This window comes from Granulicatella adiacens ATCC 49175 (assembly GCF_025150565.1).
Lineage (GTDB): Bacteria > Bacillota > Bacilli > Lactobacillales > Aerococcaceae > Granulicatella > Granulicatella adiacens.
In genome coordinates this window covers 173,015-230,685 of sequence record NZ_CP102283.1, presented here as the reverse complement: position 1 = coordinate 230,685, position 57,671 = coordinate 173,015, and the positions used below count along the sequence as shown (strand labels likewise).

The following is a 57,671-nucleotide window of genomic DNA, read 5'->3' as shown; positions in this document are numbered from 1 at the left end:
CTCGGGCATGACAAGCGCATAGTCTTCCCAAATGCTCATCTGTCCGTGAATCAGGAGAAGCGGAGGTTTGTCATTCTCAACCTCTCCATAATTGATGTTACTGCCTGTCGGTAATGTGACCTGCTTTTCAGCAACATGAACTTCCTTCAACGCCTTTTCATATTTGTCATACCAATGAATATTTCGATACCAATATATCCCGAATGCTATACTAGCTATGGCGACAATAATCAGGATAATTATTAAAACGATTTTTACCGCTTCCATTTCGCTCCCTCTTTCAGTAGTTTCTATACTAAGTTTACCCGAGGGCGTGCGTTGTTTCCACCAACCAAACGTGACATATTTATATGACTTTTGTCATCTTTGGTTGCATATCAGCAAGCATTCGTGTGTCTTCTATAATTTCCCGACATCTATCCTGAACACTCAATAAACCCCTGACCCTTGACATCAAGACTACCGTCTCCACGTGTGATGCTAGCAAACTTCTATATTATAGAACGAAAGGGATAGAGTTATTATTTAAAATTAAACTTTATAATGAAAATACTTATAAAAAAGTAGATCATTTTTAAAAGTGTCCTACTTGTATTATTTTCATTTAAAAAGGGATAAGCCCTCAACACAAGTGGGTCTCTCCTACGTTTGCGGGAAGGACAGGATAGAAATGGCGTCAAATCAAGGTTTTATTTTTGAAATTTACCAGAAAATACTCAGTTCTTTTTTACTTACAATTATCTTAATAAAAAAAGAACTTGCCTGTCAAACGTTCATTTATATCATCTTTATCTATCTTAGTTATAATGTTTATCAAATCTGATTTGAGCATTTCTTTTTCCTTATCTTATTTATTCAACTAATAAATAATCCAGAGGGGTAAAACTAAGTTTCAAGATAAATGAATTAAATATCCCCAAAATAAAACGCATAATATCAGTTTTTTCAATGCCAGACACTATACGCTTTTACCCAACCTCTTTAAATTCGTTATCTTTCATATCGATTAATTTCTTGATGCTCCCAGTCTTTCTCTTCAACTTTTTTGATGTCAAAATCCTTTGAATCTTCGTTGTAAACTACGAAATAGTAGTTACCAGAAGGGTGATATTTTCCGATGATGATGTCATCTTTGAGATTATCGATTTTGTAATGTTCTTTAGGGAATTTGCGGATATATTCGACATCTTCGACGATTTCTACTTTTGGTGTTGTAATATTTGCAATAAGCGCCTGCAAAAATATTAAAAGTATAACACCAATAACAATACCAAGCATGACATTTTTGTTTAGTTGTATGATTTATTTCTTTTTGTGTTTACACAACTTATTTTACACTACCTTGATAAACTCAACTCAATGCTTGGTTCAGTTATTCTAACGAAAAATTTTCCTGTAAATTTTTATCCATATTTTTATTTTCTCCATGTGTTTGACATTTGTGCCTGTCTCTTTCATCTAAATTCTTCATACAAACCTTGGATAGAAATTCTTTAATATTTCACTGTATATTAAACTTTTATTTTGATTACTTTTTCATGTCTATTTCTCAGTATTAACTTGTCTGTATTTTCACTCAGAATTTTTGGAGTGTGGTTAGCAATATTATCCGTTAGTTTATCAGTTCCATATCCCACGCCATAAGACTTAATTTCATCAGAAGTTGCAAATCGGTATTTAATAGAGTCTTTATCTATGAGATTTCTGAATAACTCCTCTTGATTATCTGTTAATCTAACTTCAACAACATCTGCTAAAAGTAACTCATAATGGTTAAATACATTGCCATATTCAACATTCGTCATATGTCTTCCACAATATTTATACGATAAATCTCCAAACTCATTTTTATCTAAAATACTTGTTGAAAATACTTCCTCAAAAAACTCTCTGCTAAGGTCATTTATATTCTCTCTATATGGGGTTTTATCAAATCTTTTCACAAATTTCCTCAAATATTTACTCTTAACCAATAATCTATAATCTCTTTCTGTGATTTTATCTACTGGAATTCGATTATCATTCTCAACTGGAATATGTTCTGCTAGATAGTTTGCTTCTTCTATTTTGAATTTGTAAGCACCACCGACTGGCTGATATTTTTTTGTTCTATTATTCTGCACTAAAAAATATCGACCATCAATTTTTATTCTGTATAAGTAAGCAAAAGAAATTCTAATATTTGTATCTTTTTTTATTAAACCAGCTCTTAATAATTTTCGCTGAGTCGATTTCCAATTCTTATTATCGGTCAAATCAACAATGCTTGGAAAAAGATATGGAAGCAGAAATCCTGCTACTAAACCTCCTAAAGATGAACCAATAGAATTTTCATTAATTTCAAAATAGATTATGCATAGTATTCCTATAATACAAAGAATTAATAATGATAGCATTTTCAATATTTTTGTGCTGTAACTATATTCTCTCAAATCAACTTCCTCCAATGGGAACATCTACATGTCCAATACCAACGCATACCCCGTTTTTTATCAAATAGCATTCAATATAATGTTCACCAATGAATTTGGAATTCTCTGTAATTTCATTGCCTCTGTTATCTTGAATTTGACCACGTATATCATTACGACGTTCTGCTTCAGTCCCTACATTTAAAACTTTCCATAAAATCTTATCGTAGGACGGACAATTAGTATAGCCAATTTTACATTTAATAGAAAAGTTATGCGGTATAAATCTTTTAAGTTTCGGTGTAAATTTATCTAAATAATCTGAAATTGGCATTACTGAGAAGCCGTTACCAGATACTTTACAATCAATTGTTACATCATATTGTTCATAAATGGGATACATATTTTCAATAAATTCTTCCGTATCATCAAAATCGTACGCTTTACTTACACTATAACTTTCTTTTACTGTTGACGAATATAATTCATTCCAATAAGAGTGATTAAAGAATTTCGACCAAGCATTTATAGCATCTTTATACGTGCAATCTTCATCAAATAGTATTTCTAAATTCTGCAAATTGCTTTCTAAACGACTTTTCCAATTTCTCATTCTTTGATAGTCAATTTCTCGAGTTACTAATGGTCTTCCATTGTCTACTGGAGCTGCAATCTCCAAATATAGACTCAAACGTTTTACAATAGCTTCCATAGTATAGTAGAATATTTCATCTAATCGAGAATAATTTGAGTTAAGTGTTTCGGCACTTAAGATGGTTTGAATTAAACCACTGGGCATGTTCGCCCAAGTTTTTCTTGATTTGCAGAACATTTTTGATAATCTAATGACTTTCCTTAAGTCATCTCCTGTATTTTTTATTTCTTCGTTAAACCACTCTTCTAGGGCCTTAATATGCCTAACTGACCACTCTGAACCAGCATGTTCGTAAATATATTCATCTTCCCATGAATACTCTTTATATCTTTTAAAAAGGGCAAAATCTACATGATAACCTGTTGAGATATACTTTAAACGTACACAACTTGTTTTTACCTCAGGTTCTTCTGCAAATTGTTTAGTTTTTCTTTCTAATGCGTCTGCGACTATATTTCTGGTTGCAAGAGGTCCTAAATTATTGAGGTTATCTGATTCAAATACTATACCAACATCTATATCATAATCACTTTCGTCGTTTTGTGTAATAGTGTGCATAGCCATGCTACCTTGAATTCTTTCCTCAGCAATTTTATAATCTTTATTTTTTTCTTCGTTATATTCTATCAATCCATCCTTTAGTCTCTTGATATTCAATTTTCGTTTTTTCCTTAATTCATTTTGTTCCTTTGCTGGCAACACAACCTTTGTTCTATAAAATTTATTAAATTCTTTTGAACAATCATACATTTATCATCCCTCCTTTTATTACTATTTATTGATTTTTCGTGAAGTTACTTTATTCATTATACTCTACAGGTATTCAATGCCATAGACCATAAAGCTCATCGAACCAAAAAAATTAATTAGCGATTAACTTTTGATATACTTAAATTCTATCAATCATTTCTTGTGTCTCCACACTCTATATCAATTACTACAGAAACGTTGATATAGTTTTTAATCTCTTTATTTCTGATTTTTTCCCCTCACCAGTAAAGACGATATACTTGTAAAAGTGCTTGAAATAAAGGATTTCTACGTATCTGCTCGTTGTAGCAACACTACGCACTCCACATGTGGTGCTAGCAAACTTCTATATTGTAGAATGAAAGTGAATGAATCAACATTTAAATAACACTTTTGAACGAAAAGTATACTGTCTTATTCCAAACACCCTAATAAAAATGAGTAAAACTGTTTGAAAGTTATTTCATAGTTTCTTATACAACTTACTACCAATTCTCCCGCTGGGGTTCAATTTTGATATCGCCATAGTTGCTTGGCGAGTACTTGCTGTCATAAATGCTACACCAATCTTTCAAGACTTTCTGGTTGACGACTTCGTCGTAGTAAGAATCCAAGTCCTTGGCAGAGATACCATACTGCTGATCCATCTCATAAATCGCTTTACCGAGATCTTCATGCGCCACAAAGTTAGTTAAAACAGGATCGCTATAACTCAGACTCTTCACTCTTCCAGCAGCTGCCATCTGGCTACTTAAAGCACTAAAAAGTTGCTCCGTACTGCTGGTTGTCCTCATCTTATCAAAGGCATTGACCTTATTCTTCGTATCCTGAACATACTTCCGAGCTGTCTGGGTATTAGTATAGAAGGTGCTGCTTAAGGGAGCACTCAGACGATAGAGACTCGAAATACCATCATAGATACTCTTGAAATCTGAAGCTCCGCAATATCGACATAAAATCCCATTAGCCTTCCTCCTAGTGAACATAAAAAGCGAGGAATCAATATCTATTCTTCAATCTCCAAATTCATTTTCTTCGTCATCCAAGACTACTTCCCCTGAACTTTCCCATTCTTCTTTTGTGATTTCGCCACTTTGATACATGAAGTTTTTATTCAATTCAACTAAAATATCATCAAAGTCATCAAAACAATCGATTATCCCCCTAATCCCAGTTAATAGATTATAGAAAGCAATAGTGTAATCTGAATTCTCTGAAGAGGAAATTGTAGTAATGTCTATCTTGTTAAACAATCTTAATCCTTCATAAAAACGATCTTCATATTTTTTTAGAAAGATATTTATCGTATTGTCTATATCTCTGATACTTTCTTCTCTAAGTAGCACACCTTTATTATTCTCATTAAGAATAGTCAATCGTTTCATTACATCTTTTAACTCTGAACTAATCATTTTAATCTCCTTCCAGAAGCTAAATTAAATTTTTTACTATTAGAAGTTCCATCAAGATTAAGAACATCCTTTACTTTACCTCTTTTATTGAATACCTCAAAATGATCTTTATGCAGACCTTCTAAGTACAACTCATCTCCTTTTTTCAAAATATCATCTATATCTTTAGTCACCTCATAAACACTTTGCCCGTCATATTGTTTCTTCGTCTTTCTAAGACTGTCCCTAATCTTTTTTCCAAAGTCTGTCTCAAAAAACTCAGACATATTATTGACAGCTTGTGTGACTCGCTCCGCCCTACCAGAACCACCTACTCCTCGTACTACATCACTTCAGACTGTTAGATTTATACTTCACTCGAAAATTCAAAAAGGACGAATATCAAGTCTTTTGTAAACCCTGAAACGGTGGGCTTTATCCCTTTCTCTCCAGCAGTCCTACAACCTCGATATGCGCAGTCATCGGGAACATATCCACGGGTTGCACGTACTGCGCCTCGTAACCGCGTTCCTTGAAGTGTACAAGGTCGCGTGCAAGTGTTGCTGGATTACAGCTCACATACACGATGCGTTCAGGTCTCGTTGCACACGCTGCTTCGATAAAAGCCAGGTCGAGTCCTTTGCGCGGTGGATCCACCACAATCACATCTGGCTGGATGCCTTCTTCCTTCCAGCGTGGCATGATTTTCTCAGCCGCTCCCGTTTCAAAGTGCACATTCGTCACGCCGTTCAACTTCGCATTTTCCTTGGCCATCACAATCGCATCATCCACGATTTCCATGGCATAGACTTTCTTGGCATCGCGGGCAAAGGCCAAACTCATCGTCCCGATTCCGCAATATGCATCTACGACCGTCTCTCCACCCTTCAAGTCCGCAGCGTCGATGGCTTGTTGATAAAGCACTTCAGTTTGCACGGTATTCACTTGGAAGAACGAACGCGCGCTAATCTTGAACGTGAATTCGAACAATTTCTCTTCGTACACATCTTCCCCGAATAACACCTTCGTCTCACGTCCCATGATGACATTCGTTGGCTTTGGTTGGATGTTTTGCACGATAGACACGACTTCCGGATGCGCCGCCGTAATGTCTCTGACAATCGCCTCCGCTTGCGGTAACCCCTTTGTTCTCGTCACGAAAATAATCATCACTTGCTTCGTACGGAGTCCTCGTCGCACAATAATATGCTTCAAGTCTCCAGTATGGTTCGCTTCATCATATGCCACCACTGGATACTTTCTTAAAATATCACGCACCGCCACAATCAAGCGATCGATTTCAGGGTCTTGAATATGGAAGTTTTCCATCGGAATCAAGTCATGCGAGTTCTTCTTGAAGAAACCTGTCGTCAGCAGACCGTCTACCGTACGTACTGGAATTTGCGCCTTGTTTCGGTAGCCCAGCGCACTCTCCATTCCAAGCGCCCTACGCACTTCTAATTCTGGCATCTTTGCGATTTTCGTCATCACATTTTTCACTTGTTGCTGCTTGAAGGCAAGCTGACTCTCGTAAGTCATGTGTTGCAACGGCATTGTTCCCACACGTGTCCCAAGAGCGTCTTTTACATCAACACGGTTCGGGCTCATTTCCAGCCACTCCTCCACACGCGCGTATCCATAGCTTTTTCCAATCTTCATCGTCTTCACACGAACGACTTCACCAGAAATACTATTCTCGATAAATAACGGGAATCCATCCACCTTCCCAACGCCCAGTCCTTCATGCGTTAAATCTTCAATGGTTACTGTATAAAATTCGTTTTTCTTCATTTCTGTTCCTCCAGAGTTTATCACGTCTATTATACCGTCTTTTAGCATAAATAAAAAGGCAATCCCCCATACAAAAAAGCTACTCTAACCATGTCAGAGTAGCTCTGCTATTACCATAAAATTCCTTTGTAAGAGAGCGTAATCGCCATTGCCAGAAGCAGGTAAAATCCGATAAACATCCATTTCATTTTCACACAAAGGGCAACATACTCCCGGATGAAAGCAGAAGGAATATAATAACTCGCGGTTGTACAACCAAGTCCATCCCCTTGCATGCCGATCATCTTAGCGTAGGTACTGGTTCGAAAGACATGATAGTCGTTCGTTACAAATAAGAATCGTGGTTCTTTGAGGAATGTTTCCCCTAATCGTTTTGAGAATAATAAATTTTCATAGGTCGTTCTCGACTCTTCTTCGAGCAATACGGACTCTCTTGGAACATCCGTTTCTTCCATTAAGTAATTCAAAATCGCATGCGCTTCAGAAATCTTCTCATCGGCTCCTTTTCCGCCACTTGCGATTAGTTTGATATTTGGATTTTTTGATTTTTTAAAAGCCTCGACTGCTTTATCTATCCGACATTTTAAAAGCGGCGTTACTCGTTCTCCGTCTAATAATCCAGCCCCATGAATAATGATGAAATCATACTGTTTTCTCTTTGGAATAAACACATACAAAATCGAGTAAAATAGGAATCCAAAAAAGGCAAACCCAAAAATAACATAGGAGTAGATAAAAAAGATCAAGAATATATTCAGCCAGTGATTTTCATAAAAATACTGATTATTGAGCGCACGAATAATGATCACGCCAAAGAATAGTAAAATCAAAAAGCCCATACCAAGCGATAAGAAATTCGACTTAGATTTTCCCTCACGCTTCAAAAGAACGATTCCATTATAAATAAAGAAAAAGCCGCTTAGGAAAATTAAAAAGGGCACGCCTAAAAATCCGACCATTAACACGAAAAGATGTCCTGCCTCGCTTCCAGATTCATAGACCGCTTGAACCACTGATAAATATCCAAAAAACACCGCAATAATAAGGAGGGCGGGGTTCCATAAGCTGCGATTATCCCGCCACATGGAAGCGATCAGAGCCACCAATACCACTCCAGTAATAAGATAGATTGCCATTTTCATTCCTCCAATTCTACTCTTGTATTATAACAAACTCCCAAGAGAAACGATAATCTGACAAGAAATGAAGAGGAATAGTATGCGTCTTAGAAATTTTGAGGTTTCAACTGAATATCTACCTCATACCCATTTTTGTATGCTAGTTCAATCAACGTCGATAGATTAGGCGTTCCTTCCCCACGCTCCAACCTAGCCAGAGCTGTCCGTTTAAACCCTACTTTCTTTGCATATTCCTCTCTAGTTAAATTGTTTTCCATACGAAGTTTAATAATACGTAATGACGCTCGATGTCTTGCTAGTTCTTTTGCCAAATCCTCTTTAAAGTTCGGATAGCGGGAAGCTATAATCGAGAATATTTCTTCTCTTAAGGAACTCACTGCCATTCACCCCTTCCGTAATATCTTCCGCTTCGAAGACCAAATACATAACCCCTTCTTTTTCATCGAATCTTCCCCATTTTTCAATCATCTCCGGAGTAACCCCTTCTTCTTCAATCAGTTGCACAATCGCAGCTGCCTTTACCATTCTCCCATATGGCATTTCCATTAATTCTTCAAAGTTTTCCTTTGTAAATTCGCGTTTGTACCTCATAAACACACCTCCATTTTTCTTGAGTGTAACATTTTTGTTACGTAACAAAAATGTTACATCTTGCTTTTTTTGGATACTTTTTTGCTCCAAAAAGCCTATCATTCTCATGTTTTTTATGTTTAAACATCAATTAAAAAAGTTGCTTTTCCACAGTTGTAGAAAAGCAACTTTTTCATTAATAGTGAAGAATCGATAAGATTTTATCTTTTATACTCGCTTCATCTAGTCCGTATTCTTTAAGAAGATAATCCACCTTCCCGACTTGTCCAAATCGTTCTTGAATTCCCATTCTATAGACCGGAGTATTCAAATCTGTTGAAAAGAGTTCACAGAGTGCGCTTCCGATTCCACCGATTTGATTATGATTTTCGACACTGAGAATCGGTAGCCCTCGATATAAAGCCAGCAATTCTTCCGGTAATGGCTTCACTCTAAATAAATCGACCACTCCAATATCCAGTCCTTGCTTGGAGAGTTCCCTTGAGATTCGTAAACAAGGCGCTACCATAATGCCAGTTGCGATAATAACTAAATCTTCTCCAGATTTCAATTCGATAAACCCTTTCGAAAAGTCCTCCTCGCCTTGATAGATGGCTTCGGGTGCTTTTCGAATAGTTCGAACATATTTCAAACCTTTCAGATTCAAGGTCTGCCTCAATACCGCATGGAGTTGAATATCATCACTCACTTCGAAAATCGTCGCACCAGGGATCAACCTGGTTAGTCCAATTTCTTCAAATGGCATATGTGTGCCGCCGTTCATTTCCGCGGTCACTCCGGCATCTGAACCAATTACTGTCGCATCCAGTTGTGCATATCCTAGCGATAAAAACAATTGGTCGAAAACGCGTCTAGTCGCAAACGGTCCAAAGGTGTGCAAGTACGGCTTAAATCCTAAAATCGATAGTCCTGCGGCAACTCCTACCATCTCAGCTTCCATAATCCCTACATTGATATATCTCTTTCCGAGAATCTCTCCAAGCTTATGCGTCGCCATGGAGCTCGATAAATCGGCCTCTAAAACGACGAGCTCTGGATGTTCTCGATTCGCTTCAAGAAGGAAGTCACGATAAACTAAACGTAATTCTTTTGTCTCTCGCATCATGAACCAACCTCCAATTCTTCTCTCAATTGTTCAACCGCTTGATTCAACATTTCCTTTTGTTCAGGTGTTGGGCGAAGATGGTGGTTCGCTTCAATCTGTTCCACACCTTTGACGCCTTGCCCTTTCACTGTATCGAGTACGATGCACTTAGGAAATGGAAGGGTGGACTGTTTTAATTGTTCGATGGCTTCAAAAATGGCTTCAACATCTTGGCCGTCAACTCTCAGCGTTTCAAAGCCGAACGCCTTAAATTTTTCCACGAAATCAAGAGGATTACAAATATCCGCGGTTCTTCCATCTAACTGTTTCTTATTATCATCTACAAAGACGATAAAACGATTCAACTGATGGTGAGAGGCAAATTGGATAGCTTCCCAACATTGTCCTTCGTTTAATTCACCGTCTCCGACAATGGTATAAGTGTAATATGGGGCATCTTTAATCTTCTGCCCATATGCAATTCCTGTTGCAGCGCTAATCCCTTGTCCAAGAGATCCTGTCGTCATATCAATTCCAGGAGTTAAATTACGGTCAGGATGCGAAGGAAGGTGAGTCCCATTTTGGTTTAACGATAGTAGAAATTCCTTATCGAAAAATCCTTTCAAATGCAAAGTACTATATAAAGCAGGTCCTGCATGACCTTTAGAGAGCACAAAGTAGTCTCTATCTTTCTTAGCAAACTCATCAGGGGTCATCGGCATCACCTCTTTATAGAGGACCGCTAAAACTTCGACAACCGACAAGCTTCCCCCATAATGCCCAAACCCTAAATGATTCAGGCATTCTAGCGTGTTCATCCGAATTTCTTTGGCAAATCGAATCAGTTCATTTCGTCTACTCTCGCTTAAGGCCATTTTTATTCCCCCTTAGTCGCTGGTTTCTTTACAAAAGAAATACCAACCATGACTACTAAGATTAGTAGAATACCGATGATAATGCCTCCTTGTGAACCAAATTGATTTAAGACTCCAAGTACGATACCAGAAAGTCCGAAGTCGGCATCTGAGAAGGTTGAACCCTCAAATCCAAGTCCGCCTAATACTGGCATTAGGAATACTGGTAAGAAACTAATTAATACACCTTGGAAGAAGGCCCCGATAGTTGCTCCACGAACCCCACCAGAAGCATTTCCGATAACTCCGGCAGTCGCACCACAGAAGAAGTGAGGAACCACCCCAGGAAGAATGACCACGCTTCCTGTAAGAATCATGATGACCATACTAGCCAATCCACCCGCAAAGCTTGAAATAAATCCAATTAGTACAGCGTTTGGAGCATATGGATAAACGATTGGGCAGTCAAGGGCTGGTTTTGAATCTGGAACCAGACGTTCAGAAATCCCTTTGAACGCTGGTACGATTTCACCAAGGATGAGACGTACCCCTGCTAAGATGACAAAGACCCCTGCAGCAAATTGTCCTGCTAATTGTAAGGCGAAAACTAGGCTGCTTGTTCCATTGCTTAATTCTTGTTCAATATACGTAGATCCTGCAAAAATAGCTACAATCACATAAATAATGGTCATTGAAATGGTGATACTTACTGTGCTATCGCGTAAGAAAGCTAAACTCTTAGGAAAATGAATATCTTCTGTTGATTTTGATTTATCTCCAAAGATACTTCCTAAAAATCCACTTAACCAATATCCTAGTGCACTAAAGTGTCCTAGCGCTACTTTGTCATTTCCTGTTAATTGCACCATATATTTTTGAACAAAGGCTGGAGAAACACTCATGATGATTCCTAGCGCTAATCCTCCAAGTATGATTAATGGAAGATTCGTAAATCCAGCAACCGACAAGATAACAGCAATCATACACGCCATATAGAGCGTATGGTGACCTGTTAAGAAAATGTATTTAAATCGAGTGAAACGAGCAATCAAAATATTGAAGACCATTCCGGCAAACATAATCATTGCTGTAGAAGAACCATATGTCGTTAAGGCCACAGCAACGATGGCTTCGTTATTTGGAACAACCCCTGATAAATTAAACGCATGTTCAAACATTTTTCCAAATGGGTTTAATGAATTTTGAATAATGCCTGCCCCACCGGAAACCACTAAGAATCCGACGAATGTTTTAATGCCGCCCTTCATAATATCCGGTAAGCTTTTCTTTTGAAGAATTAAACCGATAACGGCAATTAAGGCAACCAATATGGCTGGAGTACTAACGATATCTAAAAGAAATTTCATTTTCATTTCCTCCTTCTAAATAAGGCCTTTTTCTTGGCAAATACGAGTGACTAATTCCTTTAACTCATCCATATCAATGATGCTGTTGAGGATTCTGACATCTCCTAAGTGGCCAGACGAATCTGCTAAATCTCGTCCAACAATCCAAATATCCGCATCATTAGGATTGGCTCCTCCTAAATCGTAATGTTCCACCTCTACATTTGTAACTCCGAGTTCCTTTAGAACCGATTCAATATTCATTTGAACCATGAAACTTGATCCTAAACCTGAACCACAAGCTGTACCGATTCGTAACATCTTTTAAACCTCCTGTTTAATAATATTTTTGATTTCATCATAGTTTTTGGAAGCTAATAACTTTTGCACGCTCTCGTTATCTCTTAAGATGGTCGTCAAATGAGCTAAAGCCTTCAAATGGGTTTCATTATCCACCGCAGCAATACAGATAAGCAGTCGAATTTCCTGTGTCGGATCATCCAGTAAATACGTTGGTTGTTCTAGCACTAACATGGACATTCCTACTTCATTGACCCCGTCATCAGGTCTAGCGTGAGGAATGGCGATTCCTTTTCCTAGATTAATGAAGGGCCCAAATTCTTCTACCTTCTGAATCATTGCTTCCGGGTAATGAGCGGTTATCTTTTGTTGCCCTAGTAGCGGAGCTGCTGCAAAACGAATGGCGTCTTTCCAATCCATTTTTTCTTGGCTATATTGATAGGTTTCCTTTGTTAATAATTCATCTAACAATGGTAGATTCTCCTTTCTCTTAATGTCATATTTCAAGTATTTCTTCAAAGCAAATCCAAGTCCTGACTCATTCGTCACGACCGCATATTGGCGTACAATGGCAAGCAGTTCATCTACTGCTCTATCTTGAAAGCTCATTTCTGGAAAGTCTTTTTGGACTAGATTCACTAGATGAATATTTTGCTCCTGGGAAGGCATGACCGATACTAAATAATTCGGCTTGGTCGTATGAACTTTAACCGTGGAGAATATCATATCGAAGTCCTTCGTTTCTTTCTCAACCAAATCTTCTAGTTTTATATTTCTCACAAATTCAATTTGAGGGAAGAGAAAAGATAGATTTTCTTTCACCATTAAAGAAGAGCTCACACCATTTGGGCAAATAATCACAGCTTTATAGTGTAAAGAAGACTTCGGATGGTCTGCCTTCAAATAGCCACCAAAATGCGCCACAAAGTAAGCGGTCTCACTTTCAGAGATAGTTGTCCCGATATCCTGTTCGAGTGGCGATAGGGATGATTTCACCAACTCGAATAAATCTGGATAATTCTCTTTAATCGTTTGCGTATAATCATTTGTACTTGGAATCCCAAATTTCAACCGATAGTAGGCTGGAATGAGGTGCTTCTTCAAGTTTTCTTTTAAAGTTCTTTTCTGTTGGAACTGCAGAAGCGAGACTTCTTCCATTTTCTGGATAATTTTATCCGTCAATTCATTAAAGTACTCAAAGTTTGAATCAACTTCACCTTCAAAACAGCTAGACAGCAAAATCGACACATATTGTCGGTCATTTATCGTAAATGGACGGTCGATAATTCCTAAATCACGGATCGTTTCTAATAAGATTTTCGATAAGACTTCTATCGCCGGAGAAACTAGCGTCTTAGAAAAAACGACAGGATCTACATTTCTTTGGTAGCGACATAGCACAAAGACCACATCATAAATACATTCTTTTAATTGATCTGCAATCGGCGTTAATTGGAGATGATTATAATAATCTTTTACAATTTGCTCAATCACTTCATAGCGAACATTATGCGCCCAACTAGTCAGTACATAATCCAATCCCCATAGCCCAATCGGTGAATTTAAGAGTTCCCCCACCATCTTGAAGGCCAGTTGATGCTTCTTCCATTCCTCTCCGATTAAGGTATATCCCTTAGCACGGCTATAGCCTAGTTCTAGTTCGTTTTTCGTCATCAGTTTTCTCAGCGACTGAATATCGGACAAGGTGGTGTTTTTGCTCACTTTTAGGAAGTCTTGATAGTGACTGTTGGAAATATATTCCATCCGGCAAAACGTATAAAGATAAATCAAGGCTAATCTTGTTTCCTTTGGCAAGACTAATTCTTTCGACTGAACAATATCCGTCAGTTGCTGATCATTCTTCTCTAAAAAATACTTTCCTTTTGCGCATCTAAGGTCTATATTTTTCTTCTCCAAATAAGCGTGTAAATAATCAATCACCTCTTTGACCTCTTTTATAGAGAATCCTACTTTTACTGAAAGTTCATACAATGATAATTCTTGATAGTTCATCAAGGTCATAAATAGGACAAGCGCTTTTAAATCAATCATTATGTCTCCTTTCTATCCTCATTATAAAATAGAAAAAATCAGAAATGTACATCGATTCGGCCCAATTTAAATGGCATTCATTCGCTACTTCATTGTGCCGTTTCTTTTAACATACCATCTATTCATGTAAACTTTTGGAAAAAATAGCTAATTCACTCTGAAAAATCATGAAACACAAAAAAGAGCAGTTTTACTATAAGAAGTAAAACTACTCTTCTTGAGATTTTATAGTCTAATTTTGAGCTTTTGGTTTCAATAAGAGGAAGTTTAATACAATGAGAACAGCCATCCACGCAATTGGAACGAGCATGCTTTGGAAATTCAACGTGAATTCTTTATCTAAGAAGAAATCGATAAAGTTCCCCATGAATGTGTAATGAGCCACTTTTGAAATAGACTCACTAAATTGAGAGAACATCGGTAGAAATGCAACAGCCATCATCGGAATGACTCCATTCACTTGCGCTTTCGCTTGAGTATCGGTCACTGCCCCCACTAATAAATTCACTAAGATAACACAGATAGCAACACTTATCATCACTACTACATATTCCACTAAATGATTCGAAAGATTCACATTTAAAATGAGCGGGAAGCTAACAATCGTAATGCAGCCAAGGATAATTGGATAGAATAAGATGGAGATTAGATACTCCGCTGAATGAATTCCACTAAGGAATAAGGTTTTCAAGTTCTTTTTCTCTTTTTCTTCCGCCAACATAATCGTAATCATAGTTCCCATAGATAAACTAAACGCGAGCGGTAACATGATAAACAAGATTTGAAGCGATTTGCTTGGGTCATGGTCTGGATTTAAAAATCGATCATAGAGAAAGAGTAAAGCATATGGGAAAATAATTTGGAACAGCATTGCTCCATTGCTTAAAATCATTTGTGTACGTAGCCAAATTAAGGCGCTAATTCTTCTAATCATTTAATTTCTCTCCTGTCAATTGAATAAAGATTTCTTCAAGGGTTGGTTCCATCGAGTGCATCATTTCTACTGTCGTTAAGTCTTGCTCTTTTAACGCTTCAAAAGGCACTACTTTTTCAGTATGGTCTTTAAACGTTACTTTCACTCGTTTTTCTTTATTGTATTTTTGAATAATATCTCGTGGTGTTCCAATTTCTACTAAGTCCCCTTGGTTAAGCAAGGAAATGCGATCACACATCTCGGTTGCTTCCACCATGTCATGCGTTGTAAGGAAAATCGTTGTCCCACTTTCCTTCAGCTCATTTAATAATCGGTGGATTTTTTGAGAGGTCATTGGATCTAAACCACTCGTCGGTTCATCTAAAAAGAGTAATTCTGGTTTGTTGAGAAGCGCTCTTGCTAGAAACATTCTTTGGCGCATCCCTGTAGAAAGTTTTTCTGCAATCACCTTTTTACTATCCAGTAGTCCTACTTGTTCTAATACTTCATCAACTCGACTATTCGGAAGTCCATATATTTTTGCGTAAACGATGAGGTTTTTCTCGAGGGACAATTTTTCATAGTATCCACTCGAATCTCCGACTAATCCGATATGCGCTAAATCTTCTGGCGCTAAATTCTTCGTTTCTTTTCCAAGGAGCTCTGTCGTTCCTTCATCAGCTTTCAATTGTCCAGTTAAAATATTGATGAGAGTTGTCTTCCCCGCTCCACTTGGTCCTAAGAACCCAAAAATTTCTCCTTTATCAACATTGAATTCAATTTGGTTTAATGCTGTCTTGTTTCCAAAACGTTTGCTAATTTGATGTACTTTAATCATGGTCTGCCTCCGTACTTGTTCTTGATGATTTAACTTTATCAAAAACCAAGGTCACTCTGTAGGCCCTCCAGTCACGAAGTACCATGACTAAAGTCACGATAAACAAATGTCACCAGAATTTGACAACTTCTATCAAAGAAATAGGAAAATATCCGTTTCTTTCAGATATTTTCGGAACCCTTTTCATTATTGTTATAAAAGCAATTTGCACCCTTTACTTTCCAACAGATTACGACTATAATGCAGGTAGAGAAAGGGGGTAACGATTATGAACGTACCTACACTAGAATCACAACGTATCACTCTTAGGCCCTTTCACGAAACTGACATGGAAATTATCAAGTCATTGCTAAATGATCCTTTAGCAACGTCTAACCTTCCATGGGTATCTGCACCGTCTCACTTAAATGCAGAGAACTTTTATACACGACTAATCGCGAATTCTCCGTACTTTTTTATCATCGAAATGAAGAATTACGACCTTCCAATTGGCTTTATGAAAGTCTCCACAGAGCAAAACAATCTAATGGATTTCGCATTATTGCAAGAATACTGGCAACGTGATGTTTTGATTGAAGCTTTTCAATTAATTCAGCCGTACCTCGTTCAACAAGGAATTCCGAGCCTTTCAATACAAATTGCAAGTGACCATGAAGACTCTTGTGATTTCGCCAAACGTACTGATTTTTTATATGAATACTCGTATACAATTGAAGATGGAAGCACGGTTCGTCTTTATCAGAAGATTCTCAATCCCCAAAAAGCTAGATTTAGTCCAGATATGTGGGAAAAAAATTCCGAACACTTTATCGAAGCCATTTAGATGCAAAAGCACCGACTGGAATCCCAGTCGGTGTTTTTCTTGTTTAGAACGAATTTATCTTTTTATTAGAACTTTTTTAAAGACTACACAGCACTTCTACAAAACAAAAGCACAAACTATATAGATGATTACGGAGTAACTTACGGATTCTATAGGAATGGAAATAACGAGTGTAACCGAAATGAATTAGGTCGTCTGTTGATTTTATCAACATGACGCCCTTTGAAGTTCGGTAGGCAAAGAGACCTTGGCTCTCACCGGTACAGTTATTTCCATTCCTATGAAGATATCCTTAAAAGTGCGAACTAATCCTAGGAGACCCTATCCTCTTAATGACAACTTCAAAGCATTTCCACAAAATAAAAAACACAAATTAAATAGATGATTACGCAGTATCCTACGGATTCTATAGTAATGGAAATAACGAACGTAACCGAAATGAATTAGGGCGTCAGTTGATTCATCAACTTGACGCCCTTTGAAGTTCGGTAGGCAAAGAGACCTAGGCTCTTTCCGGTACAGTTATTTCCATTACTATGAAGACATCCGTAAGGATACAAAGTAATCATCTATGCACTATTTATTTTGTTTGAAATGCTTCGAAGTCGAATGCTTCGCCCTTTATTTTGTCCGGTAAGATGAGCGCGATTAAAATACCAATCAGCGCCGGTCCCATCCATCCCAGTGACAAGCTTTGCAGTGGAAGAATTTCCAAAGCTTTTACTAACCCTTCTAATTTCAATGCAGAAGCAACACTGGAAACCGTTGAAATAATCGTTGTCAAGGCAACCGTTAGCTGCATTCCACTCTTAGAAAACGTCACTTTCTTATTTACTAAAACGAAGAACGCAATCACAACTGTAATTGGATATAAAATCATCAATACTGGAAGTGAGAATGCGATAATCGTTTGAAGACCAAGCGTTGCCACACCAAATCCGATAAATGTAAAGACAGTCGCATACACTTTATAAGAGAAGCGTGGGAATGTTTCTTCGAAGAACTCCCCTACTGATACGATTAATCCTACTGTTGTTGTCAAGCAAGTAATCACGACCATCACCGCTAAGAAGGCTTGTCCGAATGTCCCAAATAACTCGCGTGAAGCCATTGTTAATACGTAAGACCCTACGTTTAGTGTTGAATCTTGTGCTAGGGCGCTTGCCACATTGAAGTGATTTCCAAGGAAGGCAAGTCCGATATACAATACGCTGAATCCAATCGCTGTTACAAATCCCACACTCATGATGGTATGCATGTATTCTTTTTTAGAGTTGAAATGAAACTCTTTTAGCGTGTTTACGGCAACGACTGAGAAGGCTACGGCTGCTAAGGCATCTAAAGTATTATAACCTTCCACAAAACCATTTCCAAAAGCGGTCGATGCGGTTAGAGTTGTTTGTCCTACTAATTCTGGTGACGTTTGTCCATATTTAAACGCACCAACGACCACTAAGATTAAAATTAATCCTGCAAAAATCGGTGTTAAGATTTTACCGATGCTGGATAAGAGCGATGAACGGTTATACGCCAAGAAAAAGGCTACCGCAAAGTAAATCGCTGCGTAAATTAGAAGCCCTGAATTAGAATCCGGTAAGAACGGCGCTACCCCGATGTTGTAGGATACCGTTGCTGTACGCGGAATTGCAAAGAAAGGTCCAATGGATAAATATAATACTACTAAAAATGCCAATGAGAAGATTGGATGAATCTTTTCGTCCAATTCTTTCTTGAATCCACCATTAATCACTGTTCCAATTAATAACGTTCCAATCGCAAGCCCTACCCCAGAAACGATAAATCCGATGACTGCTGGCCAAAATTGCTCAGCAGATTGATAACCTAAGCTTGGCGGAAAAATTAAATTACCTGCTCCAAAGAAAAATCCAAAAAGAAGCAGCCCTGTTAATACACCTTTTTTCATTTGTCCTCCTTCTAAAAAAAGACCCTTCAAATGCCTTTCTTCGCATCCGAAGGGTCCCCTTTTTATTTTTATTCTATTAAGCTACGGTTGAGCCGTTTGGCATTCCTTCTGGTGCAAACACCACTTGAAGAACGCCATCTTTTTCAGCCGAAAGAATCATCCCTTGGCTGATTTGTCCACGCATTTTACGTGGTTTCAAGTTCGCAACAATCACGACTTTCTTACCAACGAAAATACTTGGATCTGGGTACCATTCCGCAATGCCTGAAAGGATTTGACGGTGACCACCAGCATCTCCAGCGTCTAAGCGGAATTGAAGCAATTTATCTGCTCCTTCTACTGGTCCGCACTCGATAACTTCTGCGACTTTTAATTCAATCTTGTCGAAGTCGTCGTATTTAATACTTTCTTTTTCGCTTGAAAGTTCCACTTCTTCTGGGTTCCAGTCTGTGTTTTCTTCTTCGACTGGCGCTCCACCCATTTTAGATTGGATGTAAGCCACTTCTTCTTCCACATCTAAACGTGGGAAGATTGGTTGACCTTTTTCAACCACCTTAGTTCCTTCAGGAATCACGCCAAATGTGTGTAATGAAGGGTAATCCATTAAAGCACTATCTGTAATTCCTAATTGTGCCAAGATTTCGCCAGGAGTTTGCGTTAAGAATGGTTGTAAGGCAACGGCAATGATTCGTAAGCTTTCTGCTAAGTAATTCATTGTACGTGCTAATTCTTCTTGGCGTGCTTCATCTTTTACAGCGGCCCAAGGAGTTGTTTCGTCGATATATTTATTCGTACGAGAGACAAATTTCCAGATTGCAGCAAGCGCTACTGAGAATTGCATGTTTTCCATCGCTTCTTCGACTTCCACGATCATCGCTTTTGAAGCATCGACTAATTCTTGGTCAAAGCTTGAAACCGGTGCAGTGTATGCAGGAATGGTTCCATCGAAATACTTATTAATCATCGCAACTGTACGGTTTAATAAGTTTCCTAAGTCATTGGCTAAGTCATAGTTAATTCGTTCTACGAATGATTCTGGAGTGAAAATTCCATCAGAACCGAATGGCACTTCACGTAGTAAATAGTAACGAAGTGCATCTAAGCCATAACGTTCGATTAGTGTGTTCGGATCGACCACATTTCCTTTTGATTTAGACATTTTACCGTCTTTCATCAATAACCATCCATGTGCGAAGATTTTCTTCGGTAATGGTAAATCTAAGGCCATTAACATAATTGGCCAGTAAATCGTATGGAAACGAACGATTTCTTTTCCGATAAAATGCACATCTGCAGGCCAGTAACGGTTGAATAATGTTTCATCATCGCTACCATATCCTAGTGCTGTAATGTAGTTAGATAAGGCATCAATCCATACATAAACGACGTGTTTTGGATCGTTTGGTACTGGAATCCCCCAGTCAAATGACGTACGAGAAACCGCTAAATCTTCCAAACCTGGCTTGATGAAGTTATTAATCATCTCGTTTTTACGTGATTCTGGTTGAATGAAATCTGGATGTTCTTCGTAGTATTGCAATAAGCGGTCAGCGTATTTGCTCATTCTGAAGAAATAAGATTCTTCTTTGACAAGCTCAACTTCGTGTCCACTTGGCGCAACCCCACCAATCATATTTCCTTCAGCATCGCGGTATACTTCGACTAATTGTGTTTCTGTGAAGTACTCTTCGTCAGATACAGAATACCAACCTTCGTATTCACCAAGGTAGATATCTCCATTATCGACAAGCTTTTGGAAAATCTTTTGAACAGCTTTCGTATGGCGTGGTTGAGTCGTACGAATAAAATCATCGTAAGAGATATCTAACTCTTTCCATAAATCTTGAATGCCGAAAATGATTTTATCGACGAATTCAATTTCTGAAACGCCTGCTTCTTTCGCTTTTTCTTGGATTTTTTGTCCGTGTTCATCTGTTCCTGTTAAAAAGTAAGTGTCAAAACCTTGCAATTTTTTGTAGCGGACCATTGCGTCACTGGCTACAGTTGTATAGGCATGACCAATATGTAAATTACCACTCGGATAGTAAATCGGAGTCGTTAAATAGAATGTTTTTTTGTCTTCAGCCATGTTGGGAAGAGCCTCCTTGAAATTCTTTAAACATAGGGTTAGTATACCATACCTATCAAAAAAATACGAGAAGTGAAAACAAAGTGGAGCACGGTGGGGATGTAAATTGTACTTAGATTCAATTTGGGTTTTCTGGAGTTGGGTTTGTGCTGATGATTTCTTAGAATCCTTGCGGATTCTTTTTATAATCGCTGTTACGGGGGCACCGGTGCAAGCCTAGGTCTTGCACCTTCGAAGCTTCAAACGCGGAGTACGGGACACATCCCTACTCCGCGTAGTTCACATTCGATGCGATTCCCCGTTACTGCGATTATAAAATCCGCAAGCTTCTCCGAAATCATCTATATAGAAATCCAACTGAATTGAGTTTATTTTTTTCTGCTCCACAATGTTTTCTCGTATTTTTTGGGTGGTTGGTAATATTAGAAGGCAAGGAAAATTCAAGAGAGAATAGAAAAAAGAGAAGGGGGAGACCTTCTCTTTGGATGGAGATAACGTATTCTATTTCTTCTTTCGATTGAGAATCGCGTTTAGGACTACGGCAAGGATGCTTGCCATCACGATTCCGTTCGAGAAGAACATTCGAAATGCGGTTGGGAGACTATTGAAGAGATTGCTATTATTGAATCCAACGCCTACTGCAATAGACACCGCTGCAATGAGGAAGTTATGCTCATTATTGACAAAATCCACACGAGCGAGCATTTGCATTCCTTGAAGCGATACGAAGCCGAACATGACAATCATTGCCCCACCAATGACAGGACTTGGAATGATTTGTGCAAGAGCGCCAAATTTTGGAAGGAGTCCAAGGAGAACTAAGAAGGCCGCTGCGTAATAAATTGGTAGACGTGTTTTAATTCCGGACATTTTCACTAAGCCTACATTTTGAGAGAAGCCTGTATAAGGGAATGTATTAAACATCCCACCAAGGAGTACCGCTAACCCTTCTGCTCGGTATCCGTTGCGAAGGCGAGTTGCATCGATTGGATCCTTCGTAATATCAGACAAGGCTAGATAGACCCCTGTTGATTCCACCATTGATACCGTCGCAATAATACACATCATCACGATGGAAGAAAATTCAAAAGTTGGAGCTCCAAAATAAAATACGGTAGGAATATGAAGGAGAGGCGCTTGGCTCACAGGCGTAAAGTTCACTTGCCCCATTCCAGAAGCAATCAAGGTCCCAATCACTAATCCTAGTAGGATCGAAATGGATTTGAGGAATCCTTTCGTAAAAATATTAACGACTAAAATAATAAAAACTGTAATGAGAGCGAGTAATAAACTTTCTAGAGACGGATTTGCCACGTTATTTCCCATATTTCCAATGGCAACCGGAATGAGTGTGAGTCCGATGGTCGTAATCACAGAGCCGGTAACAATGGCAGGGAAATAGTTCGCCAGTTTTGAGAAGATTCCCGAAACCAAAACCACAAAAATCCCCGAGACAATCAGCGCACCAAACATCGCTCCACTTCCATGGCTCTGTCCAATAATCGTTAATGGAGCTACTGATTGAAATGCCACGCCCAAGACGACTGGAAGACCAATCCCAAAATACTTATTGAGTTGCAGCTGAAGAAAAGTGGCTACCCCACACATAAAAATATCTGTTGAGACTAGATATGTCAGTTGTTCGCTATTATAGCCTAGCGCCTGTCCAATCATCATCGGCACCAAAATCGAACCCGAATACATCGCTAGTAGATGTTGAAGACCCAGTACCATTGCCTTGGAATGCTTTTCCTGTTGCATTATAGGTCCGCCTCCTTAAACACAACTTTTCCGTTTTCAAACCGTTCTAAACGTGCCAGAGAAAAGACTGGAATTCCCGCTTCTTCTAGTAAACCTCTCCCCTCTTGGAAGGATTTCTCGATGACAATTCCAACCGCTTCGACTTTGGCTCCTGCCTGTTCAACAATCTCGACTAATCCTTTTGCGGCTTGGCCATTCGCTAGAAAATCATCCACAATTAACACTTTATCCTTCTCCGAAAGGTATTTACTAGCTATCGACACTGTATTGGTCACTTGCTTTGTAAATGAAAACACCTCTGCTGTTAGAATTCCTTCATTCATCGTGATATTTTTGGATTTCTTTGCAAAAATCATTGGAACTCCTAAGGCATCTGCCGTATACAATGCTGGAGCAATCCCCGACGCTTCAATGGTGACCACTTTTGTAATCCCAGCATCCCGAAACTTCTTAGCAAAAACATCTCCAATTTCTTTCATCAAGTGTAAATCTACCTGATGCGTTAAAAACGAGTCTACTTTAAGGATATTTTCACCTAACACATAACCATCTTTTAAAATACGAGCTTCTAATGATTCCATAACTCCTCCTTAAACCTAGGAACTAAAAACGGACGTTAAAAACTTGCCTGATTGAGATAGTTCTCATTTTACAGTTACTATCCTTATTTTTCAACTGTTTTTAGAGTTGTTTTTTCTATTTTTACGAATATTTACCTTATTTTTTCTTTAATGTTCTTTTTGGCTCCTTCTCCAACAAAAAAACGAGCAGAAAATCTGCTCGTTTTTCTTTTCTTTAATCTTTTGTAGGTTCGTCTTGTTTAAATGCCCAAAAACGTTGACCCACATAGTTTAGCAATACAAAAAGGCCCATTCCAGCCCCTAAAGCCAAGTTCCCTTGAAGTTTTTCATCAAGACCTTCAAACAAGTACAACACAAGTGGCATCGCGATACCATAGGCAATAATATAACAAACCGTGATATTAATGGTAAAGCGAACAATCGATTTTTTCGTCGTTTCTTCCACTTTAAACGTAAACTTTTTATTCAAAAAATAACTTAAGACACTTCCACAAACATAGTTCATTCCTGAAGAAAACCAGTATCCCAAGTTTAAAATGTTGTAACAAAAGAACATGATGGTCATTCCAAATAATGTGTTGACAACTCCCACCGCAATAAAGGTTAGAAAGGTCTTGTCGAACACCTTTTTCAATTTTTCTTGCACGTTCTCGCCTCCCAAGTCTCAAGTTCATCCTATTATACAATAAACTGCAAAATAAAACACAACTCATGAAATCATAAGTTGTGCTTTGATAGTTGTTATTAAAGAAAGATTATTCTTCCTCTTCTTCGTCGAAGTCGCTATCAAGGTCTTCGTCATCAATGATAATCAGATCTTCTTCGACACTCACTTCATCTTCTAGATCTTCATCTGCACCTAATTCATTTAAGTCAGAACGGTAGGCATCGATTTCGTCATCATCATCATCATCGTCTAAATCAACATCCATATCATCGTCTAAGTCATCGCTATCGAGATCTTCATCATCAAGAAGTTCTTCATCTTCTGGATCGTCATCATTGTAGTCGATAAGATCATCTTCAGTGCCGAACGCATTGACTTTCTTACGTTTCTTACGAGGTTTCTTCACTTCTTCATCTTCCATTGATGTTGCGATTTCTTCATCGATTGAGTCAATTGGATACCAATCGCGTAGACCCCAGCGATTATCTCCAAGTGAGATAAAGCTTCCATCAATATTTAAATCTGTGTAAAAACGAGCCATACGAGCTTCTAACGCTTCGTCGCTTAATTCCATATATTCTTGAATTTCTACTAATAATTGGTTGAAATCTAAAACTTCATTCTTCGCTTCTAAAATAGCATGTGCTACTTCGACCATTGATAATTCGTTTTTGTTAATGCCATCGAGTTTCTTTAATTCCAATGGTTACACTTCCTTTCCAGTTCATCTTAAACAGTATAGCATAATTTTTAAAGTTTATGCTAGTTTAGAGAGATTTTTTATACATTTTCCTTGATTTGAAGCTGAAAGGTCACTAAAGAGCTCGTAATTAGCTGTTTTTGTTGGAATAATTGGTATTCCAGTACTAGTAACACCATCTCTTCCGTCTCTTCGAGGTGTACTTGTTTGGTTCGAATCTCAAAATGCATTTGTCTTCCTGCGCCTAACTCATAAATTCCTTTAGTCGCCTTCGTATGATGAAAGTCCATTTGGCTACGCACATCTCCTTGACGGTGTAAAGTTACCTGAGGAGTAGCTTCTGTCGTATTCACCTCTATTTTCACGCGCGTATTGGTTTCTTCTTCCACATAACTAAGTACAAAACCAGAGTCCTTACGAAGACGAGTCGCATCCGCAAGCATGCGTTGCTTCATCGTTTCCCCGCCTTGACTCAATACCGTTTCAATCGTTAATTTCATATTCCATCCCCCTCTCGTTCACTTTCCTTCTCCCTTTCTGGATTTTTAGCGGCAAGCAAACTCCGCGCTTTAACCCACTATCCAAAAAGGTTCGCAAATTTTCAAAATTTTTGATGGCGGAGAATCCTACGGAACTTTTTGGGAGGGAGAACCTTACGGATGTTATAAAAACAGTTATGGGAATTCGTATTAAATGCGAATTAGAGGGCGTAAGGAAATTTTCCCTACGCCCTCTTTGAGGCTTTAAAGGTGAGAGACCATAGGCTCGAACCGGTACCTCATAACAGTTTTTATAACAGCAATCCGTAAGGATTCGACCCCCAAAAAAGGAGCCGAAAAATTCGAAGCCATCAAATATAAATATATTTTAGTATTTCGCTAACTCTTGTTGTAATAGTTGGTTTACAACACCAGGGTTTGCTTTCCCTTTCGTTTGCTTCATAATCTGCCCAACTAAAAATCCAACAGCGCGGTCTTTTCCATTCTTGAAGTCCTCAATCGACTGTGCATTGTTATTCAACACCTCTTGAATAATCGGTAATAACTGAGCAGGATCACTCAATTGAACCATACCGTGTTTTTCAACAACGCCTTTTGCAGTTCCGCCTTCTTCTGCTAATAATAAGAAGACTTTCTTCGCTAATTTCGAACTGATGGTTCCGTCTGCAATTAATTGAATCATTTCTGCTAAGCTTTCTGGCGTTAACTTCAAGTCTTTCAATTCTAATTTCTTGCTGTTCATGTGCGCTGAGATATCACCCATTAACCAGTTTGACGCTTGTTTAGAATCGGCACCCGCGGCAACCGTTGCATCGAAGAAATCAGACATTTCTTTTGTTAATGTTAGTACCATTGCATCGTATTCCGGTAAGCCAAATTCGCTCACATAACGTTCACGACGTTTGCTTGGCATTTCAGGAATAGAAGCACGCACTTCTTCAATCCATTCGTTTGAGATTTGGAAGTTTGGTAGGTCTGGTTCTGGGAAGTAACGGTAGTCACTTGAACCTTCTTTAACACGCATTAAGATGGTTTGACCAGTCGCATCATCAAAACGACGTGTTTCTTGTAGGATTTCTCCTCCATTACGTAGGACGTTTGCTTGACGAACTTCTTCGAACGCTAACCCTTTACGCACGTTGTTAAATGAGTTTAAGTTTTTCAACTCTGTTTTTGTCCCGAATTTTTCTTGCCCATAAGGACGGATTGAAATGTTCGCGTCACAACGCATAGAACCTTCTTCCATCTTCACGTCAGAAACACCTGTAAACATGATAATTTGACGAAGTGCTTCAAGGTACGCATAAGCTTCTTCAGGAGAACGCATATCTGCTTCCGATACGATTTCAATCAGTGGAGTTCCTTGACGGTTTAAGTCCACATAAGAGAATCCGTCTGTTCCGTGCGTATTTTTACCTGCATCTTCTTCAAGGTGAACACGTTCAATACGAATACGTTTTGTTTGTCCTTCTACTTCGATATCAATCCAGCCATCATGACCGATTGGGTAATCGAATTGAGAGATTTGATACGCTTTTGGATTATCAGGGTAGAAATAGTTTTTACGGTCGAATTTTGTATCTTGAGAAATCGTACAGTTCAACGCAAGAGCTGCACGCATCCCGAATTCTAACGCGCGTTTATTGACGACAGGAAGTACCCCTGGATATCCCCAGTCGATGACGTTTGTATTTGTATTTGGTTCCGCACCGAAATGCGCTGGTGATGGAGAGAACATTTTTGAATCAGTTTTTAATTCAACGTGGCACTCTAAACCAATAATTGTTTCAAAGTTCATGTCATTGTTCCTCCTTATAATTGTGGGCGGCGTAAGTAGTAATCATTTGCTTGTTCAAATGCATACGCTGCTTGATAAATAGTTTTTTCTTGGAAGTAATTTCCGATTAATTGAATTCCGACTGGTAATCCTTCGCTTGTGAAGCCAGCAGGAACTGAAATCGCTGGTAATCCAGCTAAGTTTACAGGGACGGTTAATAAGTCCGCCATGTACATTGCAAGAGGATCGTCGCTGTGCTCGCCCAATCCGAATGCGGCAGAAGTGGTTACAGGTCCTAAGATTAAATCATAGTTTTCAAACACTTTTGCAAAGTCTTGTTTGATTAATGTACGTACTTGTCCTGCTTTCTTGAAGTAAGCATCGTAGTAACCAGAACTTAAACTGAATGTTCCAAGCATGATACGACGTTTTACTTCCATTCCAAAACCTTCAGAACGGCTCTTCACGTATAAATCTTCTAATGTTTCTGCTTCTGTTGAACGGTGACCGTAACGGATTCCGTCGAAACGTTGTAAGTTCGAAGATGCTTCAGATGACGCGATGATATAGTACGCTGGAATTCCGTATTTAGAGTGAGGTAGGCTCACTTCTTCAACGATAGCTCCCATTTCACGGTATTGGTCAGCCGCTTTCAGAACAGCTGCTTGAACCTGTGCGTCCACACCTTCTGCAAAATATTCTTTTGGCAACGCGATACGCATGCCTTTGATGTCGCCTGTTAATCCTTTATGGTAGGCTGGCACTTCTTGAGGCACACTTGTTGAATCACGGTGATCATATCCTGAAATCGCGCTTAATACTAAGGCATTATCTTGAACGGTACGTGTGAATGGTCCGATTTGGTCTAAGCTCGATGCAAAGGCAATCAAACCATAACGAGAAATACGACCATAAGTTGGTTTCATCCCAACAATCCCTGTGAAGCTTGCAGGTTGGCGGATAGATCCACCTGTATCAGAACCAAGAGATGCTAGTACTTCGCCAGAAGCAACCGCAGCAGCAGAACCACCTGAAGATCCACCAGGCACTTTTGTTAAGTCCCAAGGATTTTTTGTTTTCTTGAAGTAAGAAGTTTCTGTTGAACCACCCATGGCAAATTCGTCCATGTTTAGTTTACCAACGTTCACCGCACCTTCTGCTTTTAATAATTCCATAACGTGCGCGTCGTAAATTGGGTTGAAGTCTTCTAACATACGGCTTGAAGCAGTTGTTAAAAGATCACGTGTTACGATATTGTCTTTAATCCCGATTGGAAGACCTTGAAGAGACGCTTCCTCACCGTAGCCTTTTTCATCAGCAGCAGCCGCTTGTTTTAAGGCTTCTTCTTCATTCAATGTCACGAACGCTTCTACTTTAGGCTCTAAAACATGGATACGCTCGAATGTTTCTTTGGTTAATTCCACAGAAGTGAATTCTTTATTACGAAGACCTTCGTGAAGCTCAACTAATGTTTTGTTTTCAATAATACTCATGCTTCACCCTCCTCGTTTTCGCCCATAATTGCAGGCACTTGAATAAATCCATCTTCGCTTGTTTTCACATTACGCATTAATAAGTCGCGGTCGGTTCCTTTTTCAGCAACATCTTCACGCATGACATTCACTAATGGGTAGCCATGTGTCGTTACAGGAACTCCTGTCGTATCCACTTCTTTTAATTGTTCCACCATATCAATGATATCGCTCATTTGTTCTGTAAAATGAAGGATTTCATTATCGGCAAAAGCTAGCTTTGCAAGTTTGGCAACGTGTCTAACTTCTTTTTCCTCAATGGCCATTTCTTTTCCTCGCTTTCAAAATCATTACTTTTCTATTGTAAACACTTTAAACATTGTTATCAATATTAATCGAATATATGGTAAGTGAACACACCTTGCGTTAAATCTTGCATCAAGAACGCTTCTACTCCATTAATCGAACTAATGCGCACTTCTACTGGAGTGGTTTTCGATAAGTATTTATTCGCTGCATCGGTTACATGCTGTGCTAAGGCAATAATTTCTGATTCACCATAAAATTGCGTCATAATATCAACGACCATTTTTTTAGCCACATTATCTTGATATTTCACTCGAGCCGTTACTCCTGAGAGATTTGGGAAGAAGTTTTGTACTTCTGTTTTGAAATTCTCAAAAGCCGTTGACTCTTCAGTAGCTGCTTCGTTCACTAGTGGTAACACGGTCACTTTCTGGTTTACATTCGTCCAGTTCGTAATTTCGGTTCCTTCAACAGAAGTCGCTTCTAAGACATAAACGCCTCCACCAATATCATCTTTTGAAGTTTGTCTGAAGACTCCAAAGACAATTGGCACAGCTTTAAGCGCATCATTTTGACGCAGTCTTGTTAAGATTTGGTTCACGATTGTTTTCGCTTGTTCAATCATGACTTCTTTCGAAATTTCAGTTTCTGCATCACGATCACCATTCGTATAATAATCAACGCTGTTCATCGCAATCCCAATACTAATCCCACCTAATTCAAAGTTGTTTTCAGTTTGAATCATGTAGTCTTGTTCCAAAATCTGCGCTAAATAAAGTGGAGCACGTCCTGTTGGTGAAGTATCTCCATTATCAGCAGGATTTAACCCTTCTGGATTCTTATCGCTTTTACGAGCAATCCATTTAGCCGTTGTATCAGCATCGATAATCTGTCCTTCTCTAAAGAAATACTGATTCGTAGGGAATACATTTCTAGAAAGATCGATTAAACCTGTTTCGAAATTTTTTAAATTAAATCCCGTATTCAAGCTTAAAGTAGCTCCACGGTTTTGGCTCACTTGATATTTCCCGTTAGTAATCAATGCACGATAAAAATTATTGGACAGTTGATTCGTTGTCGACTGAACCACTTTTGCATTGGCATCATTTTTCGTATTTGTATTTTGGCGATTGGCTTGAGTAATATCTGCACAGGCGGCTAAGGTGAATGCACTCATTAACCCTAATAATCCCAAGCGTAATTTATGTTTCATATGACTTCCTTTCTATGCAAGAGAATCCAGAAATTGTTGTTCACTCCACACTTCAATCCCTAGTGAGTTAGCTTTATCCAACTTGCTTCCGGCTGAATATCCAGCAATCACAACGTCTGTCTTCTTAGAAACAGAGCCTGTTACTTTCGCTCCAAGCGATTCCAATTTTTCTTTTGCATCTTGTCTTGTTAATTGTTCTAATGTCCCTGTTAAAACGACAGTCTTTCCACTTAGGATATGTCCTGAAGCTTCACTGTCTGCTTTTGTCTTTCCAAGATAGCTCATATTCACTCCACGATCTTGTAATTCTTGGATAAGTTCTTGAACGGATGGTTGTTCAAAATAAGTTTTTACACTATAAGCAATAATATCACCTAAACCATCAATTTCCAACAATTGTTCAATGCTCGCCTCTTGTAAAGCCTTCATATTTTCAAAATGTTGTGCCAGTTCTTTAGCAGCCTTGGTTCCTACATGACGGATTCCCAGTCCTGTTAGAAGGCGTTCCAAGGAATTGGCTTTACTATTCTCGATGGCTTCAAGAATATTTTCCGCACTCTTTTGTTGAATTTTGTCTAATTCTAATAGCTGATCCAAAGTTAATTTATATAAATCTGCAACATCAAGAACTAGACCTTCTTCAAAAAATTGCTTAATGATACTTGGCCCAATTCCACTCATATTCATCGCATTTCGTGAAACAAAGTGGCTCATGCCTTCTGTCAGTTGAGCTGGACATTTTGGATTCAAACAGCGAATGGCTACTTCATCTTCCAAATGTTCCAATTTCTCATGACAGACCGGACAAGTTGTTGGAAACTCGTATGGCTGACTTGTAGCTGGACGTTTCTCTAAAATCACGCGTGTGACTTCTGGAATAATGTCTCCTGCCTTATGAATCACCACAGTGTCTTCCAAGCGAATATCTCTTTCTTTCATCAAATCAATATTATGCAAACTCGCACGTCGTACCGTCGTTCCTGCTAATTGAACAGGATCCATCACCGCAGTTGGGGTAACCACTCCGGTGCGTCCCACCGTCCACTCCACATCGCGAACCACTGTCTGAGCTTCTTCTGCTGGGAATTTATACGCAATGGCCCAACGTGGCGCTTTGACCGTGTAGCCAATTTCTTCTTGAGTGGCAAAATCATTGACCTTAATCACCATACCGTCGATTTCATATGGTAATTCTTGGCGTTTCGCACCAATCGTCTCGATGTAATTCCACACTTCATCAATCGTTTGGCATTTTAAGCGCTCAGGATTGGTTACAAAGCCAATCTCTGCCATCTTCCTCAACAACTCTTCTTGTGTTGAAACATTTAGCTCTTCCACACTAGGACTACTGTATAGAAAGACGGACAAGTTTCGCTTCGCCGCAATTTTAGGGTCAAGCTGGCGTAGGCTTCCTGCCGCTGCATTTCTTGGATTGGCAAAGACTTCAAGACCTTCTTCTTCGCGCGACTTGTTTAATGCCACGAATGATTTTTTCGGCATATAACATTCACCACGCACTTCGATATTCCAAGGCTCTTTTAAAGACAAAGGTACTGATTTAATGGTACGCACATTGCCCGTTACATCTTCACCTGTCGTCCCATCTCCACGGGTTGCTCCAAGTTGAAGTTGCCCGTTTTGATACGTCAACGCAATAGAAAGTCCATCGATTTTTAGTTCACATACATACTCGATTGCTCGGTTCGTTAACTTGCGAAGACGCGCATCAAACTCTTCCAAATCTTCCTTCGAAAAGGCATTTGAAAGGCTGAGCATCGGATTGGTGTGAGTGACCTTCTGGAACTGCTCGAGCACTTCTCCCCCCACCCGTTGCGTAGGAGAATCAGCCGTCACGAACTCCGGATGTTCCTTTTCTAAAGCTAGTAATTCATGATAAGCCTTATCGTACTCTGCGTCTGTTGCAGTAGGTTTATCTTCCACATAATACTCATGACTCCAACGATTTAATTGTTCTTTGAGTTGTTCAATTCTTTGTTGAATCGTTGTATTCATCTTCATCCTCTATTCTTCGATTTTTTCAATTGGGGCAAAACTTGCAAGGAGTCGCTTGATTCCCATCCCTGCAAAAGCCACGTCAAGTTCTTGACGATCTCCTTCACCGGTAATACGGACTACGGTTCCTCTTCCCCATTTTTTATGCGATACTTTCATACCAACCGTCCATCCATCGCTTGAAGCAGACGTTGGCGTTTGTTTTTCTACGCGCTGAATGCTTGCAGAAGAGTGAGATTTCTTATGTAAATACCCCTCATTCTTTTGCGCATTCGTGTTGCGGTAACGATCAAAGAGTCGCCCACCTGTTGCAGAAGAACCTCTGTTATAACTTGGTTTTTCTGAGTAGAAACTACTTGAATAATAAGAGTCGCTAATCATTTCTCCTTCTTTTTGAAGAAGTTTATCATCAATTTCTTGCATAAAACGAGACTCGCGGTAATGTTGCGTTTTCCCGTAGAGCAGTCTTGAATACGCACGTGTCATAAAGAGCTTTTTCTCTGCACGTGTAATCCCTACATAGGCCAATCGACGTTCCTCTTCTTCATCACCTTCTTGTAAGGTTCTTGCAGAAGGAAAAATTCCGTCTTCCATCCCTACAAGGAACACGACCGGGAACTCTAACCCTTTTGCCGCATGCAAGGTCATCAATGTAATTTGTGAAGCGCTCGTTTCTTCTTCATTTTCCATATCCGTCACTAAGGATAAATCCGTTAAGAATTGGACTAAAGCTGATTCTTCTGCTTCAGAATCGAACCGTTTTTCTTCGAACTCTTTAGCTACGGATAAGAATTCCCGCATATTATCGATTCGCGCATCTGCTTCCATGGTGTGCGCCTGTTCAAGAGAGGCAATGTAGCCTGATTTTATCATGACTTCTTCGATTAAATCGGTTAGCGAAACGAACTCTTGCATCTTCGTTAAATCGCTGATTAGCTTCGCAAAATCGGCTAATCCTTTTCCTGCTTTCCCACTAATCCCGTTAAGAGTCGTCTCAGCAGAAGCTTCTAAAAGAGAAAAACCGTGCATTTGAGCAAAGTCTTCTAATTTTTCAATACTCTTTCCACCAATACCGCGTTTTGGCGCATTCACAACACGTCTGAAGCTAAAGTCATCGGTCGGGTTCACTAATAAACGTAAATAGGCGAGTAAATCCTTGATTTCCATACGCTCGTAGAATCGTTGACCCCCTACCATTTTGAAAGGCATATTCGCTTTTAATAAATCTTCTTCAAGGGTCCGTGATTGGGCATTACTACGGTATAAAACTGCAAAATCACTATAATCGTATCCGTCAAAATTCACCATCTTTTGAATGGTTCTCATCACATAACGAGACTCTTCATACCCGGAAGCCGCACAATAATAGGTAATCTTGTCTCCTGCTTCATTTTCGGTCCATAGCTCTTTTGGTTTACGATTTTGATTATTTTCAATCACTTGATTGGCTGCTTTTAAAATCGTCTTCGTTGAACGATAGTTTTGCTCTAGTAAGACCACTTTCGCCTGTGGATAATCGTGTTCAAACGACAAGATATTCTCCATATCGGCTCCACGCCAACCGTAAATGCTTTGATCGGCATCTCCAACCACGCAAATATTCTTGAACTTATCCGCTAGCAATTGAACCAGTAAGTATTGTGCATGGTTTGTATCTTGGTACTCATCCACATGGATATAATGAAATTTTTGTTGATAATACGCTAATACATCTGGATGCTCTTTAAACAATTTCACCGTTAACATGATTAAATCATCAAAGTCAACGGTCATATTTTTGCGTTTTTCTGCTTCGTATTCGACATAGCACTTCGCGGTTATTTGGTCCATGAAGTTTGCATGTGTCTTTGCGAAGGTTTCCGCATCTTCAAAATTATTTTTTGCATTACTAATACTTGCTAAGATGCCACGTGCATCAAACTTATCCGAATCAATATTCAACTTTTGCATAATGCGTTTCATCGCAGAAAGTTGATCCCCAGAATCAATAATTGTAAACGACTTTGCAAGACCGATGCGTTCACAATCTCTTCTTAAAATGCGAACGCACATCGAGTGAAAAGTGGATACCCACATATCGCCTGCTTGCTCGCCTACTAGAGCACTTACCCGCTCTTTCATCTCGCTGGCTGCTTTATTCGTAAACGTAATCGCTAGAATATTCCACGGTTGAACTTCTTCCTCGGCTAATATATAAGCCATTCGATGCGTCAACACGCGCGTCTTTCCGCTTCCAGCCCCCGCCATTACGAGAAGCGGACCTTGTGTATGCATAACCGCTTCCTTTTGGCGAGGGTTCATTCCCTTAATTAATTCGTTTGAATTTTTCACTTACTCTTTCCTTTCCTTGAGGAACTATTTTCCATTAAAGAATAAATCTGAAACTTCAATTTCTCCAAGTAGATCCACACTGGACCCTCCACTTAATCGAATCACTCCTAAGATGTCTGTTGCTCTCTTAGGTGAGGTTTGGAAAAATTCAAAATCCCATTTTGGTTTCAATAGTGTTAATAAACTTGCTTTTTCAAGCATGGATTCATAAATCGGCACTAGAATCATTTCCTCAGTAGGTTTCTTGTATTCTACCGGAAGTCCAGTGGCTACTCGTGTAATGATGTCTGATAATCCTTTTCCTAGTTGTGCACTTCCAAATTGTTGTTGGATTAAAGGCAGTTGATTAATCGATTTCACATAAAAAATACCATTATTTCCCATCAAGACTTGAATCGATAGCACCACTGACCCTGAAAGATAATCCACGACTTTAAAAGCGATTCTCTTCAGCTCTTGAACCCATTCTGGATTCATTCGGCGTGAAGCAATACTGTACTTTAATTTTCCAGAGATATATACATCTTCTGTAATTGGTAGAATCGTTACACGATCCTCATAGTCGCGAACAACAGTCAATGAAAAATGGCGTTGAGCAGGCACAAAGGCAGTCAACATACTTGGCCCTTCTTCGATTTTTCCCAAAACTCGCTCGTCAATATCTTGATCATATAAGGCGATGGGTTCTTCGTATCGACTGTTCACTTGATTACTTTCTAGAAAAGCGGGAAGTCCAATACTTTCTAATAAAGTGGGTAATTCCCCAACATGGGTGACAATCCCATAAGGAGCTACGTTGATTGCATGTTCTTCTAAAAATAATTTTTCGACCGTACGATTTTGAGAAATTTCGGCTAGCTCCAATGATTGGTAATATCTTGTTTTACTACTTAGAGCCACTAATGTGTCTACAGAAACTAAATTCGTCATCAGAAGGAGAGTATCTACTTTCTCAGCAAAATCAAGTAAGGATGCACGGTCATCATAGGAAGACACAATTTCATATTCTGCCATCGAAATAGCAGCCTCGTTCGATTGATGGTAGCTATATACAACATACCCCATCTTTCTAGCGGCAATTGCAACAGATGCAACTTGCTCGTCTCCCCCAATGATTCCGACAATGGATCCTGGTAATAATTGACTCATGTATATCCTCTCCTTTTGCATACGTTAAAATGAATTTGATTTCTTAAGAACCTCTTCGCACAGATGCGGTTGTTTCTTCACTTGGCAATTTATCATATTGATACAATTGATGTTCTTCAATCATTTGAATTAGCTTTTGTGCATAGGTTGGGTCGGTGGCGTATCCTGCATCTTGCAAGGCTTGAGCTGCTTGCTTATAATTTCTAGCCCCTAGCACTTTATGATAGAGCGTTGGGTCCCAATCTACCCCATATGCCAACAGTTGCGCATGAGCTTCCACTGAATCAGCCCAGCTATCATACACACGAAAACGACCATTAATCGTAATCCATGTTTCATTGACAAATTCGGCTGTCTCAAGCACTACATTCGGCTGCGCGGTCGTCGCTTTTACCCCGTATAAATTATAATATTTGCTCGCTAATAAGCTTTCTCCCCAGTTCGATTCGAGAATTGCTTGCGCCAGACTGACACTTGGCAATACTCCATAATCGCGATACGCTTTTTGGGCAGCTGGAGCAATCGTCTCTATGAAGGTCTCTCTTGTAGACGTTTCTGCCTTGTGCTGCGGTTTGTTTTCAGACAACCATGTGATGGTACCGGCCAAAAGAACACTCGTTACAGCTACGAGGAGAAGCGCCGTCAATTTAGATAATGACTTAAACCACTCTACAAGATGAAACGCGAATTTACTTTTTCTTTTCTTTCTTTTCGCCACAATTTCACCACTTTCTTTATCTTTCAATTTTATCATAAAATACCCTATAAAAAAATGGATACCCCCTTCTTTTAAAGAGAGTATCCGTGATTTTAAACATTAAATTTTTCTTCTGAATCATTTTCTGGAATAAATACATTTTTACCGTATTCTAAATATTTTTGTTGAGCTTTTTCATCCCGAATCCACTCGAGTAATCCTTGTTTCTTCGTTCCAATTTGTTTATGCGTAATCCCCACAATTCGAATTTCAATAATATCTTGATAACTCCAACTTCCATAATTAGTCGCAATACGTAAGATGGTCACATTCTCTTTGAATTTTCCTTTGCTAACAGCAGCTGTCTTCCATTCTACTCGGACATTTTCTTGACGAATCCAATGATTAGCAATTTGGACTTTTAATCTTAAATACTCTGCCACCGGATCAGAAGCCACTTCAGGAAGAACCTCCGCATTTCTGGCAATTTTGTGCGCCAGCATCCACTCGTAGTCCGTAAACAGCATTGAAATCTTCTGCATATTTTCAGATTTCAGTCCTCTCTCTCCATTCTTCCATCTTGTCCAACTTTGCCCACTAATACCTAATTCTTGTGTGTAAAATGCTTTTTCTGAGAGATATCTTTCTCGAATGGCATTTACAACAATTAATACAAATGCTTCATGCATCTTCATCACCTCTTAATACTATAATACACCTATTAGGTTCATTTTTCAATTTTTTGTCATTTTTCACTATCGTATATTATAATAACGTTATCTTTAAAAAGAGGTGAGAGTGTGTCCCAAACTTCAAAAAATCCATTTCATATCGGACTACGTACTTTAAAAACTGCGATATCTGTTTTTCTTTGCGTTGTGCTATTTAGAGTATTACATCGTGGTTCTCCGATGCTGGCTGCACTGTCCGCCATCTTTAGCCTAAGAACCGACCACGAACAAACCTTTAAATTTGCGCTCTCTCGTTTTGTAGGCAACACTACAGGTGGGGTGGTCGCAATTCTATTGTTCCAATTAAGAGCCATTCTTCCGTACCAAGAATATACGGATTTATTACTAGCACCGATTGGCATTATCTTAATAATTTTATTTTGTAACCAATTCAATAAAACCGGCGTCATTAATTCTTGTTCAACCTTCTTAGTCATTTTCTTTAACGTTGAAGCAGGACAAAATACCGCCTATGCGATTCAAAGAATTTTGGATACCCTTATTGGCGCATTGATTGCCATTGGAGTGAACCATCTTCTTCCAAACCCACACTTGAAAACTGAAGAAAAAGCGTAAACGAAAAACTACGTTAGGATATCCTAACGTAGCTTTTTTTATTTTAGCGATCCCCACCACGATAGCTATTGGCATTCGTAAAGAACACTTTTTCAATCACATCGATCGGTTTGGATAATAAAATTTCTTTTGTTTTGAGCGATTGTACTCGTAATGTTGGTTTTCCATCTACTAACGAAATCATCACCAAATTCCCTTGATTTAAGTATGGAAGTGGAGCGTATGGATCTGTTTCAATCGTTTGACTAATCTCCAACTGATGATTGGCACCAATTTTGTATAGAGTCAATTTATTATTCTTTCGTTCACTTGGTTCTTGATATCCTTGACTTTGAGACAATTCTTTCGATTTTTCAGTAGAGATTACATACACTTGATCCTCCACTACATACAGACTTGTATTTTCAAAAGCCATCGTCTCAGTCGATTCAATCTCGGCGAATTGTTTCGTCTTCGCATCAAAAGTCATCCAATGGAATTTATTTTCTTTTGAATAAGAAGATCCCATGATGAGTCTTTGCGGATCATATACTTTCTCGCTTGAAGCTACTCTCCAATGGAATTCTTGTAGATTTCCCGGTAAATTGACTTTTTCCAATTTAGAAGGCGTTCCGGTCTTCAAGTCAATCGAAAACGTTAATAGATAATGCCCTCTATCAGAATCGCTCCATTGCATAACTGCGTATAAAGTATCCCCATCTCTGTAGAAGGTAGGAGTTTCAATATACGTACGGTCTCCGCGGATTTCTTTTGGGATGGATACCGTATTGGAAACTAACTCTTTCGTCTCTGTATTCATCAATGTATATCCAATCACTGGGTCATTATTTGTCTGATACACATTGAATTGTGATCCGTAATAGAGTTTATACCCTTTGAAAGTGATAGAAGTTCCGTAATGTGGTCTATCCAGTACTGAAAAATCTTTCATTTGATTTCGTAAACTGTACGCGTGGAGATGCTCTCCAAAACCAATTCGCTTCACTTCTCCGTCTAAGAGTGCGTGAGTAGCACCATTATGATTGGTAATATCTTGTGTATAGGGCGTAAACTGAAACGTCGCTCCTTCAACGAGTTTTTTCTCTTCTTGTGATAACTGCAGAGATACAGGAGCAGGTTTGACATCTTTATAGACTGCAAATCCTACACTACTAAGGAACATGAGACCACCGAGCGCAAAGATGGCTGTGGCAAATTTTCTTGATTTCATTGTTCAAACCTCCTTATACGCTGACCTTATGATTTAATAAATAATCACTGAGTAATAAATTGCCGATAATCCACACGACTATTCCCGTTCCTAAATAGAGGATGGTTTCAGATCCGATGAAATAGAAACTCCATTGGTAACGAGAGACGGTTCCTACATAAATGATAAGGAGTAAGATATATCCGATGATACTCATTAATTTCGTTGTTGTGGATTTCTTTTCAACTCCAACCACTAATAAGGTGATTTGGAAAATGGTCACGATAGCGGCTACCCCAAATAGGAAGAAGAAGAAAAATTGAGTCTCATATTTTGGAACAACCGTCTGCATAGCAATGGAATTTGTCACAAGAGACCATGGTGTCACATGATAGGAATCAAGACTCGGAATAAATACTCTTGAAAGAGTGTAATTTAAAAATACTCCAATCACTTGAACGCCTTGTAGGAAGAACGTGATGATTAGCATTGTTAGTAACTTCGATAAGTACACACTAAAGCGGGACCCCGGTAACATCAATAATCGGTAAATAAAGGAACCCTTTGTACTCCACTCTTTCGACCAAATCATCGCACTATAGACAAGAATGGCTACCCCTGCAAAAAATACAGGTAATCCAATATTGATTTCTACGAGAACTACTCGAAGAATTTCTTGCTTTTCCGTTAAAATTCTCATTCCACTCAGCAGCCCAGAAGTTACTATCGTAAAAAACTGAAGACCGACTTGAATCAATACTTGAAGCAGTGCCGTAACGAGAATAAATCCTTTGGCCTGGCCTAAATTATAAAGCGTTAGTTGAATGACTTTTCTCAGTGTAAGTATACCTCCCTCATCACATCCACGATAGACTTCCCTTCTTCTTCACGAACTTGCTCTGGATAAAATTCTTTAACGATTTTTCCTCCATCCAGCAAGAGCGCCTTGTCTACAATGTACTCAATATCATTAATTTCATGTGTTGTAATTAATACGCCTCGTCCGTCTAATAAATCACTCGTAAACACGCGTGCAATCTCTTCACGTGTAAAGACGTCGATTCCGGAGAATGGTTCGTCCATCAAAATATAATCTGTGTCTAATCCCATTCCAAGCAGTAAATTCAACTTGGCTACATTCCCTTTCGAAAGAGATCTCACTTCGTCTTTTAAGTTCAATCGGAAGAACTTCAATAAATGTTTTTCTTTCGCACGATTCCAGTTTGGATAGAATGTACGCATAAAATCAATCGCTTCATCTACCGTTTGATTTGGAGAAATAATGGAACTATCCGTAATATAGCTGACTTTTTCAGCAAACACCTTACGCACTGGCATATCATCAATCACGATTTGGCCTTTGTCATAAGGGAGTAAGCCCGCAATAGAATTCATAATGGTTGTTTTCCCAATCCCATTCACACCGATGAGCGCTGTGACTTCCCCTTTTTTCGCGTTAAACGAAATATCATCTAACACTTGTTTTTTTCCAAATTTCTTACTTAAATTTTGTACCGTTAGCATTTAGAACTCTCCTTCCTATCACAATTTCTGGCTCAGATGGTCAATAATCTCTTTTTGAGAGAGCTGAAGCGGAGCAATCGCATCAACAAAACTCGTAATCGCTTCTTCCAACATTTCTTCTTTTAGCTGTTCGATTCTATCCTCATCTTCTGTCACTCTACTCATTACATTATTTCCCGTTGTCACAAGACCAATAGCCTCCATTTCATGAAATGCCCTTTGAACCGTATTCGGATTCACTTGCATCACCTAAGCCAGTTCTCGTCTACTTGGCATTTCTTGTCCGGGTTTTAGCCGTTTGGATACTATTTCCGCCTTGAAATACGCGACAATTTGCTCGTAAACCGGACTTCTTTTATCAAATACAATCATCGGCTTCTCCTTTCTTTCGATTGTATCAGTGTATTAATCGAATAATACACTTTCTTTTAACTGTATTATGCGCTTAGTACACTCGTTTGTCAATAGCGTTTTCAAAAATATTTTTAGAAAATAAAAAAGACGACCCATTTGAGTCGCCTTTATCATTATTGTAATTTTAATTTCACCATTTCTTGCAAGATTAAGTTCGCCATCTCAGAAGCTCCAGTATCATTTGGATGAATTTCATCCTCGAAGAGCAACTCTTTCGTACGTCCCCTCGCATAGGTTCCCCAGTCGATTAAATGCACATTTGGATACCGTTCAGCGGCTGCTTTCAGCTGATCGTTTACTTCTTTAGCCCATTTAATCTCATAGCCTGCCGTTACTAAGAAAATTTCACGGTTACCTGCTGCTTGAATAAGAGAATCGATTTGCGCACTTGCAAAGGCTCCGTTTGAACCGAGTACAAATACGACCGTTTGAGATAATCTTCCTTGTTGCACTAGTTTTTGAACGACGGGAGTACTGTAATACAATTGACGTCCCACTTCCCCGTCCACATAAGCATTTGGAAAGACTTCTCTTAATTTATTGGCAGAAGCTAACAGAACGGAGTCTCCTACAAAGGTGATTGGCGTTTGTCGAACTTGTTGTTCTATATTGGCCTTTACTTCCGAATTTACGGTTGTGACAGCTTCCGTAGTAGGTTCCACGGTTGTTTCTTGAAGCAGTTCCTGATTTTTGCGAATCTTTTCTTCTACTTCATGAACCACACTGGTTTGGTCTTTTTCCTGCGCAAATCCAATCCCGGCTAAGCCAGCAAAGACCAGATACACTAATGAAAAAGCAATTCCGAAGTGTTTCAACCCTTTTGGAAGGTTGGATTTCATATACGCCGTTAACCGATACGGACTATGCGCTTGTCCAATCGGAAGCGGAATTCGTTCTTTTTCAAATAATTGATAAGTGATTTCAGCTAGTACAATTATCGTGATCCATTGAATCAAAACATTCAACCAATAATCTTCAACCCCTCGTAAAAAGGATGGCAAGATTAAATGAATTGGATAAAACCATAAGTAATAAGAGAAACTTCTTTTCCCGAAGAAAGTAAAACCTTTAAAACTAATAATATAGTGAAGCCATACGCCTTCACGAAGGGCAAATGAAACCAGTAATGTCATGACAATGGAAGATACTAGCATGATCATGTAATACACTTCCGCTTGCATCCCATTGAAGGTCACGAGCATCCAAATGAGTGCTCCCATACCAATGATGCTGGCAATATTTAAGTTCCCTTTATTAGAATGATCTTCTGGGATTAAGAGTTTTCCTTCATGAATATAGCTTAGTAAAGCGCCTAAAGTGAATGAGAACAGTCGAGTTGACACAAGATAGTACACATGCGATGGATCTTGTTCCCACCAATATAAAGCTGCCATCCCCACTGCTGAAGCAATCGTTAGAAATGCTAACAGAGCGAACTCTTGCATTCGCAGAAAGTTCATCTTCTTCATCAGTCTTCTCAGCAAGAATCCAACAATTAATAATTGGACATATAACGAAACGTACCAAAGATGGACAAAAGGACTTGGATTAGCAGACTGCACAAAATAAGATTGTTGACTAAAGATCTGATAATCGTTATTGACAAAGAACAGTGCAGATAGCGCCATTCCTCTAATATTGGATAGCATTTGCGGTGCGACTAAAAAGAGCGTAGCGACAGTTGTGATAATCATAAAGAGCATCGGGAAAAACATTCTTTTTAGACTCTTCCACGAGAATCTCTCTTGGTAATCTTCAGCAAAGGTCTTCTTATTCTGTCTAAAGGTTAAATAGCCCCCAACTACAAGAAAACCATTTACCGCCAAAAAGCCCCCAGGCAATAAATGTTGAAAATAGTAATATAAAATAATTGCAAGTATAAAAAAACCTTTCAAGCCATCTAAAGCTGCGCTCCTCTTCCGTTTTTGTTTTTCAGGAGGATGTGGATACGCATTTGACTTAGAAAGTCCCGTTTGATAATTTGAAGTCTCCATTGAAATTCTCCATTCATTATGTTCGTCATCATTATATCTCAAAACCGCTACATTTGGATACTATAAACTTTACATTTTTATTACTTTTGAGAAAACCATTTCTAATTGTTTCCGTGGAGAAAACAGAGTTCAAATTTGTCTCTAAAATCAAAAAAACTAGGCAAAAAATGCCTAGTTTTTTCATTTATAATAAAATATGTCACTCTAAAATCAAGATGTAATTTAACCCAATGGAGATAGCTGCTATTTCAACCCTTTAAAAGCATCTACTTTAATCTTCTTGCTATCAATCCCTTTTTCTTCAAGGAACTTCTTCATCATTTCCACATCATCAGGTTGACCAGATAAGAGATATGTGGCCTTATTTCCATACTTTTCTGCTGCATTTTTAAGGCTGTCTTGACTTTGAGAAAAGCTAGAAGTTGTTTCATAGGTCAAATTTGTTTCTTTTTTTGATAAATTTGCTATTTCTTCATTAAAAATAAGAACCCCTTTATCCAAGTGACTGATAATAATATCCCGTTTTCCAGCCCACTCTTTGATAATTGGCCGTATTGCCGCAATGCCAACGTCAGAAGCAAAAAAAACAAGTGGATCTTTGCCATCTGCAACAGATAAATTAGAGTAAAGCCAGCTCATCTCGACCTTACTTCCTGCTTGCAAATTAGTCAATGTTTTTTTATAGAAACTTCCACTATTGTGTGTCAAAATGAAAATTTCATTCTCATTAGGGTTAGAAGCTATTGTCAGCCAGCCACTATTTTGTTTGTTTTTATCATTGCTCATTGAAGCACTGGATATTACGTCAGTAGTTTCTTGAGCGTTCTCCTTAACATCATGTAATGTAAATTGAGCATAAGATCCAGCTTCCCATGTCACATTGTCAGGTTTCGTCAAACGTATTAAGTAAAGGTCGTCATTGAAATTTTCAATGGATTTAACCGACAAAGTTTGACTCCGTCCAAGATAGGTAATCACACCCCAAGTAATAAGGCACAGTGCCACCAGAATAGATATAATAATTATCACCATTTTTTTACCTCTTTTCATTATTTCCCTCATTTCCAAAATTTAAAAGATACCCAAAAAGCCAGTGCGATAGTAGGAATAAAACCAATCACTTTGATAACAAAATCGGTATCCGGCAAGCTGTATATATAAATTATGATAGTCACTGCTGCCAACCAAATGCCTGCAATTTGCAAAATGGCAGGTAATCCGGTAATCATACATAACCCTATCGCTAACAACATTATGCCTCCAGTAGCAAAGCTCATGAAATCAGGGCTGGATAAGTCAATTGACTGTAGCATAGCTCCCAATATAATGACCAAAATACCAATAACGGCGACAGAAATTCCTGCAATACTCCATCCATTCATTTTTTTACCCCTTGTTTGTTCATAATAATATCTCCTTTATAATTTTGAATGAATAAAATTTAAATTCATTCATTTTCTCTTAAAAAATAAAGAAATCAATTCTTTATTTTTTTAAAATGCCCTTTACAAAATAAGTTGCAAGTATTTCAACTGTTTTACTGACACCCGGAAAATCATTTTCTGTAATGTGCATATCCATATAGTAAAACAGATTGTAAACTTGTAAGATTTCTTGAATTCTTTCTTGTGAATATCCTTCATCCTCGATACGATTGGTAAATGTCTCCTCTAAAAACTGATGAAATGAATTTGAAATTTTGCCTTCTTCCGAAGAATAATAACGATGCAACTCATTAGAAATCATAGGATTGTACCATTCCGAAAGAATTTTATTGGAAGAAATATAACTTCGTGACGTTCTGAAAATCTGACTGACAAGTTCGACCATATCCATTCCCCAATCAATTTCGTTTATCATTGCTTGACGTACACGATTATTCTCATCTACATAAACATCTAAAAAAATAGCTTCTTTACTGTCATAATAGTTATAGAAAGAACCGACTGCCACACCAGCTTGTTTGGCAATTTCTGAAATTCCTGTTGCCTTATAGCCTGTTTTAGAGAAGATATCATGGGCAGCAGCCTTTAAAGCCTGTTTTTTATCCAATTTAACAGATCTCCTTTTTGTTATGAATGAATATTTTTTTTATTCATTCATAATGTATCATATTGCATGTTCCTTGTCAACATAATAAGAAAATAAAAGACTTTAAGTTTACAATCAACACACTTTACAGTCTTAGAATTCCCCCTTATTCTTTCCAAGCGTCAAATCAAACTACGATACCTGAATTGCCTGACTCTGTATGCCAAGATATTTGAAAGTTCCACGCTTTTCTTACTGTTCTTTAACACTTTATATTCCCTCTAATTTTTCATTTTCCTGTTCAATGAACATCAGTCATACAGTTATCAAATTGCAGTGTTTGTTCTCTGCCATCTTTGGCAAAAGTGAATTTTCGTTGTTGTAAAAATTAAGAAATAAGAGGAACAGCAAGCATAGGAAAGGGTTCGTACTTTTTGTGGTGTTTTCCTGCATACAGTTCAAGAATAAGGTCAAGGATTTCATCAATACGATCACTGTCAAGTCCTGATTAGCTTCTACTTCGTAACACGAGCATGAAAAAGCGGTGTTCTTATACTTCCTTTAACAGAAGCGAAAGAGCACCGCTTTTACGATTTCCTATTTAATTTTGATTCCCACAACATGCCTTTTATGTCTGTGGTAAAGTACTTCTATCTGAAGAGTTTTTACAGCACATCAAGGCTTTTTCCTCAAAAGTAGTAAATTGTAGTAAATTCAATCCACTCTCTTGTAAATATCCTTGTATTTCAAAGGGTTTGAGGGTTAACTATTAAAGTTTGCATTTAAACTCTTAATGTTCTGAAGCACCGCTTGTTGCGTCTACTGCTTGTGCTTGAGCTGGAGCTGAATGCCCGCTATCTGAAGCACCACTTGTCGCATCTGCTGCTGGAGCTGGAGCTGAGTGTCCGCTGTTTGAAGCGCCGCTTGTTGCGTCAGCTACAGGAGCTGCCCCATTTGCGCTGACTAAACGTTGGCCAGTTGTTTGTAAGTACCAATCTAACCATGGTTTGAAGTCAAATACGATTTCGTTAATTCCAGCGTAAGAACCATCAGGATAGTACATTGCTTGATAGTTGTGTACGTTGATGATTTCTGGTGGAGTGTTCGGAACGATTGTACGGAAGTAATCCACGTTTCCTGCACGTAAGTTCGCAATGAGGTATTCCACATTTTTGAAGGTACGTGGTGGGTGAACAGTTCCTAAACGGTTACCAGATTGAGATGGCACACGTGGAGCCAACATTTTGTTTGCTGGTTTGTTGAAGTTATAGTACAAGAATTGGTTGTTGTCATCGGCATATGTTACTTCAAATGGTAAAGCTTTTAAGAACATATCGATTTGGTCAACGGTTAATAAACCGTGGTCTAAGCGAACATAGTCGTTTCCTTGAGCCGCTCCAACGATTTCACTTGCTTTTTCAACCCATTCTGGATCATCAGGATCTACGCCTTGAACTGTTGTAGAAATTGGGTTTGTGCAGTCTAAATCTTCTGGAGGAGTTGGTAATGGTTTGCGTAACACTTTTACAACCTCCACATATTTCACGAAGTTTTCTAAGCATGAACGTAAGAACGCAACAGTTCCTTCGCTCTTAATATTTCCTTCTTCGTCAAACGCTTCTTTTGCTTTTCCTAATAGGAATTCGTTCCCTGGCAATACATATGCGTTTACCCCTGGAGCGTCCAAGATTTTACGTAAATGCACTTGCGCACGAGAAGTTCCTTGATCATAGTGAGAAGCTCCCATAATCATTACAGGTTTGTTTTCGAATGGGTGTAAGTTGAATGACATCCATTCTAATGTACTCTTCAACGCAGCTGTAATGGTGTGGTTGTGTTCAGGTGTTGCGATAATCACACCATCTGCACGGATTAATTTGTTGTACATGTATTGTACTGGGAAGCTCTTAGATTGATCTTCGTCTTGGTTGAACATTGGAATATCTTTAATTTCTAAGATTTCAAACTCGAATAAGTCACCGAATTTCTTTTCGATAAATTGTAATAATAAACGGTTATGCGAAAATTCCGCATTTGATCCTACGATACCAATAATTTTCATACTTTACTGTCACTCCTTATTTTTTAGAACTGTCCCATGAGAAGTTTTTCGCTTCTTTTGCACGAGCTTCGTTGGCACGAACTAATTGTCCTGTAATTTCAATGAATAATAAGTAATCTGCGAAAATCTTTTCTAATTTTTCAACAGTTGCTGCATCTTTTAAGTTGCCTTCTTCGTCGAATGCTTGTAAGGCGTGACCTAATAAGAATTCATCACTTGGTAAAACGCGTGCTTTAATTTCTGGTGCGTCTAAAATTTGACGTAATTGACTTTGTGCACGTGAAGATCCGAGTGTTCCGTATGATGCTCCTGTAATCATGACAGGTTTGTTTAATAATGGATAGATACCATAAGATAACCATGCTAAAGCGTTCATTAATACAGCTGGGCATGAGTGATCATATTCTGGTGTACTAATGATGACTCCATCTGCTGCAGCAATTTTATCTGCAATTACTTGTGCTTCTTGTGGCACTACTTTTGGAGTTGGTTTGTTGAACATTGGTAAGTCTTTAATTTCGACAAGTTCAATTTCCGCCTGTTCTGAAAAATGTTTTTGAATGTATTGTAATAGTTGACGGTTTGTTGATTTTTTTGAGTTTGTTCCGACTAAACCGATTAATTTAACCATTTGAGTACTTCCTTTCGAGTAATTGAATCTTTGAAGCGAGTCCTGATGTGTAGAAAATACGATCATCGTCTAAAATCAACACAGCTTCGATGTTAGGGTTTTGTTCCACTTCGAATAAGATTTCATGTGCTTTTTTTCCAAAGAGTCTTGTTGTCCATATCTCACAATCGACTGACTGCTTCGATACAATCGTTAGACTAGCAACGTCCGTCTCTGCTGGATATCCTGTATTAGGGTCCAAAATATGATGGTATTTCTTCCCATCAACTTCAAGTACCCGCTCGTAGACACCTGATGTGACAATCGACTCCTCTTGAATCGGAAGAAGCGCCACATTTTCTCCACGCAGGAGTTTAGGATTTTGAATCCCAATCCACCAATTCCCATCTTCATGATGAATAGCAGGGCCTAGCGTGAGAACATTCCCACCAAGGTTAATAAGCGCAGAGGTCACTCCAAGCTCTTTCAGCTGTTGCATCACTAAGTCAGCAATGTACCCTTTGGCAATACAGCCAAGGTCGATTCGCATTCCTTCTTCCAACAGAAAAATCGTCTGACTGGCTTCATCCAATTCGACTTTCGTTGCATCGGTCAGTTGCAGTTTGGCCTTAATTTCCTCATCCGTTGGTACTCGTGCATCACTAAAGCCCACGCGCCATGTTTGAACAACCGGGCCAATCAAGATATTCATCCGACTTCCTGCAGCTAGACTATTCTCCAGCCCCAATTTCACCAAATGAAAAATCTCTGGATGAACAGCGACTGCATGTTTCCCAGCTGCCAAGTTTACAGCCATCAGTTCTGAAGTGGGGTCATTCGCGCTAAAACGATGTTCATATCGTTTCAATTGCTCGAAAACTTCAGCCACTAAACGCTCGCCTTCTGGATGCGCAATTTTCAATTCGATGACGGTTCCCATCAATCGAATGGTACCTGTATGATACTGTTCCAAAACTGCCACTTCTCCTATTTGAAATATGTGAAAAAAAGCACAGAAACGCCTACACAAAAGCGTTTTCGACTCCTTAGTTTGAATGTAACACAGTAGAAATCAAATTTCAAGAACGCTGGTCTAAAATAAGCCATAAAAATATGCATAAGAAAACGATTCCTATGCATACAATCCTTATTTATTAAATTTTAATTACGGAACTGATTAGGAATGACTAATCCGCAGAGTGTAAAGAGCACTGCCAAACTAGATCCGATTGGAAAAATCGTTGCTGAACAAACAAGCCCGATTACTTTAAACAAAATATCCCACTTGATCCACCTGCTACGTTTTGCACTCATTTCATGAAATTCTTCAGATGGATTCACCTAAGAAACACTTCTAAAGAACACTAATGTTGCTGCAGTAATGAGTAAAACGATGATTCCATAAAACACCTGCACGGTCGCATTATAAAAATCCATCGCAATCAAACTTGTTACTAAGTTTGCTAAAGTTCACTGAGTCGAGGGACGAAAAAAAGCCCCCTACTTTTATAGTTAAAAGCACCACAAAGCCGAATCCTGCTCTTCATGAGAAGCAATAAAACTGATCACTAAGTTTGGTGAAGCTCACTAAGTCGAGGGACGAAAAAAAAGCCCCCTCTTTAATAAGCACTAAAAAGCCGAAGCCGGTCCTCTTCATGAGAAGCAATAAACTTAATGTGAGCCTTTATGGAGTTTTGGCGTTCTCGAGGGACTACAGAAAAAGCCCTTTGGATTCTATAATAACAACAATAGCGACTAGTAACCGTTGCGAATTAGATTCTCTTGAAAATTTATTTTCTAGAGAATCTTTGAGGCTCGGTAGGATTGAGACCTTGGCTCAATACACTCCGGAGCCCTTCTCTTACTGAGAAGCAATAAAACTTATCACTAAGTTTGGTAAATTTCACTGAATCGAGGGACGAAAAAAGCCCCCTCTTTAATAAGCTCTAAAAAGCCAAAGCCGGTCCTCTTACTGAGAAGCAAGAAACTTAATTTGAGCTGATACAAAGTTCCGGCATCCTGGAGGGGCTACAGAAAAAGCCCTTTGGATTCTATAATAACAACAATAGCGACCAGTAACCGTTGCGAATTAGATTCTCTTGAAAATTTATTTTCTAGAGAATCTTTGAGGCTCGGTAGGCGGGAGACTTTGACTCCCACCGGTACAGCTGTTGTCGTTATTATGAAGATATCCAAAGGGCTTGAATGTAGTCCCTACGGGACTCCCATTAAATCTTTTTAACAAACTCAGATTTAAGTTTCATTGCGCCGAATCCATCTATCTTACAATCGATATTATGATCGCCTTCCACGATGCGAATATTTTTCACGCGTGTTCCTTGCTTAATATCTTTCGGAGCGCCTTTTACTTTCAAGTCTTTGATGACTGTTACAGTATCTCCGTCTTGTAATTTATTTCCGTTCGCATCGATCGCTACAGGACCTTCTTCAACTTCTGAGCCTGGTTCCCACTCATACGCACACTCAGGGCATACTAATAATACACCATCTTCATATGTGTATTCTGAACCACATTTAGGGCAATTTGGTAATGACATTTACATTCCTTCTTTCTATTCAAAATTCATCTTAACGACGTTTACGAATCATATCTAACGGTTTTACTGGTTCCGTTACTTTCATTTTACAAATCATCATGGCATGAGGGGCCGCTTCGATTTCTTCCCCGTTTTCATCCCACAACTGAGTTAATACTTCTTCGTGATGACGCATTCCAGGTCCGTAGAACTCGATTTGGTCTCCGACTTTGAAGTTGTTTCGTTGTTGAACGGTAGCCATTTGTGTTTCTGGATCATATTCCAACACTTGTCCAACGAACGCATATTGAGGAATTTGACGGCGTGGGCCAAATAATTGTTCATGTTCGGTTGGAACTTGATAATAGAACCCAGTTGCTAATTCACGTTGCGCTGCTTTCCATAACTCGTCAATCCATTCTTGTTTACATACATAGTTATCTGGATCTTCGCAGTAAGAATCCACCGCTGCACGGTAAACATTTGAAACCGTAGAAACATAGTGAATGGACTTCATACGACCTTCAATCTTCAAACTATCCACTCCGGCTTCAATTAAATCCGGTAAGTTCTGAATCATCGCTAGGTCAACGGCACTCATAGAGAATTTCTCTTCGATTCCTTCTTCACCCGCACCAACCATATTCTTTTCACCAGCAAATGGCATATCAAACAGACCGTATTTCCAACGACAAGATTGCGCACATCCACCACGGTTCGCATCACGATGTACCATGTGGTTAGATAATACACAACGTCCTGAATAAGAAATACACATTGCACCGTGGATGAATGCTTCAATTTCGACATCCACTTTTTCTTGCATTTCTTTGATTTCTTCCATTGAAACTTCACGCGCTAATACGACACGTTCTAATCCTTCGTCTTTCCAGAAGTTGAGCGTTTCATAGTTAGCTGCTGAAGATTGTGTTGATAAATGGATAGGTAATCCTGGTGCTTCTGAGGCACAGATATCCATTAAGGCCATGTCACTAATAATGGCTGCATCGATTCCGATGTCACGAACGGTACGGAAGAAATCTCCTGCTCCTTTTTCGTCTCCTTCGTGTGTCACCATGTTTGCTGCGATATATACTTTTGCATTATGTGCATGGGCAAAATCAACGGCTTCTTTCATTTCCGCAAAGTCGAAGTTCCCTGCACGGCTACGAAGTCCGTACGCTTCCCCACCAAGGAAAACGGCATCTGCTCCGTATAAAATAGCTGTTTTTAATTTTTCAAGAGTACCCGCTGGAGCAAGTACTTCAGGTTTTTTCAATATCTTTCTTCCCATTTGACTCTCTCCTATTTCACATCTTCTGGATTTAATAAGTAAAATCCTGCCTCAAGGCCACGAACTTCTGGATGAAGGGCACGAACTTGTAATTCAAGACTGGCGCTCTTTTCAGTAGTCCATGTTCCTGCTTCGATTTCATTACGAGCATTCACGAATAATTTTGCCACTTCGACAAAGTTTTCCCCTGGAGCGAGTACTCCGTCTAGCTTCCATTGCGGAATCCCCATTTCTGTTAGTTCTAACAAATATGGTGCTAATGACACGTCGTTGTTCGCAAAAATATGCGTTCCATTCATATCTTCGTAGATGGAATAGTGAGAATCGTCATCTGCTGGTTCTGACACAAACAGACCACGGCGTTTTTCAACCGATTCTTTTTTCTCAATATAATTGAAATAGTTATTTAAAAGTGGACGTTTTGAATGATGGATACAAGTTGCTCCATAAACAAGAACCTCAATTGGAATTTCTACACCCGCTGCCAAGATTTTCATCTCTTCACGAGGAATTTCACGCGCAATCACCGCACCAACGGCACCACGTTTTCCCCAGAAGTTGACTTGACGACTACTTGTCACTAGTACGGCCGCATCATAACGGTACGGAATCGAATACTCAGGATTCTTCATAATTTGAACCACTCCTGGATCTCCTACCGCAATGTTATCCGCACCAATTTCCTTTAAAAAGGTTAAGTATTCCGGAACGAGCGCAATCCCTTCATTATGGAAAATCGCGTTTACCGCAACACTTGCTTTCTTCCCATATTGGTGCGCCAATTCTGTTAATTCTTTTTGTTCCTCACGTGTAAACGACATCGGAAGACGAAGCCCAAATTGGTCCTCCCCGAAATAAATCGTATCCACGCCTGCTTCAAGCAAATCTTTTGCTTGTTGGATCGATTCAACTGTTGCAATCAGCTCTATCATCCAAAGGCCCCCTTTGTTTTCTTTAAAATTTATACTTATCTAGAGTATCACAAAACAACTGAATTTTCTATTGTTAAAATATAAACAACACTCTCTTGATTTTTTATTCATAAGAAAATCCACCCTACTAAAATTGTAGGATGGATGCTATATATTATTCTACTTCGAATCGAATGCCTATCCCTTCTGGTAAAGCTTTAAATACAGCAATCTCAGATGGTAATAAATGACCGATAACGTTTTGACGCGCATCTGATGGTAAACTTTCTTTAGTAATTTCAATTTCGCCTTGATAGCGACCATACCCCGCATTAGCCTGATTGATTTCTCCAACGGTGCGGATTGTTGTAGAAACCTCTCCGCCAAGCAAGGTCCAGCCGCGAGTACCGAGTACACGGTACACAAAATCACTGGCATCGATACGGTCACGAAGCACTTTTCCTGTTAATTCAACTGGTACTTGCGCCTTTAATGACACGAATCCTTCCTGAAATTCCTTCATGACTTTTTGTGTTGACTCATGAATAAATGTATCACCAACCAAAATCATGTCCGTATGCGCACGAATGAGTTCACAAATGGCAAGACGCGTATCCAAAGTACGATGTGTTTCCACAGTAGGCAATCCTTCATGAAGCGGACCCCTTAAAGGTTCGTCTCCTGGAATAAACGCGAGTACTTTGACCCCAAGCGCCCGCAATTTTTGATTAATCGCCGTGAATTTCTCAAGCGAAATTCCTGAATATACTTTTGGATAATAATTGTGGCAAGCAATGATTTGCTTAGCAAATCCTAGTCGCTCTAACAATTGGTATTCTCGATTTGTAAATGTTGAAGCATTTACTACAAGCGTAAACGCCTTACCGCAACGTTCAATAAACGCTTCGTCCCCAAATTCGTCCAGACGTAGGTACGAAAGCCCTGCATTTTTCAGAGCCTCAATATTTTCTTTGGTAAGATCTTTATGGGCGATGTCTGGGATTAAATCCACTTCATATGAACGAGCAAGTTCCACAAGACGTGTCATATCTGCTATTTCTAGCGGATGTTCTGGTAACTGAAAAGAAGTGAAAGCCACGGTTTGACGCGCGGCTTTCATTTCTTCTAATACTTGTGTAACGACTTGTTCACCAAGATTGATATAAATGGAGCGCCCAAAAGAAATATTTCTTTTACTTGTTTCCATATACTTCATTAATACGATCTTCATCTACACCGAAGAACCATGTAATCACAAATCCTCCGATATAAGCTCCAATCATTGCAATTAAGAATTGTAATTGCGTTCCTGGCACCATGATTAAAGCTCCGAATAAACCTGAAACCCCTTGAGATACTGTTCCTAGGTGGAATAGAACTGCTAATACACCACCAACACCAGATCCTAAGCAGGCTGTTAAGAATGGTTTTCCTAAAGGAAGTGTTACAGCATACATCATTGGTTCCCCGATACCTAAGATCCCTACTGGTAATGAGTCTCTTGTTAATTGTTTTAATTTTTTGTTTTTAGTCTTCAAGTATAATGCTAAACCTGCACCGACTTGACCACCACCGGCCATCATTAAGATTGGTAATAGGTAGTTGATACCAGCACTTGGTCCGTTTGGATCGTTTAATAGAACGTGAATTGGTGTTAATGCTTGGTGTAAACCAACAGATACGATTGGTAAGAAACCAGCAGAAAGAATATAACCACCAACAACGCCTAATTGTTCATATACAAAGTTTAATACTGTATAAATTCCTTGAGTCATTGCTGCACCAGCAGGTTGAATGACTAATACAGACAAGAATGCTCCAATAATCAGTGTGCATAATGGTGTCAAGAATGTTTTCAACATTTGTGGCATGAATTTATCAATGGCACGTTCTAAGTAAGCTACTAAAATCCCCATCATTAAGGCAGCTAATAGACCACCAGCACCTGGGTTAAATGCTTTACCTGTAAACGGCATTAATACTTGGCCAGCATCTGTTTTTAAAAGAAGTGGCATTGTTGAAACACCAAGTGACATGCTTCCTGCAATCGCCCCAAGAATTGGAGTTCCTTTGAATTCACGAGCGGCATTATACCCTACGTATAAAGGTAAGAACGTAAATAGTCCCCAACCCATTGTACGAATGGCTTGGTACCACCATTCAAAGTTATAAGCATTTTGTGTAGTTACGTTAATTACGTTTGAAATCCCATTGATTAACCCAGCGGCGATAATCCCTGGTAATAGTGGCACGAAAATATTAGCAATATGTTCCAAGAATCGTTGGATAGGACCCCTATGTGCGGCCTTATTTTCTTTTTTGTTTTCCTTCGCTAAATCTGCTGCATTAATCTCATCCACACTACCTAAATCAATTCCTGTTAAAGCTGAAAATTCACGACCTACTTCAGTCACTTTACCAGGTCCTAAAACGATTTGAACACCTTGTTCACGTTCAACAACTCCTAATACTGAATCTACATCTTTTAATCCAGCTACATCCACTTTTGATGTATCTGCTACTGTCAGACGTAAACGTGTCATACAAGTTGCATTACTGACCACATTTTCCTTCTGTCCGACCTTACTTAAAATTTCACTTGCTACCTTTTTTGCATCCATTTTATTAAGCCCCCTTATTTTGTATTGCTCTAACAATATTCATTTGATTATCTCGAAGAAGTTTTTCCGCTTCTTCTACTGAAATATGATGTAATTGAGAAATAATAGCTACCTTTAAATCAAAATGATTGTCCTCAAGAACTTTTCTGGCATCCTCTTGAGGTAAGTTAGTTACTTTAGCTAGAATATTGGTTGCTCGTTGTTTCAATTTTTGATTTGTTGGTTGAACGTCGACCATATATCCTTTAAAAATTTTCCCTACTTGAATCATTGCTGTAGTAGTAATCATATTGAGAATGATTTTTTGTGCTGTGCCTGCCTTCATTCGAGTAGAGCCTGTAACCACTTCTGGTCCGGTAATAGCCTCAATTCCCACTGAGGCTACTTTAGAAATTAAAGCATCTGGAGAATTTGAAATAGCTCCAGTAAAGCATCCCACCTCTTTTGCGTAGCTTAATCCTGCCACAACATACGGTGTTCGCCCACTTGCACTAATTCCAACGACGACATCTTCTTTGACTAGACCAAGCTTTTTCAACTGTTCTTGCGCAATGGTTTCATCATCTTCTGCTCCTTCTATTGCATGACGAAGGGCATAATCTCCACCTGCTATAACGCCAACTACCATATCCGGTGAAACGCCAAAGGTTGGTGGACACTCACTTGCATCCAAATCACCGAGTCTACCAGAAGTTCCCGCACCAAGATAAATCAATCGACCTCCTTTCTCAAACGCTTGTACGACTGCTGCAGTTACTTTTTCAATCGAAGGAATGCATCGTTCAATCGCATCTGTAACGGTCCTATTCTCATCATTCATATAATGTAAAATCTGACCAATCGATTGTGTTTCAATATCCACACTTCTATCATTTACTTGTTCTGTCATCAACTTGGAAATGTCATCCATTTTCTCCACCTCCTCCTTAAAATTCCACTAGAATCAGAATTGGAATCGTTTTCTTAAGAATATTATACATCGTTGTAAATTTTATTTCAATACTATATAATTGAATTGGAAATAAAGTTTCAGAAAGCGGGATATTGTATGAAGAACTATTTAACAACTACAGACAAAAAAATCGAATCGTTCATTGCACAGAATTCAGATATAGTACTCTCATCTAGTATTCATACTTTATCTGAACAAATTGGTGTTTCCCCATCATCCATCAGTAAGTTTATTAAGAAAATTGGATATCGTTCGTATTCACGGTTTAAAGTGCATCTCGCACAGAAAAATACTAAAACCATCGATGAACAAATCGAAAAAGACGACTCTATTAAAACCATTCAATCAAAACTTTTTAGTACCGTGACTCGTTCCTATGAAATGACTTTAGAACTACTCGACGACTCGGCGCTAAACAACATCATTAGTTTGATGAGAAATGCAAAAAAGATTTATGCATTTGGCGTGGGGGCTTCTGGAATGGTCTGTAATGATTTCTATTTTAAACTAAGCAGAATTGGGAAAAATATTATCTATCATACAGATTCCCATACTCAACTGGCAAGTCTTAGTAGTGCCACTAAAGAAGACCTTATCATCGGTGTTAGTTACTCTGCACAAACAAAAGAAGTTGCTACCGCGTTTGTGATTGCCAAAGAACGTGGAATTCCAACCGTATCTATAACAGGACTTGGAAACACACAATTAGATTCTTTAAGTACTTATTGCTTAAAAATACCCCGACACGAAAATACGATTCGTTCTGCCGCTATCACTAGCCGAAACGATTCATTATTTTTAGTGGACTTACTCTATTTAGGGCTTCTCCAAAAGGAAGATAGTCTCCAAAATGATATTTTAGAAACCAGTTATAAATTTACTCACCAATTACGGAAGTAAACATCCCTAAAAATTCCCCTATTCACTAAACAGATAAAAATTGAGAGGACCGTTATTATGAAAATTGGCATAGATGCTGGAGGAACAAAGACCAAAGGTGTTTTATATAAAGATAATCAAATCATTGATGAATTAATTGGAGAGATGGGCAATCCCATTGTCAACTTTGAGCTCGCTGTTTCTAATGTTTTGCGAGTCATTGAGAAGTTACTATCTCAAAATAAACTCAACTACATGGATATTTCGATAATATCGATTGGAATGGCTGGAGCAGGTACAATAATTCAAGAACTCACCTGCGCTTTTAAAGAAAGAATCCCTTGCAAATTTGTCGTAGATTCCGATTTAAAAATGAGTCATATCGCTACTTTTAAGAATCAGGACGGAAATTTATTCATTGCTGGAACGGGTTCCTCTCTTCTTTCACGAAAGAATGGAGAATTTATTCAAAAAGGAGGATGGGGACATATTTTAGGGGATGAAGGTAGTGGCTATTGGATTGGCAAGAAAATTTTAACTACCTATATTCATTATCTTGATTTTTCAGAATCTCCTTTAGACTTTAGCGAACTGATTCCTACTCTAGAAGAGCGATTCCCTGACAGAACTTCCATTATACAAACTGTGTACTCCAAACCTAAAACAGAAGTCGCAAAACTCGCCACCTTCTGTACCACTTTTGATGCAAATTACTTTTTACATACCCTTGCTGAGCAGGCTGGAAAAGATATTGCAAATACTTTACTATCTTGCAATAATGACAGCATTATTCCAGTTGCTTTTGAGGGAAGTGTGATCAAAAACAATGTGACTATACTCAACAGTTGTATTTCAGCATTGCAAACTTTTCACAAAGAGCTTCAAATGATTCCTTCTCGCCCTGCTACCGAGAGTGTGTTCTATTTGTAAATAAAAAACGATTGTGCCGATGAGATTACTCCCATCGGCACAATCGTTTTTTATTTATAGAGTAGGGTACGTAATTTGCCCTAAAATAACACTCTTCTTGGCACCAGTTGCAGAAGGAACATTAGAAGGGCTTCTATGGTAAGTCTGATTCCCAAGAATCACAAATGCTAAAGCTTCTTTTGCTTCAGAAGAAAAACCATGCTCTTCCTGTGTCATTACCGTTACTTCCGGAATCTCATTTCTGATAAGTTCTAGTAAATAAGAATTATAGGCTCCCCCACCACCAATAATACATTTC

The 57,671-nt window shown here is 38.8% G+C and carries 56 protein-coding genes (2 of these 56 running past the window's edge); 4 read left to right on the top strand and 52 right to left on the bottom strand.

The genetic code is table 11. The features are described 5' to 3' along the window. The 18 genes from NQ540_RS01200 to NQ540_RS01115 all read right to left on the bottom strand — a co-directional run. A protein-coding gene (locus tag NQ540_RS01200; RefSeq protein ID WP_005607672.1) for an alpha/beta fold hydrolase crosses the window boundary here: on the bottom strand, nt 1–267 show its 5' portion. 792 nt of this gene lie to the left of the window's left edge; the window shows 267 of its 1,059 coding nt (coding positions 1–267); it begins with the start codon at nt 265–267; its stop codon lies off the left edge, out of view. Nucleotides 268–990: 723 nt separating this feature from the next. After that, the gene (locus NQ540_RS01195) at nt 991–1,278 is read right to left on the bottom strand and encodes a hypothetical protein (RefSeq protein WP_005607674.1); all 288 of its coding nucleotides are present in this window, start codon (nt 1,276–1,278) and stop codon (nt 991–993) included. Between the two features lie 233 nt (nt 1,279–1,511). Next, the gene (locus NQ540_RS01190; protein ID WP_039849245.1) at nt 1,512–2,432 is read right to left on the bottom strand and encodes an SMODS-associated NUDIX domain-containing protein; all 921 of its coding nucleotides are present in this window, start codon (nt 2,430–2,432) and stop codon (nt 1,512–1,514) included. Nucleotide 2,433: 1 nt separating this feature from the next. Beyond that, nucleotides 2,434–3,816, bottom strand: a complete 1,383-nt coding sequence (locus tag NQ540_RS01185) for a nucleotide-binding domain-containing protein (protein ID WP_005607678.1) — start codon at nt 3,814–3,816, stop codon at nt 2,434–2,436. Between the two features lie 485 nt (nt 3,817–4,301). Beyond that, a complete protein-coding gene (locus tag NQ540_RS01180) occupies nt 4,302–4,463 on the bottom strand; it encodes a TipC family immunity protein (protein WP_259912642.1) in 162 nt (53 codons plus the stop codon). A gap of 366 nt (nt 4,464–4,829) precedes the next feature. Continuing rightward, entirely contained in the window at nt 4,830–5,228 is a 399-nt protein-coding gene (locus NQ540_RS01175) for a hypothetical protein (RefSeq protein ID WP_004262746.1), read from the bottom strand. Further along, on the bottom strand, nt 5,225–5,494 hold the full coding sequence (locus NQ540_RS01170; RefSeq protein ID WP_005607684.1) for a hypothetical protein: 270 nt from the start codon (nt 5,492–5,494) through the stop codon (nt 5,225–5,227). The genes NQ540_RS01175 and NQ540_RS01170 overlap by 4 nt, the downstream gene beginning before the upstream one ends. A 148-nt stretch (nt 5,495–5,642) precedes the next feature. Then, nucleotides 5,643–6,998: a 23S rRNA (uracil(1939)-C(5))-methyltransferase RlmD gene (rlmD, locus tag NQ540_RS01165; protein WP_039849246.1), complete on the bottom strand. Its 1,356-nt coding sequence runs from the start codon at nt 6,996–6,998 to the stop codon at nt 5,643–5,645. A 110-nt stretch (nt 6,999–7,108) separates the two neighbouring features. Continuing rightward, nucleotides 7,109–8,128, bottom strand: a complete 1,020-nt coding sequence (locus NQ540_RS01160) for a YdcF family protein (RefSeq protein ID WP_039849290.1) — start codon at nt 8,126–8,128, stop codon at nt 7,109–7,111. A 95-nt stretch (nt 8,129–8,223) separates the two neighbouring features. Next, the gene (locus tag NQ540_RS01155) at nt 8,224–8,448 is read right to left on the bottom strand and encodes a helix-turn-helix transcriptional regulator (protein WP_050755108.1); all 225 of its coding nucleotides are present in this window, start codon (nt 8,446–8,448) and stop codon (nt 8,224–8,226) included. 7 nt (nt 8,449–8,455) lie between these two features. Continuing rightward, nucleotides 8,456–8,728 carry a hypothetical protein gene (locus tag NQ540_RS01150; protein ID WP_039849247.1) on the bottom strand — a complete coding sequence of 91 codons (273 nt, stop codon included), beginning with the start codon at nt 8,726–8,728 and terminating at the stop codon, nt 8,456–8,458. A 175-nt stretch (nt 8,729–8,903) separates the two neighbouring features. After that, nucleotides 8,904–9,833 (bottom strand): transketolase family protein, encoded by a 930-nt coding sequence (locus NQ540_RS01145; protein ID WP_005607694.1) that lies wholly within the window; start codon nt 9,831–9,833, stop codon nt 8,904–8,906. Then, complete coding sequence (locus NQ540_RS01140) at nt 9,830–10,687, bottom strand: transketolase (protein WP_005607696.1); 858 nt, start codon at nt 10,685–10,687, stop codon at nt 9,830–9,832. Before NQ540_RS01140 ends, NQ540_RS01145 begins: the two co-directional genes overlap by 4 nt. Before the next feature lie 2 nt (nt 10,688–10,689). Next, entirely contained in the window at nt 10,690–12,033 is a 1,344-nt protein-coding gene (locus tag NQ540_RS01135; RefSeq protein ID WP_039849248.1) for a PTS ascorbate transporter subunit IIC, read from the bottom strand. A 15-nt stretch (nt 12,034–12,048) separates the two neighbouring features. Further along, a complete protein-coding gene (locus NQ540_RS01130; protein WP_005607700.1) occupies nt 12,049–12,333 on the bottom strand; it encodes a PTS sugar transporter subunit IIB in 285 nt (94 codons plus the stop codon). Nucleotides 12,334–12,336: 3 nt separating this feature from the next. After that, complete coding sequence (locus NQ540_RS01125) at nt 12,337–14,364, bottom strand: BglG family transcription antiterminator (RefSeq protein WP_005607702.1); 2,028 nt, start codon at nt 14,362–14,364, stop codon at nt 12,337–12,339. 232 nt (nt 14,365–14,596) lie between these two features. Continuing rightward, nucleotides 14,597–15,298 carry an ABC transporter permease gene (locus NQ540_RS01120; protein ID WP_005607703.1) on the bottom strand — a complete coding sequence of 234 codons (702 nt, stop codon included), beginning with the start codon at nt 15,296–15,298 and terminating at the stop codon, nt 14,597–14,599. Next, complete coding sequence (locus NQ540_RS01115; protein ID WP_005607705.1) at nt 15,291–16,115, bottom strand: ABC transporter ATP-binding protein; 825 nt, start codon at nt 16,113–16,115, stop codon at nt 15,291–15,293. The genes NQ540_RS01120 and NQ540_RS01115 overlap by 8 nt, the downstream gene beginning before the upstream one ends. 268 nt (nt 16,116–16,383) lie before the next feature. Here NQ540_RS01115 and NQ540_RS01110 point away from each other — a divergent pair, with 268 nt between their 5' ends. Further along, nucleotides 16,384–16,938: a GNAT family N-acetyltransferase gene (locus tag NQ540_RS01110; RefSeq protein ID WP_005607707.1), complete on the top strand. Its 555-nt coding sequence runs from the start codon at nt 16,384–16,386 to the stop codon at nt 16,936–16,938. A gap of 580 nt (nt 16,939–17,518) precedes the next feature. On the opposite strand, the gene brnQ is transcribed toward NQ540_RS01110, so the two are convergent. From brnQ to NQ540_RS01030, 16 genes are all read right to left on the bottom strand, one after another. Beyond that, on the bottom strand, nt 17,519–18,862 hold the full coding sequence (gene brnQ / locus NQ540_RS01105) for a branched-chain amino acid transport system II carrier protein (RefSeq protein WP_039849249.1): 1,344 nt from the start codon (nt 18,860–18,862) through the stop codon (nt 17,519–17,521). Nucleotides 18,863–18,938: 76 nt separating this feature from the next. Then, entirely contained in the window at nt 18,939–20,996 is a 2,058-nt protein-coding gene (metG, locus tag NQ540_RS01100; protein WP_223429391.1) for a methionine--tRNA ligase, read from the bottom strand. A gap of 456 nt (nt 20,997–21,452) precedes the next feature. Next, a complete protein-coding gene (locus tag NQ540_RS01095; protein WP_156780467.1) occupies nt 21,453–22,715 on the bottom strand; it encodes a nucleobase:cation symporter-2 family protein in 1,263 nt (420 codons plus the stop codon). Beyond that, nucleotides 22,712–23,293 (bottom strand): xanthine phosphoribosyltransferase, encoded by a 582-nt coding sequence (locus tag NQ540_RS01090; RefSeq protein WP_005607714.1) that lies wholly within the window; start codon nt 23,291–23,293, stop codon nt 22,712–22,714. Before NQ540_RS01090 ends, NQ540_RS01095 begins: the two co-directional genes overlap by 4 nt. Before the next feature lie 214 nt (nt 23,294–23,507). Then, entirely contained in the window at nt 23,508–23,939 is a 432-nt protein-coding gene (locus NQ540_RS01085; protein ID WP_211204709.1) for a GtrA family protein, read from the bottom strand. 109 nt (nt 23,940–24,048) lie between these two features. Next, entirely contained in the window at nt 24,049–24,663 is a 615-nt protein-coding gene (gene rpoE / locus NQ540_RS01080) for a DNA-directed RNA polymerase subunit delta (RefSeq protein WP_005607718.1), read from the bottom strand. A 77-nt stretch (nt 24,664–24,740) separates the two neighbouring features. Then, nucleotides 24,741–25,160 carry a YwiB family protein gene (locus NQ540_RS01075; protein ID WP_005607720.1) on the bottom strand — a complete coding sequence of 140 codons (420 nt, stop codon included), beginning with the start codon at nt 25,158–25,160 and terminating at the stop codon, nt 24,741–24,743. Nucleotides 25,161–25,527: 367 nt separating this feature from the next. Beyond that, nucleotides 25,528–26,958: an Asp-tRNA(Asn)/Glu-tRNA(Gln) amidotransferase subunit GatB gene (gatB, locus tag NQ540_RS01070; protein ID WP_005607724.1), complete on the bottom strand. Its 1,431-nt coding sequence runs from the start codon at nt 26,956–26,958 to the stop codon at nt 25,528–25,530. Between the two features lie 14 nt (nt 26,959–26,972). Beyond that, nucleotides 26,973–28,430 carry an Asp-tRNA(Asn)/Glu-tRNA(Gln) amidotransferase subunit GatA gene (gene gatA, locus NQ540_RS01065; protein WP_005607726.1) on the bottom strand — a complete coding sequence of 486 codons (1,458 nt, stop codon included), beginning with the start codon at nt 28,428–28,430 and terminating at the stop codon, nt 26,973–26,975. After that, nucleotides 28,427–28,735, bottom strand: coding sequence for an Asp-tRNA(Asn)/Glu-tRNA(Gln) amidotransferase subunit GatC (gatC, locus tag NQ540_RS01060; protein WP_005607728.1), 309 nt, complete (start codon nt 28,733–28,735; stop codon nt 28,427–28,429). Before gatC ends, gatA begins: the two co-directional genes overlap by 4 nt. Before the next feature lie 65 nt (nt 28,736–28,800). Then, entirely contained in the window at nt 28,801–29,928 is a 1,128-nt protein-coding gene (locus NQ540_RS01055) for a CamS family sex pheromone protein (RefSeq protein WP_005607729.1), read from the bottom strand. Between the two features lie 12 nt (nt 29,929–29,940). Next, nucleotides 29,941–31,947 carry an NAD-dependent DNA ligase LigA gene (gene ligA / locus NQ540_RS01050; RefSeq protein WP_005607731.1) on the bottom strand — a complete coding sequence of 669 codons (2,007 nt, stop codon included), beginning with the start codon at nt 31,945–31,947 and terminating at the stop codon, nt 29,941–29,943. Between the two features lie 3 nt (nt 31,948–31,950). Further along, entirely contained in the window at nt 31,951–34,272 is a 2,322-nt protein-coding gene (gene pcrA / locus NQ540_RS01045; protein WP_005607732.1) for a DNA helicase PcrA, read from the bottom strand. Nucleotides 34,273–34,296: 24 nt separating this feature from the next. Beyond that, nucleotides 34,297–35,421 carry an ATP-grasp domain-containing protein gene (locus NQ540_RS01040; RefSeq protein ID WP_156780468.1) on the bottom strand — a complete coding sequence of 375 codons (1,125 nt, stop codon included), beginning with the start codon at nt 35,419–35,421 and terminating at the stop codon, nt 34,297–34,299. 43 nt (nt 35,422–35,464) lie between these two features. Then, a complete protein-coding gene (locus NQ540_RS01035; protein WP_049555137.1) occupies nt 35,465–36,139 on the bottom strand; it encodes a glycoside hydrolase family 73 protein in 675 nt (224 codons plus the stop codon). Between the two features lie 92 nt (nt 36,140–36,231). After that, nucleotides 36,232–36,807 carry a hypothetical protein gene (locus tag NQ540_RS01030; protein WP_050755109.1) on the bottom strand — a complete coding sequence of 192 codons (576 nt, stop codon included), beginning with the start codon at nt 36,805–36,807 and terminating at the stop codon, nt 36,232–36,234. Between the two features lie 111 nt (nt 36,808–36,918). Between NQ540_RS01030 and NQ540_RS01025 the strand changes: the two genes are divergently transcribed. After that, nucleotides 36,919–37,425 carry an FUSC family protein gene (locus NQ540_RS01025; RefSeq protein ID WP_039849251.1) on the top strand — a complete coding sequence of 169 codons (507 nt, stop codon included), beginning with the start codon at nt 36,919–36,921 and terminating at the stop codon, nt 37,423–37,425. Between the two features lie 43 nt (nt 37,426–37,468). Here the strand turns inward: NQ540_RS01025 and NQ540_RS01020 are convergent, their stop codons facing one another. The 17 genes from NQ540_RS01020 to murQ all read right to left on the bottom strand — a co-directional run bounded on the left by NQ540_RS01020 (nt 37,469) and on the right by murQ (nt 55,522). Next, complete coding sequence (locus NQ540_RS01020; protein ID WP_005607741.1) at nt 37,469–38,635, bottom strand: hypothetical protein; 1,167 nt, start codon at nt 38,633–38,635, stop codon at nt 37,469–37,471. A gap of 13 nt (nt 38,636–38,648) precedes the next feature. Then, on the bottom strand, nt 38,649–39,314 hold the full coding sequence (locus NQ540_RS01015; protein ID WP_039849252.1) for a hypothetical protein: 666 nt from the start codon (nt 39,312–39,314) through the stop codon (nt 38,649–38,651). A gap of 134 nt (nt 39,315–39,448) precedes the next feature. Continuing rightward, entirely contained in the window at nt 39,449–40,138 is a 690-nt protein-coding gene (locus tag NQ540_RS01010) for an ATP-binding cassette domain-containing protein (RefSeq protein WP_005607744.1), read from the bottom strand. 18 nt (nt 40,139–40,156) lie between these two features. Then, on the bottom strand, nt 40,157–40,387 hold the full coding sequence (locus tag NQ540_RS01005) for a GntR family transcriptional regulator (protein ID WP_005607746.1): 231 nt from the start codon (nt 40,385–40,387) through the stop codon (nt 40,157–40,159). A gap of 278 nt (nt 40,388–40,665) precedes the next feature. Beyond that, nucleotides 40,666–42,546, bottom strand: a complete 1,881-nt coding sequence (locus NQ540_RS01000) for an acyltransferase family protein (protein ID WP_005607750.1) — start codon at nt 42,544–42,546, stop codon at nt 40,666–40,668. 243 nt (nt 42,547–42,789) lie between these two features. Continuing rightward, nucleotides 42,790–43,596: an FAD-dependent oxidoreductase gene (locus NQ540_RS00995; RefSeq protein ID WP_039849253.1), complete on the bottom strand. Its 807-nt coding sequence runs from the start codon at nt 43,594–43,596 to the stop codon at nt 42,790–42,792. An 8-nt stretch (nt 43,597–43,604) separates the two neighbouring features. Continuing rightward, nucleotides 43,605–43,928 (bottom strand): hypothetical protein, encoded by a 324-nt coding sequence (locus NQ540_RS00990; protein ID WP_005607752.1) that lies wholly within the window; start codon nt 43,926–43,928, stop codon nt 43,605–43,607. Between the two features lie 103 nt (nt 43,929–44,031). Continuing rightward, nucleotides 44,032–44,598, bottom strand: a complete 567-nt coding sequence (locus NQ540_RS00985; RefSeq protein ID WP_005607753.1) for a TetR/AcrR family transcriptional regulator — start codon at nt 44,596–44,598, stop codon at nt 44,032–44,034. Between the two features lie 769 nt (nt 44,599–45,367). After that, nucleotides 45,368–46,639, bottom strand: coding sequence for an NAD(P)H-dependent oxidoreductase (locus NQ540_RS00980; RefSeq protein WP_005607754.1), 1,272 nt, complete (start codon nt 46,637–46,639; stop codon nt 45,368–45,370). A 16-nt stretch (nt 46,640–46,655) separates the two neighbouring features. Next, nucleotides 46,656–47,270 carry an NADPH-dependent FMN reductase gene (locus tag NQ540_RS00975; RefSeq protein WP_005607755.1) on the bottom strand — a complete coding sequence of 205 codons (615 nt, stop codon included), beginning with the start codon at nt 47,268–47,270 and terminating at the stop codon, nt 46,656–46,658. Further along, nucleotides 47,263–48,189: an FAD:protein FMN transferase gene (locus NQ540_RS00970; protein WP_005607756.1), complete on the bottom strand. Its 927-nt coding sequence runs from the start codon at nt 48,187–48,189 to the stop codon at nt 47,263–47,265. The genes NQ540_RS00975 and NQ540_RS00970 overlap by 8 nt, the downstream gene beginning before the upstream one ends. A 1,288-nt stretch (nt 48,190–49,477) precedes the next feature. Beyond that, nucleotides 49,478–49,807, bottom strand: a complete 330-nt coding sequence (locus NQ540_RS00965) for a zinc ribbon domain-containing protein YjdM (protein ID WP_005607758.1) — start codon at nt 49,805–49,807, stop codon at nt 49,478–49,480. Nucleotides 49,808–49,838: 31 nt separating this feature from the next. After that, complete coding sequence (locus tag NQ540_RS00960) at nt 49,839–51,080, bottom strand: peptidase U32 family protein (RefSeq protein ID WP_005607759.1); 1,242 nt, start codon at nt 51,078–51,080, stop codon at nt 49,839–49,841. An 11-nt stretch (nt 51,081–51,091) separates the two neighbouring features. Further along, the gene (locus tag NQ540_RS00955; RefSeq protein ID WP_005607760.1) at nt 51,092–52,012 is read right to left on the bottom strand and encodes a peptidase U32 family protein; all 921 of its coding nucleotides are present in this window, start codon (nt 52,010–52,012) and stop codon (nt 51,092–51,094) included. A gap of 154 nt (nt 52,013–52,166) precedes the next feature. Further along, complete coding sequence (locus NQ540_RS00950) at nt 52,167–53,198, bottom strand: MupG family TIM beta-alpha barrel fold protein (protein WP_259912570.1); 1,032 nt, start codon at nt 53,196–53,198, stop codon at nt 52,167–52,169. Then, complete coding sequence (locus tag NQ540_RS00945; RefSeq protein WP_005607762.1) at nt 53,185–54,612, bottom strand: PTS transporter subunit EIIC; 1,428 nt, start codon at nt 54,610–54,612, stop codon at nt 53,185–53,187. Before NQ540_RS00945 ends, NQ540_RS00950 begins: the two co-directional genes overlap by 14 nt. A gap of 4 nt (nt 54,613–54,616) precedes the next feature. Continuing rightward, nucleotides 54,617–55,522: an N-acetylmuramic acid 6-phosphate etherase gene (gene murQ / locus NQ540_RS00940; RefSeq protein ID WP_005607763.1), complete on the bottom strand. Its 906-nt coding sequence runs from the start codon at nt 55,520–55,522 to the stop codon at nt 54,617–54,619. A gap of 138 nt (nt 55,523–55,660) precedes the next feature. Here murQ and NQ540_RS00935 point away from each other — a divergent pair, with 138 nt between their 5' ends. After that, nucleotides 55,661–56,464, top strand: coding sequence for a MurR/RpiR family transcriptional regulator (locus tag NQ540_RS00935; protein ID WP_005607764.1), 804 nt, complete (start codon nt 55,661–55,663; stop codon nt 56,462–56,464). Between the two features lie 57 nt (nt 56,465–56,521). Then, entirely contained in the window at nt 56,522–57,373 is an 852-nt protein-coding gene (locus NQ540_RS00930; protein WP_005607766.1) for an N-acetylglucosamine kinase, read from the top strand. 54 nt (nt 57,374–57,427) lie between these two features. Here NQ540_RS00930 and anmK read toward each other — a convergent pair whose 3' ends face one another. Beyond that, nucleotides 57,428–57,671: the 3' portion of an anhydro-N-acetylmuramic acid kinase AnmK gene (gene anmK, locus NQ540_RS00925; RefSeq protein WP_005607768.1), read on the bottom strand. 899 nt of this gene lie beyond the right edge of the window; only the last 244 of its 1,143 coding nucleotides appear in the window; the start codon falls outside the window, past its right edge; the stop codon is at nt 57,428–57,430.

What these genes read in the sequence shown, in the direction of transcription:
- NQ540_RS01195 (WP_005607674.1), bottom strand. Translation starts at nt 1,278, where the DNA reads ATGCTTGGTATTGTTATTGGTGTTATACTTTTAATATTTTTGCAGGCG.
- NQ540_RS01185 (WP_005607678.1), bottom strand. Translation starts at nt 3,816, where the DNA reads ATGTATGATTGTTCAAAAGAATTTAATAAATTTTATAGAACAAAGGTT.
- NQ540_RS01180 (WP_259912642.1), bottom strand. Translation starts at nt 4,463, where the DNA reads ATGGATCAGCAGTATGGTATCTCTGCCAAGGACTTGGATTCTTACTAC.
- NQ540_RS01175 (WP_004262746.1), bottom strand. Translation starts at nt 5,228, where the DNA reads ATGATTAGTTCAGAGTTAAAAGATGTAATGAAACGATTGACTATTCTT.
- NQ540_RS01170 (WP_005607684.1), bottom strand. Translation starts at nt 5,494, where the DNA reads ATGTCTGAGTTTTTTGAGACAGACTTTGGAAAAAAGATTAGGGACAGT.
- rlmD (WP_039849246.1), bottom strand. Translation starts at nt 6,998, where the DNA reads ATGAAGAAAAACGAATTTTATACAGTAACCATTGAAGATTTAACGCAT.
- NQ540_RS01150 (WP_039849247.1), bottom strand. Translation starts at nt 8,728, where the DNA reads ATGAGGTACAAACGCGAATTTACAAAGGAAAACTTTGAAGAATTAATG.
- NQ540_RS01145 (WP_005607694.1), bottom strand. Translation starts at nt 9,833, where the DNA reads ATGATGCGAGAGACAAAAGAATTACGTTTAGTTTATCGTGACTTCCTT.
- NQ540_RS01140 (WP_005607696.1), bottom strand. Translation starts at nt 10,687, where the DNA reads ATGGCCTTAAGCGAGAGTAGACGAAATGAACTGATTCGATTTGCCAAA.
- NQ540_RS01135 (WP_039849248.1), bottom strand. Translation starts at nt 12,033, where the DNA reads ATGAAATTTCTTTTAGATATCGTTAGTACTCCAGCCATATTGGTTGCC.
- NQ540_RS01130 (WP_005607700.1), bottom strand. Translation starts at nt 12,333, where the DNA reads ATGTTACGAATCGGTACAGCTTGTGGTTCAGGTTTAGGATCAAGTTTC.
- NQ540_RS01125 (WP_005607702.1), bottom strand. Translation starts at nt 14,364, where the DNA reads ATGATTGATTTAAAAGCGCTTGTCCTATTTATGACCTTGATGAACTAT.
- NQ540_RS01120 (WP_005607703.1), bottom strand. Translation starts at nt 15,298, where the DNA reads ATGATTAGAAGAATTAGCGCCTTAATTTGGCTACGTACACAAATGATT.
- NQ540_RS01115 (WP_005607705.1), bottom strand. Translation starts at nt 16,115, where the DNA reads ATGATTAAAGTACATCAAATTAGCAAACGTTTTGGAAACAAGACAGCA.
- NQ540_RS01110 (WP_005607707.1), top strand. Translation starts at nt 16,384, where the DNA reads ATGAACGTACCTACACTAGAATCACAACGTATCACTCTTAGGCCCTTT.
- brnQ (WP_039849249.1), bottom strand. Translation starts at nt 18,862, where the DNA reads ATGAAAAAAGGTGTATTAACAGGGCTGCTTCTTTTTGGATTTTTCTTT.
- NQ540_RS01090 (WP_005607714.1), bottom strand. Translation starts at nt 23,293, where the DNA reads ATGGAATCATTAGAAGCTCGTATTTTAAAAGATGGTTATGTGTTAGGT.
- NQ540_RS01075 (WP_005607720.1), bottom strand. Translation starts at nt 25,160, where the DNA reads ATGAAATTAACGATTGAAACGGTATTGAGTCAAGGCGGGGAAACGATG.
- gatB (WP_005607724.1), bottom strand. Translation starts at nt 26,958, where the DNA reads ATGAACTTTGAAACAATTATTGGTTTAGAGTGCCACGTTGAATTAAAA.
- gatA (WP_005607726.1), bottom strand. Translation starts at nt 28,430, where the DNA reads ATGAGTATTATTGAAAACAAAACATTAGTTGAGCTTCACGAAGGTCTT.
- gatC (WP_005607728.1), bottom strand. Translation starts at nt 28,735, where the DNA reads ATGGCCATTGAGGAAAAAGAAGTTAGACACGTTGCCAAACTTGCAAAG.
- NQ540_RS01055 (WP_005607729.1), bottom strand. Translation starts at nt 29,928, where the DNA reads ATGAAACATAAATTACGCTTGGGATTATTAGGGTTAATGAGTGCATTC.
- ligA (WP_005607731.1), bottom strand. Translation starts at nt 31,947, where the DNA reads ATGAAGATGAATACAACGATTCAACAAAGAATTGAACAACTCAAAGAA.
- NQ540_RS01040 (WP_156780468.1), bottom strand. Translation starts at nt 35,421, where the DNA reads ATGAGTCAATTATTACCAGGATCCATTGTCGGAATCATTGGGGGAGAC.
- NQ540_RS01030 (WP_050755109.1), bottom strand. Translation starts at nt 36,807, where the DNA reads ATGCATGAAGCATTTGTATTAATTGTTGTAAATGCCATTCGAGAAAGA.
- NQ540_RS01020 (WP_005607741.1), bottom strand. Translation starts at nt 38,635, where the DNA reads ATGAAATCAAGAAAATTTGCCACAGCCATCTTTGCGCTCGGTGGTCTC.
- NQ540_RS01015 (WP_039849252.1), bottom strand. Translation starts at nt 39,314, where the DNA reads ATGAGAATTTTAACGGAAAAGCAAGAAATTCTTCGAGTAGTTCTCGTA.
- NQ540_RS01010 (WP_005607744.1), bottom strand. Translation starts at nt 40,138, where the DNA reads ATGCTAACGGTACAAAATTTAAGTAAGAAATTTGGAAAAAAACAAGTG.
- NQ540_RS01000 (WP_005607750.1), bottom strand. Translation starts at nt 42,546, where the DNA reads ATGGAGACTTCAAATTATCAAACGGGACTTTCTAAGTCAAATGCGTAT.
- NQ540_RS00995 (WP_039849253.1), bottom strand. Translation starts at nt 43,596, where the DNA reads ATGAAAAGAGGTAAAAAAATGGTGATAATTATTATATCTATTCTGGTG.
- NQ540_RS00990 (WP_005607752.1), bottom strand. Translation starts at nt 43,928, where the DNA reads ATGAATGGATGGAGTATTGCAGGAATTTCTGTCGCCGTTATTGGTATT.
- NQ540_RS00980 (WP_005607754.1), bottom strand. Translation starts at nt 46,639, where the DNA reads ATGAAAATTATTGGTATCGTAGGATCAAATGCGGAATTTTCGCATAAC.
- NQ540_RS00975 (WP_005607755.1), bottom strand. Translation starts at nt 47,270, where the DNA reads ATGGTTAAATTAATCGGTTTAGTCGGAACAAACTCAAAAAAATCAACA.
- NQ540_RS00970 (WP_005607756.1), bottom strand. Translation starts at nt 48,189, where the DNA reads ATGGGAACCGTCATCGAATTGAAAATTGCGCATCCAGAAGGCGAGCGT.
- NQ540_RS00965 (WP_005607758.1), bottom strand. Translation starts at nt 49,807, where the DNA reads ATGTCATTACCAAATTGCCCTAAATGTGGTTCAGAATACACATATGAA.
- NQ540_RS00960 (WP_005607759.1), bottom strand. Translation starts at nt 51,080, where the DNA reads ATGGGAAGAAAGATATTGAAAAAACCTGAAGTACTTGCTCCAGCGGGT.
- NQ540_RS00955 (WP_005607760.1), bottom strand. Translation starts at nt 52,012, where the DNA reads ATGATAGAGCTGATTGCAACAGTTGAATCGATCCAACAAGCAAAAGAT.
- NQ540_RS00950 (WP_259912570.1), bottom strand. Translation starts at nt 53,198, where the DNA reads ATGGAAACAAGTAAAAGAAATATTTCTTTTGGGCGCTCCATTTATATC.
- NQ540_RS00945 (WP_005607762.1), bottom strand. Translation starts at nt 54,612, where the DNA reads ATGGATGCAAAAAAGGTAGCAAGTGAAATTTTAAGTAAGGTCGGACAG.
- murQ (WP_005607763.1), bottom strand. Translation starts at nt 55,522, where the DNA reads ATGGATGACATTTCCAAGTTGATGACAGAACAAGTAAATGATAGAAGT.
- NQ540_RS00935 (WP_005607764.1), top strand. Translation starts at nt 55,661, where the DNA reads ATGAAGAACTATTTAACAACTACAGACAAAAAAATCGAATCGTTCATT.
- NQ540_RS00930 (WP_005607766.1), top strand. Translation starts at nt 56,522, where the DNA reads ATGAAAATTGGCATAGATGCTGGAGGAACAAAGACCAAAGGTGTTTTA.